This window comes from Gemmobacter nanjingensis (assembly GCF_014652195.1).
In the GTDB taxonomy this organism is placed as follows: Bacteria; Pseudomonadota; Alphaproteobacteria; order Rhodobacterales; family Rhodobacteraceae; genus Gemmobacter; species Gemmobacter caeni.
In genome coordinates this window covers 79,156-135,347 of record NZ_BMYI01000011.1, presented here as the reverse complement: position 1 = coordinate 135,347, position 56,192 = coordinate 79,156, and the positions used below count along the sequence as shown (strand labels likewise).

Annotated in this window: 55 protein-coding genes (2 of these 55 only partly in view); 14 read left to right on the top strand and 41 right to left on the bottom strand. The window is 64.0% G+C overall.

All coding sequences use genetic code 11. From position 1 onward, the window contains the following. From IE126_RS16930 to xylF, 21 genes are all read right to left on the bottom strand, one after another. Positions 1–51: the beginning of a hypothetical protein gene (locus IE126_RS16930; RefSeq protein WP_189381678.1), read on the bottom strand. The gene continues 279 nt to the left of window position 1, outside the view; only the first 51 of its 330 coding nucleotides appear in the window; it begins with the start codon at positions 49–51; its stop codon lies beyond the left edge, outside the window. Then, positions 48–1,130, bottom strand: a complete 1,083-nt coding sequence (locus IE126_RS16925; protein WP_189381677.1) for an EscU/YscU/HrcU family type III secretion system export apparatus switch protein — start codon at positions 1,128–1,130, stop codon at positions 48–50. The genes IE126_RS16930 and IE126_RS16925 overlap by 4 nt, the downstream gene beginning before the upstream one ends. Beyond that, positions 1,127–1,900, bottom strand: coding sequence for a flagellar biosynthetic protein FliR (locus IE126_RS16920; protein ID WP_189381676.1), 774 nt, complete (start codon positions 1,898–1,900; stop codon positions 1,127–1,129). The genes IE126_RS16925 and IE126_RS16920 overlap by 4 nt, the downstream gene beginning before the upstream one ends. Beyond that, positions 1,897–3,957: a flagellar biosynthesis protein FlhA gene (flhA, locus tag IE126_RS16915; RefSeq protein WP_189381675.1), complete on the bottom strand. Its 2,061-nt coding sequence runs from the start codon at positions 3,955–3,957 to the stop codon at positions 1,897–1,899. The genes IE126_RS16920 and flhA overlap by 4 nt, the downstream gene beginning before the upstream one ends. Before the next feature lie 10 nt (positions 3,958–3,967). Then, positions 3,968–4,642: a transglycosylase SLT domain-containing protein gene (locus tag IE126_RS16910; protein ID WP_229825604.1), complete on the bottom strand. Its 675-nt coding sequence runs from the start codon at positions 4,640–4,642 to the stop codon at positions 3,968–3,970. 73 nt (positions 4,643–4,715) lie between these two features. Further along, positions 4,716–5,564: an alpha/beta hydrolase gene (locus IE126_RS16905; RefSeq protein ID WP_189381674.1), complete on the bottom strand. Its 849-nt coding sequence runs from the start codon at positions 5,562–5,564 to the stop codon at positions 4,716–4,718. Further along, positions 5,561–5,992 carry a CoxG family protein gene (locus tag IE126_RS16900; RefSeq protein WP_054304118.1) on the bottom strand — a complete coding sequence of 144 codons (432 nt, stop codon included), beginning with the start codon at positions 5,990–5,992 and terminating at the stop codon, positions 5,561–5,563. Before IE126_RS16900 ends, IE126_RS16905 begins: the two co-directional genes overlap by 4 nt. Positions 5,993–6,004: 12 nt before the next feature. Continuing rightward, positions 6,005–6,814, bottom strand: coding sequence for an aspartate dehydrogenase (locus IE126_RS16895; RefSeq protein WP_189381673.1), 810 nt, complete (start codon positions 6,812–6,814; stop codon positions 6,005–6,007). Then, entirely contained in the window at positions 6,801–7,502 is a 702-nt protein-coding gene (locus IE126_RS16890; protein WP_054304120.1) for an ABC transporter ATP-binding protein, read from the bottom strand. Before IE126_RS16890 ends, IE126_RS16895 begins: the two co-directional genes overlap by 14 nt. Then, entirely contained in the window at positions 7,496–8,251 is a 756-nt protein-coding gene (locus IE126_RS16885) for an ABC transporter ATP-binding protein (protein WP_054304121.1), read from the bottom strand. Before IE126_RS16885 ends, IE126_RS16890 begins: the two co-directional genes overlap by 7 nt. Then, positions 8,248–9,219 carry a branched-chain amino acid ABC transporter permease gene (locus IE126_RS16880; RefSeq protein WP_054304122.1) on the bottom strand — a complete coding sequence of 324 codons (972 nt, stop codon included), beginning with the start codon at positions 9,217–9,219 and terminating at the stop codon, positions 8,248–8,250. The genes IE126_RS16885 and IE126_RS16880 overlap by 4 nt, the downstream gene beginning before the upstream one ends. A 3-nt stretch (positions 9,220–9,222) precedes the next feature. Beyond that, complete coding sequence (locus IE126_RS16875) at positions 9,223–10,137, bottom strand: branched-chain amino acid ABC transporter permease (RefSeq protein WP_054304123.1); 915 nt, start codon at positions 10,135–10,137, stop codon at positions 9,223–9,225. 66 nt (positions 10,138–10,203) lie between these two features. Beyond that, entirely contained in the window at positions 10,204–11,361 is a 1,158-nt protein-coding gene (locus IE126_RS16870) for an ABC transporter substrate-binding protein (protein ID WP_054304124.1), read from the bottom strand. Positions 11,362–11,445: 84 nt separating this feature from the next. Continuing rightward, complete coding sequence (locus tag IE126_RS16865) at positions 11,446–11,994, bottom strand: 3-hydroxyanthranilate 3,4-dioxygenase (RefSeq protein WP_054304125.1); 549 nt, start codon at positions 11,992–11,994, stop codon at positions 11,446–11,448. Positions 11,995–12,010: 16 nt separating this feature from the next. After that, on the bottom strand, positions 12,011–12,964 hold the full coding sequence (locus IE126_RS16860) for a dihydrodipicolinate synthase family protein (protein WP_108130598.1): 954 nt from the start codon (positions 12,962–12,964) through the stop codon (positions 12,011–12,013). Then, a complete protein-coding gene (locus tag IE126_RS16855; RefSeq protein ID WP_108130597.1) occupies positions 12,961–15,048 on the bottom strand; it encodes a xanthine dehydrogenase family protein molybdopterin-binding subunit in 2,088 nt (695 codons plus the stop codon). The genes IE126_RS16860 and IE126_RS16855 overlap by 4 nt, the downstream gene beginning before the upstream one ends. Before the next feature lie 124 nt (positions 15,049–15,172). Further along, entirely contained in the window at positions 15,173–16,474 is a 1,302-nt protein-coding gene (gene xylA / locus IE126_RS16850) for a xylose isomerase (RefSeq protein WP_108130596.1), read from the bottom strand. Further along, the gene (gene xylB, locus IE126_RS16845) at positions 16,471–17,910 is read right to left on the bottom strand and encodes a xylulokinase (protein WP_189381672.1); all 1,440 of its coding nucleotides are present in this window, start codon (positions 17,908–17,910) and stop codon (positions 16,471–16,473) included. Before xylB ends, xylA begins: the two co-directional genes overlap by 4 nt. A 1-nt stretch (position 17,911) precedes the next feature. Continuing rightward, a complete protein-coding gene (locus IE126_RS16840) occupies positions 17,912–18,670 on the bottom strand; it encodes an ATP-binding cassette domain-containing protein (protein ID WP_054304130.1) in 759 nt (252 codons plus the stop codon). A gap of 12 nt (positions 18,671–18,682) precedes the next feature. Beyond that, the gene (locus tag IE126_RS16835; RefSeq protein WP_054304131.1) at positions 18,683–19,996 is read right to left on the bottom strand and encodes a sugar ABC transporter permease; all 1,314 of its coding nucleotides are present in this window, start codon (positions 19,994–19,996) and stop codon (positions 18,683–18,685) included. Positions 19,997–20,135: 139 nt separating this feature from the next. Continuing rightward, a complete protein-coding gene (xylF, locus tag IE126_RS16830; RefSeq protein ID WP_054304132.1) occupies positions 20,136–21,161 on the bottom strand; it encodes a D-xylose ABC transporter substrate-binding protein in 1,026 nt (341 codons plus the stop codon). Between the two features lie 213 nt (positions 21,162–21,374). On the opposite strand from xylF, the gene IE126_RS16825 reads away from it, so the two are divergent. From IE126_RS16825 to IE126_RS16810, 4 genes are all read left to right on the top strand, one after another. Continuing rightward, on the top strand, positions 21,375–22,652 hold the full coding sequence (locus IE126_RS16825) for an ROK family transcriptional regulator (RefSeq protein ID WP_189381671.1): 1,278 nt from the start codon (positions 21,375–21,377) through the stop codon (positions 22,650–22,652). Positions 22,653–22,787: 135 nt separating this feature from the next. Beyond that, positions 22,788–23,693 (top strand): LysR family transcriptional regulator, encoded by a 906-nt coding sequence (locus IE126_RS16820; protein WP_054304134.1) that lies wholly within the window; start codon positions 22,788–22,790, stop codon positions 23,691–23,693. 244 nt (positions 23,694–23,937) lie between these two features. Next, positions 23,938–25,707 (top strand): autotransporter assembly complex protein TamA, encoded by a 1,770-nt coding sequence (locus IE126_RS16815; protein ID WP_189381670.1) that lies wholly within the window; start codon positions 23,938–23,940, stop codon positions 25,705–25,707. Next, positions 25,707–29,528 (top strand): translocation/assembly module TamB domain-containing protein, encoded by a 3,822-nt coding sequence (locus tag IE126_RS16810; RefSeq protein ID WP_189381669.1) that lies wholly within the window; start codon positions 25,707–25,709, stop codon positions 29,526–29,528. The genes IE126_RS16815 and IE126_RS16810 overlap by 1 nt, the downstream gene beginning before the upstream one ends. Here IE126_RS16810 and IE126_RS16805 read toward each other — a convergent pair. The 7 genes from IE126_RS16805 to IE126_RS16775 all read right to left on the bottom strand — a co-directional run bounded on the left by IE126_RS16805 (position 29,522) and on the right by IE126_RS16775 (position 37,171). Next, complete coding sequence (locus tag IE126_RS16805) at positions 29,522–30,382, bottom strand: YihY/virulence factor BrkB family protein (protein ID WP_189381668.1); 861 nt, start codon at positions 30,380–30,382, stop codon at positions 29,522–29,524. The genes IE126_RS16810 and IE126_RS16805 overlap by 7 nt on opposite strands. 83 nt (positions 30,383–30,465) lie before the next feature. Continuing rightward, a complete protein-coding gene (locus tag IE126_RS16800) occupies positions 30,466–30,678 on the bottom strand; it encodes a hypothetical protein (RefSeq protein WP_054304138.1) in 213 nt (70 codons plus the stop codon). 77 nt (positions 30,679–30,755) lie between these two features. Further along, positions 30,756–31,424 carry a YjbF family lipoprotein gene (locus IE126_RS16795; protein ID WP_189381667.1) on the bottom strand — a complete coding sequence of 223 codons (669 nt, stop codon included), beginning with the start codon at positions 31,422–31,424 and terminating at the stop codon, positions 30,756–30,758. Beyond that, positions 31,421–33,586 (bottom strand): YjbH domain-containing protein, encoded by a 2,166-nt coding sequence (locus tag IE126_RS16790; RefSeq protein ID WP_054304140.1) that lies wholly within the window; start codon positions 33,584–33,586, stop codon positions 31,421–31,423. Before IE126_RS16790 ends, IE126_RS16795 begins: the two co-directional genes overlap by 4 nt. A 60-nt stretch (positions 33,587–33,646) precedes the next feature. Continuing rightward, positions 33,647–35,566: a polysaccharide biosynthesis protein gene (locus tag IE126_RS16785; protein WP_108130591.1), complete on the bottom strand. Its 1,920-nt coding sequence runs from the start codon at positions 35,564–35,566 to the stop codon at positions 33,647–33,649. A gap of 139 nt (positions 35,567–35,705) precedes the next feature. Next, positions 35,706–36,329, bottom strand: coding sequence for a sugar transferase (locus IE126_RS16780; protein WP_189381666.1), 624 nt, complete (start codon positions 36,327–36,329; stop codon positions 35,706–35,708). Beyond that, positions 36,326–37,171, bottom strand: a complete 846-nt coding sequence (locus tag IE126_RS16775; RefSeq protein WP_189381665.1) for an NAD-dependent epimerase/dehydratase family protein — start codon at positions 37,169–37,171, stop codon at positions 36,326–36,328. Before IE126_RS16775 ends, IE126_RS16780 begins: the two co-directional genes overlap by 4 nt. 121 nt (positions 37,172–37,292) lie before the next feature. On the opposite strand from IE126_RS16775, the gene IE126_RS16770 reads away from it, so the two are divergent. Next, positions 37,293–38,417, top strand: a complete 1,125-nt coding sequence (locus tag IE126_RS16770) for a polysaccharide biosynthesis/export family protein (protein WP_108130383.1) — start codon at positions 37,293–37,295, stop codon at positions 38,415–38,417. 41 nt (positions 38,418–38,458) lie between these two features. On the opposite strand, the gene IE126_RS16765 is transcribed toward IE126_RS16770, so the two are convergent. The 4 genes from IE126_RS16765 to IE126_RS16750 are packed head-to-tail and all read right to left on the bottom strand — an operon-like array spanning position 38,459 to position 40,761. After that, positions 38,459–38,902: a MarR family winged helix-turn-helix transcriptional regulator gene (locus IE126_RS16765; RefSeq protein WP_054304144.1), complete on the bottom strand. Its 444-nt coding sequence runs from the start codon at positions 38,900–38,902 to the stop codon at positions 38,459–38,461. Next, entirely contained in the window at positions 38,902–39,732 is an 831-nt protein-coding gene (locus tag IE126_RS16760) for a carbon-nitrogen hydrolase family protein (RefSeq protein WP_108130382.1), read from the bottom strand. The genes IE126_RS16765 and IE126_RS16760 overlap by 1 nt, the downstream gene beginning before the upstream one ends. A 3-nt stretch (positions 39,733–39,735) precedes the next feature. Further along, entirely contained in the window at positions 39,736–39,993 is a 258-nt protein-coding gene (grxC, locus tag IE126_RS16755) for a glutaredoxin 3 (RefSeq protein ID WP_054304146.1), read from the bottom strand. A gap of 45 nt (positions 39,994–40,038) precedes the next feature. Next, positions 40,039–40,761 carry a double zinc ribbon domain-containing protein gene (locus tag IE126_RS16750; protein WP_054304147.1) on the bottom strand — a complete coding sequence of 241 codons (723 nt, stop codon included), beginning with the start codon at positions 40,759–40,761 and terminating at the stop codon, positions 40,039–40,041. A gap of 34 nt (positions 40,762–40,795) precedes the next feature. Here IE126_RS16750 and IE126_RS16745 point away from each other — a divergent pair, with 34 nt between their 5' ends. Both IE126_RS16745 and hemH read left to right on the top strand, forming a co-directional pair. Beyond that, positions 40,796–41,611 carry a methyltransferase domain-containing protein gene (locus IE126_RS16745; protein ID WP_189381664.1) on the top strand — a complete coding sequence of 272 codons (816 nt, stop codon included), beginning with the start codon at positions 40,796–40,798 and terminating at the stop codon, positions 41,609–41,611. Positions 41,612–41,664: 53 nt separating this feature from the next. Then, complete coding sequence (gene hemH / locus IE126_RS16740) at positions 41,665–42,750, top strand: ferrochelatase (protein ID WP_189381663.1); 1,086 nt, start codon at positions 41,665–41,667, stop codon at positions 42,748–42,750. Between the two features lie 77 nt (positions 42,751–42,827). Here the strand turns inward: hemH and IE126_RS16735 are convergent, their stop codons facing one another. After that, positions 42,828–43,007 carry a hypothetical protein gene (locus IE126_RS16735; protein WP_054304150.1) on the bottom strand — a complete coding sequence of 60 codons (180 nt, stop codon included), beginning with the start codon at positions 43,005–43,007 and terminating at the stop codon, positions 42,828–42,830. 148 nt (positions 43,008–43,155) lie between these two features. Then, positions 43,156–43,728, bottom strand: coding sequence for a L,D-transpeptidase (locus IE126_RS16730; protein WP_054304151.1), 573 nt, complete (start codon positions 43,726–43,728; stop codon positions 43,156–43,158). 160 nt (positions 43,729–43,888) lie between these two features. Here IE126_RS16730 and dalA point away from each other — a divergent pair, with 160 nt between their 5' ends. After that, on the top strand, positions 43,889–44,500 hold the full coding sequence (dalA, locus tag IE126_RS16725; RefSeq protein ID WP_108130379.1) for a divisome-associated lipoprotein DalA: 612 nt from the start codon (positions 43,889–43,891) through the stop codon (positions 44,498–44,500). A 66-nt stretch (positions 44,501–44,566) separates the two neighbouring features. On the opposite strand, the gene IE126_RS16720 is transcribed toward dalA, so the two are convergent. From IE126_RS16720 to IE126_RS16690, 7 genes are all read right to left on the bottom strand, one after another. Continuing rightward, positions 44,567–45,070 (bottom strand): L,D-transpeptidase family protein, encoded by a 504-nt coding sequence (locus tag IE126_RS16720; RefSeq protein WP_189381662.1) that lies wholly within the window; start codon positions 45,068–45,070, stop codon positions 44,567–44,569. 109 nt (positions 45,071–45,179) lie between these two features. Continuing rightward, entirely contained in the window at positions 45,180–46,400 is a 1,221-nt protein-coding gene (locus tag IE126_RS16715; RefSeq protein WP_108130378.1) for a class I SAM-dependent RNA methyltransferase, read from the bottom strand. Continuing rightward, positions 46,397–48,241 carry an ABC transporter ATP-binding protein gene (locus IE126_RS16710; protein WP_189381661.1) on the bottom strand — a complete coding sequence of 615 codons (1,845 nt, stop codon included), beginning with the start codon at positions 48,239–48,241 and terminating at the stop codon, positions 46,397–46,399. Before IE126_RS16710 ends, IE126_RS16715 begins: the two co-directional genes overlap by 4 nt. Then, positions 48,238–50,079 (bottom strand): ABC transporter ATP-binding protein, encoded by a 1,842-nt coding sequence (locus IE126_RS16705; RefSeq protein ID WP_189381660.1) that lies wholly within the window; start codon positions 50,077–50,079, stop codon positions 48,238–48,240. Before IE126_RS16705 ends, IE126_RS16710 begins: the two co-directional genes overlap by 4 nt. 91 nt (positions 50,080–50,170) lie before the next feature. Next, positions 50,171–50,770 carry a FecR family protein gene (locus tag IE126_RS16700; protein WP_108130375.1) on the bottom strand — a complete coding sequence of 200 codons (600 nt, stop codon included), beginning with the start codon at positions 50,768–50,770 and terminating at the stop codon, positions 50,171–50,173. 106 nt (positions 50,771–50,876) lie between these two features. Continuing rightward, positions 50,877–52,187: a chromate efflux transporter gene (gene chrA, locus IE126_RS16695; RefSeq protein ID WP_229825603.1), complete on the bottom strand. Its 1,311-nt coding sequence runs from the start codon at positions 52,185–52,187 to the stop codon at positions 50,877–50,879. Positions 52,188–52,201: 14 nt separating this feature from the next. Further along, positions 52,202–53,500 (bottom strand): FliI/YscN family ATPase, encoded by a 1,299-nt coding sequence (locus tag IE126_RS16690; RefSeq protein ID WP_189381658.1) that lies wholly within the window; start codon positions 53,498–53,500, stop codon positions 52,202–52,204. 84 nt (positions 53,501–53,584) lie between these two features. Between IE126_RS16690 and IE126_RS16685 the strand changes: the two genes are divergently transcribed. The 6 genes in view from IE126_RS16685 to flgG are tightly spaced (at most 11 nt apart) and all read left to right on the top strand, a layout consistent with a single transcriptional unit that may run on beyond the window. Then, on the top strand, positions 53,585–53,968 hold the full coding sequence (locus IE126_RS16685; protein WP_189381657.1) for a FlgB family protein: 384 nt from the start codon (positions 53,585–53,587) through the stop codon (positions 53,966–53,968). A gap of 3 nt (positions 53,969–53,971) precedes the next feature. After that, complete coding sequence (gene flgC / locus IE126_RS16680; RefSeq protein WP_189381656.1) at positions 53,972–54,352, top strand: flagellar basal body rod protein FlgC; 381 nt, start codon at positions 53,972–53,974, stop codon at positions 54,350–54,352. A gap of 11 nt (positions 54,353–54,363) precedes the next feature. Further along, positions 54,364–54,651, top strand: a complete 288-nt coding sequence (gene fliE, locus IE126_RS16675) for a flagellar hook-basal body complex protein FliE (protein WP_108130371.1) — start codon at positions 54,364–54,366, stop codon at positions 54,649–54,651. After that, complete coding sequence (locus tag IE126_RS16670) at positions 54,648–54,914, top strand: flagellar biosynthetic protein FliQ (RefSeq protein ID WP_189381655.1); 267 nt, start codon at positions 54,648–54,650, stop codon at positions 54,912–54,914. Before fliE ends, IE126_RS16670 begins: the two co-directional genes overlap by 4 nt. Before the next feature lie 2 nt (positions 54,915–54,916). After that, positions 54,917–55,630 carry a flagellar hook-basal body complex protein gene (locus IE126_RS16665; RefSeq protein ID WP_189381654.1) on the top strand — a complete coding sequence of 238 codons (714 nt, stop codon included), beginning with the start codon at positions 54,917–54,919 and terminating at the stop codon, positions 55,628–55,630. A gap of 1 nt (position 55,631) precedes the next feature. Further along, positions 55,632–56,192 carry the 5' portion of a flagellar basal-body rod protein FlgG gene (gene flgG, locus IE126_RS16660; protein WP_108130369.1) on the top strand. The gene runs 225 nt beyond the window's last position, so 561 of the gene's 786 nt are visible here — the first part of the coding sequence; the start codon lies at positions 55,632–55,634; the stop codon falls past the right edge of the window.

Below are 56,192 nucleotides of genomic sequence, written 5' to 3'. Positions count from 1 at the left end.
ACGGATCAGATCGGTCAGCACCAGAAGCTGCCTGACCCGCCGCTCCTTCATTCCATCCTCCGTTTTGCACGTTTCCGCATCGCCTCGGCAAATCGGATCGCGGCTGCCACCGCCCGAAAGTGATCCTGCGGGATTTCATCGCCGATCCGCATCGTGGCATGCAGCGCACGCGCTGTGGGCGGATCGCTGTGCAACGGTACACCTGCCGCTGCCGCGCGTTCCCGAATCCGCGCCGCAATCTCATCCGTGCCCTTGGCAACACAGACCGGCGCCCGCCCGGAGGCTCGGCTCCACTTCAACGCAACCGCATAATGCGTGGGGTTCACGATCACCACGCTGGCCTCGCCCACATCCCGCAGCATCCGGTTGGTCGCAATCTCCTGCCCACGCTGCCGCCGTTGCGCCCTGGCCTGCGGATCGCCCTCCGTATCCTTATGCTCTTCCTTCATCTCCTGTCGGGACATGCGGTTCTGGCGGCGATGTTCATAGTGCTGCCACATGTAATCCAGCGCACCGATCACGATGGCTGTCAGCACCACCAGAAGCAGAAATCCGGTCAACAGATCATCCAGCACCAGAACCCCCTGTTCAGGCGACAGGTGCAGGGTCGCTACGATCTCGGCCAGCCGGCCAGCCAGAAAGACAGCCAGAAGACCACCAACGAGCGCCAGCTTGATCAGGTTCTTGCCAAAGTCGAACAGCCCCTTTCGCCCGAACTTTTGCGCCGCCGTCGCCACGGGCGAGATGCGCGACAGTTTCGGCAGCAGGTTGGCCGGTGTGAAAAGAAAGGCACGCTGCACCATCAGCATCAGCAAGACCAGCACGGCAGGCAGACCGAACACGGGCAGAAGCGGCAGTGCCAGCCCGGACATCCCGTTCGCGATTACCGCCTGCGCCCCTGCCGCCATCTGCTGCCCCAGAAGATCGGCATTTCCCAGAAAACCCGCCAGACGGGCCGCGAGCCCGGCCACAGCCCACCCCCCCGCCAGTACAAGGGCCAGCAGGAAGCCCGCATAGGCCGCGGCGGACAGAAGATCCTGGGATCTGGCAATCCTGCCTTCGCGGCGCTGATCGTCCAGCCGCTTTTGCGAGGCCTCGAACGTCTTGTCGTCACTGTCTTCACCACTCATGGCGCGGCCAGAGGATCAAGAAAATAGGCCTCTATGGCCGCGCCCCAGACGGGCAGGATAAGAGGCGCAGTCAGCGCGAACAGCGCCAGCCCCCCCAGGGTCAGGGCCGGTGCGCCGATGAAAGCCACCATCAATTGCGGCACCGCCTTGTTCACCACCCCTATGGCGATGTTGTAGATCAGCGATCCGATGACGAAGGGCGCCGCAAAACCAAGGCCGAGGCGGAATGATCGGCCGACCTGCCATAGCCCCCATTCCAGCAGATCGCCCGACGGCAGGATCGTCCCCAACGGGAAAGTAGCGTAACTTTCAACAAGATATTGTGCTGCGCGCACATGCAAATCCATCACCATGAAAAGCGTGATCCCAGCGAGGCTTAGCGCATGGCCCATTGCAGGTTGCGATTCCCCCATCCCGCCAAAGAATTGCGACAAGGATGTCGCCTGCGCGATAATCGCTCCTGCGGTTTGCAAGGCGAAGATGAAGAGACGCAGGCCGATCCCGAACATCAGGCCAATGGCCGGTTCCGACAGGAACAGGGAGAAGCCGATTGTGTCGGGCGGCATACCCTGCGGCATCACGACCGGCGCGACGACCAGCGTGAAAGCCAGTGCCGCCACAAGTTTGATACGAACTGGCAGCAGGGTTTCCCCGAAACCCGGCATCAGTGCGACCGTGCCGCCGACGCGCAGCAGCACCACGAAGGCCGCCGCGAACAGCGGTGCGGTAAAAGCACCCAGTTGTGACAGGAGGGCAAACAAATCCGTCATACCGGCACCGTGCCGACCATGGCGGGGCGGGCCTCCAGCCCGATTTCCTCGTAGGACAGCACCGGGGTGGTGAGACCACGCGCCGCAAGAACCGTGCGCAGGAACCTGCGCCGCAGGGTCGATGTGACGATCGCCGGAAAGGTGCCGCCCTCGGCCGCGCGCGACAGGCGTTCAGCCAGCGCATTCGCAAGCCGGCCAAACTGCTCGGGCGGCAGGGCGATATCGCGCAGACCACGCTCCCCTTCGATCTGGTAAGTGGAAAAAGTCTTCTCCCATTCGGGGGCAAGTTGCAGCAGCGGGATCGTGCCATCCTCCCGCTTCAGCTCGGCCACCAGTTGAAAGCCAAGCCGCTGGCGTACATGCTCACAGATTGCCTCCGGATTACCGAGGCCACGCGCTTCGGCAATCGCCTCTAGAATAAGCGGCAGATTGCGGATCGAGACACGCTCTTCCAGCAAGAGACGCAGAACCCCCAACAGCAGGTCGATCGGCACCTTGTCGGGGACCAGTTCGTCCAGTAACCGCCGGTTCGCTTCGGCACGGGCCGGATCACTGACCTTGACGAATTCGTCCAACAGGCGCCGCAACCCCTTCAGCGTCAGCAGCCGCGCCAGATTTGATTTCAGAACTTCCAGCAGATGCGTCGCCAGCACCTCTGCCGGGGTGACAACCGTCAGCCCCGCGATGGCCGCATCCTCCTGCCCATCGGCGGCAATCCAGCGGGCCGGTGCGCCATAGACCGGCTCACGCACCTCCAGCCCGTCAGGCGGCGGAATACCTTCAACCAACAGCGCCAGAACCCGGTCCGGCACAAGCCGGTCACGCACCCGCTCCACCCCCTGAAGGCGGATACGGTAGCTGCCGGGCGGGAGCAGCGCGTCATCGGTCAGCCGGATTTCCGGCAGGATGAGGCCGAAGCCCGTGGCGATATGGTTGCGCATGTTCTGGATGCGGGCATCCAGACCCGTTGCGGGGTCCAGCACCATCGGGATGAGGTTGGGGGCAAATTCAATGTGGATATCATCAAAATCCAAAAGGTCGCCCATGGATTTCCTCACGGGTTCGGCGGTCGGCTCCGCCCTGGCGGCCAGGGTCTTTGGCGGGCGGCGCAGACCCTGCCATGCCAGCCCACCCAGGGACGCGGCGCCCAGCATGAAGGGCAGGAAGGGCAGGCCGGGCACCAGCGCAAACAGCGCCAGCAGCAAGGCCACCGTACCCATCGCGGCCGGGTATTGCCCCAGCTGGCGGAAAAAGGACACATCCACAGCGCCTGTCGCCCCGCCGCGCGCAAGCAGGATTGCAGCCGCGACCGAGATCACCACGGCGGGAATCTGGCTCACCAGCCCGTCGCCGACCGTCAGGATGGCATAGGTTTCAAAGGCGCGGCCCGCAGGCATGCCATGGATGACGATGCCCATGACAAGACCCATCACGATATTCAGCCCGGTGATCAGAAGCCCCGCCACGGCGTCGCCCTTGACGAATTTCGAGGCACCATCCAGCGATCCGAAAAAGTTCGTCTCGGCCAGTTCACGCTCGCGTCTCGCCTTGGCCTCTTCATGGGTAATCGCCCCGGCGGCCATGTCAGCGTCGATGGCCAGCTGCTTGCCCGGCATACCGTCCAGGGCAAAGCGCGCACCCACCTCGGCCATGCGGCCCGCCCCCTTGGTGATGACGGTGAAGTTCACGATCATCAGCACGCAGAACACGACGACACCCAGCAACAGATTGCCGCCCATGATGAAATTTGCAAATCCTTCAATCACATGGCCGGCGGCGGCCGTGCCGGTATGACCTTGTCCGATGATCAGTTTGGTGGATGAGACGTTGAGCGCCAGCCGCAACATCAGTGAAGACAGAAGGATGGTCGGGAAGGCCGAGAAATCCAGCGGACGCTCAACGAACAGTGTCACGGTGAACATCAGGATCGCCAGGGCAAAGGAGACGGCCAGCCCGAGATCCAGCAACCAGGTCGGCACCGGCAGGATCATCATGCCGATTACCGCCATCAGGGCGAGGGCCAGCAGCACGGTGGGGCGGGGCAACAGGGCGGTCATCCCAGACACCTCAGGGCAGGCGCGCAAAGAGTGAGATGCCGCCCGCGCTGCGCGGCACCAGCGAGCCATGCCTGCCGCCTCCGCCTGCCTGCAACAGCGGGTATCGGTTCACACGCGGCCCAGCGTCGGCAGAGGCAAGCGTCAGTTCGGCTCGCGGTGAAGCGGCCAATCCGGCGCGGATTTCGCGAAACCGCTCGGTGTAGCGACGGGCATAAACCTCCGTTGCGGAGTGATAAGCGCCTGCCGCCGTCTCCCAATCGCCGCTTTCGTCGTATTTTGCCGCCAGATAATGCGCCGCATACAGCGCGTTCTCCTCCGGGTCGAACATGGAATCAAGCGATGGAAATGCACCGGAATGCCAGCGGTGATTGAGCTGGAAACACCCGATGTCGATATTGCTGACCCCCGCCTGCAACTGGCCTTCCACCCAGTCGCGAGCCGCTGCGGCACTGTCAAACCACTGTCCCTGCCCGCCCTGATTGACAGCCCAAGGCCAAGGGTCGAGCCTGCCGCCGCTGGCCCTGCCCGTTTCGGCCCGCGTCAGGGCCAGCAACACGTCCAGCGGAACGCCCGTTTCACGCGCCGCCCTTTCCGCCGCGCGGTCACACAAATCAGCGGCCCGCGCCAGCGCCAGCACAGGCATGGCAAGAAAACAGAGGCAGAGCAGCGCAAGCGCGTAGGGCATGAACCGGATTCTCCGATGGCACCATTCTGCACCAGCCTAGAATCCGAATCTTTCCAACAGGTAAGCGCCGCCCTCAGAACAGGGACAAAAGCATCCGCGACAACGGGGTCTGCGGCGCGCAGAGATCAAGGATCACATCGAAATGATGCCGTCCCGTCACCTGCAACAGCGGTGCGCCGGTCGCCTCGGCATAAGCCGCACTTTGGCGATGGAACCCCGCCGTCTCCTGCTCGGCGACAGCGACACCCAGCTTCAAGCCAGCGGGCGGCAAATGCCGCATCGGGCTGCAACCGGCGATCTGATCGGGGGTGAAGTTCATCCAGTCCTGCACATGCATGGCCGCCAGCGGGGCGAGTTCGAACAACCCGCTGATTGGCAACGCCCCGTGCAGCGGATGGGTGGGCATCCCGTAGCGTGCCGGCCAGTCCGGTGCAGCCAGCGCCCCGGCCAGGTGCCCGCCTGCGGAACTGCCCGCAACGACGATCCGGCGCCGGTCGATCCCGAGATCCGTCGCATTGTGCCAGAGCCAGGCGATGGACTGACGCACGTCATGCACGATCTCGACAATGCTGGCATCAGGTGCCAGCCGGTAATCCGGTGCGGCAGTTGCGATGCCCTGCGCCGCCAGCATAGGTGCCGCGAAGGTCGAATGCCCCTTCGACAACGCCCGCCAGTAGCCGCCATGTACAAAAACCATCAGCGGTCGTGGCGAGGCCGTGTCCGCGCCCAGCAGATCCAGCCGCTGCCCGGTCGTTTCATCAAAAAGCAGATCGGACTGACAGGGGAGCGTGGCACGCGCCGCCGCACTTGAATCGGCATAGGCCCGGATCGTCGCCTCGAAGGCTTCGGTCGTGCAACAGTCCCGCGCGGTGTAATCAGCCTCCAGCCTGTCCCGCGCCCACTCTGCTTCCTGATGGATCATGCGACCTTTGTGACCTCACTGCCTATCGTTTCAAAAAACTGTCCGCCGAGCTTCTGCGCCGCGCGGTTGATGACAAAATCACCAAGCCCGGCAATATTGATCCGCACATCAGCGGTGATCGTGTAGCGGACGCGCGTTCCGCCGTTTTCCGGCAGCAGCGTCACATTCACCAGGCCCTTGGCACGCTCGCGCAGGTTTGCCTCCATGCGCATTTTCTGCCCCGGCACCTCGTCATCGAGACGCAGCGTGCCGTTCACCACCCGCCGGAAAAAGGCGATCTCGACCGCGGCCTTCACCTGAAACAAAGTCGGCCCCTTGCGGCTAACCTCTTCACAGCCGGGGATCGCCTTTTTCAGCACTTGGGGATCGTGCAGGGCGCTCCACACGGCATCGGGTGCCGCGGCGATAAAGACGGTTTGTTCATTCATGGGCCGGTTCCTTCAGATGACGAGCGGGCTGGCGCGATTTTCGATCAGGCGCACCAATGAAAGTGCCGTCATTTCGGAGGATTTGGGGTTTGTTGCAAGAGGCCGGTTGTCAAAGACCGCCTCCATGCGGCCAAAAGCCCCCTCTGCGGTGATGCGGTGGCGGTTCACCGCCGCCTCCGGGTCGGCGATCAGGGCAACCGTGGTGCGGTCGAGCCCGATGCCGGCCAGCGCCGAAATCGCCGCCACATTGGCGTTTTGCGGAAAATCGGTGGCAGCCTGTCCGGCGGGGCCTTCGAAGAAGGTGGTCGCCTCGGTCAGCGCGTCGAGTTTCAGCAGCGTTTCGGCCGGGGTGCCTTTCCAGGCGCGGGGCGGCTTCACCACCTCGTGCCGCACGCGGTCCAGCGGCAGGCGCGCAGCCGCGGCCAGCGCATCAATACCGCCCAGTGCACCGGGCGGCACGATCAATTGCGCGCGGGACATGCGCGCGGCCCCGGTCAGCCGATCCAGCAAGGCCGGATCGACCAGCGCCGAGGTCGAGGAGACGGCCACATCAATCCCCGCTTCCAGAAGCGGCAGGGCCCAGGGGTCAACGGCAGCACGCCCCGCAACCTCGATCACCAGCGCGGGGCGCAGGGCGATCAGGCTGGCGGGATCGGAAACCTGTTCTACGCCCCGCGGCAACGGGCTGCGCAGGCTGCTGCCCTGCCGCAACCCCACTGCCAGCAACTTCACCGGCGCGCGACGCTCCGCCAGAAGATCAGCGACGCGCGATCCGATGGCTCCCCAGCCGATCAGCGCGATGGGCAGATCAAAGCCCGACATAGCCCCGCACCTTTTCGCTGTCGCGGTCCATGTCGGCGCCGGTGCCAACCCAGACGGTGCGCCCCTTTTCCACGATGTAATGCCGGTCGGCGAGCCGCTTCAGCACGCCAAGATTCTTGTCGATCAGCAGGATCGACTGCCCCTCGGCCTTCAGCCGCTCCACGCAATGCCAGATCTCGGTGCGGATCACCGGGGCGAGCCCCTCGGTCGCCTCGTCAAGGATCAGAAGGCGAGGATTGGTCATCAGCGCCCGCCCGACGGCAAGCATCTGCTGCTCTCCTCCCGACAGCGTGCCCGACACCTGGCCTGCCCTTTCGCGCAGACGGGGGAACAGGTCGTAGACCCGCTCCAGCGTCCAGGGATTATTGCGCTTCAAACGGTTCGCCGCCGTCGCCACAAGGTTTTCGCGCACGGTCAGGGTGCGGAAGATCTGCCGCCCCTCGGGCACCAGACCGGCACCGAGCCGGGCAATGCGTTCCGGCGTAAGGCCCAGCGTTTTCACGCCTTCGAACTCGATCTTTCCGCCCCGCGCGCCCAGAAGGCCCATGATACAGCGGACCGTCGTGGTTTTGCCCATGCCGTTGCGGCCCATCAGCGTGACCACCTCGCCGTCGCGAATGTCCAGATGAATGTCGAACAGCACCTGGCTGGCCCCATAGGCGGCTTTCAGTTCGGAAACGCTCAGCACAGTTCGTCCTCCGCACCCAGATAGGCCTCGCGCACCGCCGGATCGTTGCGGATTTCCTCGACCGAGCCCTGGGCGATGATCCGGCCATAGACCAGCACTGAAATCCGGTCGGCCAGCGCGAAGACGGCCTCCATGTCATGTTCGACCAGCAGGATGGCCGCTTCCTTGCTGATGTCGCGCAACATGCCGATCATCTGCTGGCTTTCCAGATGGCCCAGACCGGCCATCGGCTCGTCCAGCAAAAGCAGGCGCGGCTGCATCGCCATCGCGACCAGAAGCTCAAGCTGTTTCTTTTCGCCATGGCTCAGATCTGCCACCGCCACATCGGCGCGGTCGGCCAGTTGGCCCCCCGCCAGCAGGCGGTCGGTTTCGTCCCAGATCGCACGGCGCTTGCGCAGCGCATCCCAGATGCGAAAGTTGCCACCTTCGCGTACCTGAACAGCCATGCCGATATTCTCGCGCACCGTCATCTCGTCCAGCAGCGAGGTGATCTGGAAGGTCCGCCCCAACCCGAGGTCTACCCGCGCAGGCACCGGCAGATGGGTGATATCCCTCCCGGCCAGATGGATGGCGCCTTCGTTCGGCTGCAACTCGCCGCAAAGCTGGTTGATCAGCGTCGACTTGCCCGCGCCATTCGGCCCGATCAGGGCGTGAATTTCACCCGGCATGACCTCAAGGCTGACATTGTCGGTCGCCACCAGCCCGCCGAACCGCTTCACCAGATTTTCGATCTTCAGGATCGCAGTCATTTGCGGCCCCCCGTGAGACGCGTGACAAGCGCCATCAGCCCGCCCCTGGTGCCCAGAACGACCACCAGCAGGATCAGGCCCATGGCCAGCGGCCAGTGTTCCGACCACGAGGCCAGCACACTTTCCAGTGACAGCAGTGCGGCAGCGCCGAGGAACGGCCCGACCAGCGTGCCCACCCCGCCAAGAATGACCATGATCATCAGCTCGCCCGATTTGGTCCAGTGCATCATGTCAGGGCTGGCAAAGCGCAACACATTGACCATCAACGCCCCGGCCAGTCCGGCGCCCATGCCTGACAGGATGAAGGCGAACAGCTTGTAGCGGTAGGCCGGAATGCCAAGCGCGGCCATTCGACGCTCGTTCTGGCGGATGCCCGAGATCACCGTGCCGAAGCTGGATTTCGTCAGACGCCGCAGGCCCAGCGCGAAGGCGACGGTGATCGCCAGCACCACCCAATACATCACCGCCCGGTCACGGGTGTTGAGGAAGGGCAGCTCATTGGTGCGGCGCACGATGATCCCGTCCTCGCCGCCATAGGTTTTCAGCGAGACGAAAAGGAAGAACAGCATCTGCGCGAAGGCCAGCGTGATCATGATGAACTGCACACCGCCGGTTCGCAGGCTCAGCGCGCCGATGGCGGCGGCGAAGGCACCGCTGACAAGAATGGCGGCAGGCAGCGTGATCAGCATTTGTGTCGTACCGGGGATGAAACCCCAGAACAGCGTTTCGGTATCGGCGTGGTGATACAGGATGCCCACCACATACCCCCCGATCCCGAAGAAGGCGGCGTGACCAAAGCTGACCATCCCGCCATAGCCCAGAACGAAGTTCAGGCTGGCAGCGGCCATGCCATAGATCAGGATTCGCGAGGCCAGCGACAGAAGCGCGGATTGCCCGGTTGCCTGCGCGATGAACGGCAGCGCGGCCAGAAGGATCAGCAGGACGGCGGCAAGAATACGGCTGTTCATCGCTCAGCTCCCCGCCATGAACAGGCCCTTGGGCCGGACAAGAAGCACAAGTGCCATCAGAAGATAAATCCCCATGGACGAGATCCCGACGCCCAGCGCATCGGCCTCGGGACCGGCCATCACCTGCCGCAGCATACCGGGCAGGAAGGCACGCAGCATCGTGTCGATAACGCCCAGCGAGATACCGGCGACGAAGGCGCCCTTGATAGAACCGACACCGCCGATGACCACGACGACGAAGGTCGACAGCAGGATCTGCTCGCCCATCCCCACTTGCACCGCCAGCACCGGCCCGGCCAGAAATCCGGCCAACCCCGCCAGCAGCGCGCCAAGGCCGAAAACCAGCGTGTACAGCAGCCGGATGTCGACACCGAGCGCCCGCACCATCTCGCGGTTGGTCGATCCTGCGCGCACCAGCATGCCGATCCGCGTGCGGTTGATGATCAGGTAAAGCCCCAGCGCCACCAGAAGGCCGACCGCGATGATGAACAGACGGTAGCTCGGGTAAGGCAGGCCGGGAATGACCTCGACCGCGCCGGAAAACAGATCGGGCAGTTGGGTAAACATCGGCTGACGACCAAACAGCAGGATGATCGACTGGTTGAAGAACAGGATCAGACCAAAGGTCGCCAGAACCTGATCCAGATGGTCGCGGGCGTAAAGGCGCCGGATCACCACCGCCTCCATCACGAGCCCTGTCAGAGCGGCGGCAATCAGCGCCACAGGAACCCCCAGCCAGAAGCTGCCGGTCTGCATGGCGGCCAGCGTGCCCGCATAGGCGCCGATCATGTAAAGCGAGCCATGGGCGAGGTTGATCACACCCATGATGCCGAAAATCAGTGTCAGCCCCGCGGCCAGCAGGAACAGCATCACGCCATACTGCAAGCCATTGAGCAGTTGTTCGAGAAACAGGATCATACGCCCGCCCGATCAGATGTCTGGATTGTCAGGAAACAGGCCGGGGAAAACCCCGGCCCGGCATCGTCACATCTTGCACTCGGCAGCGTAGACGTCACCCACATCGTCACGCAGTTTTTCCTTGGTCACCCACATGGGCTTGCCATCCGGCCCGGCCACGATGTCGACCATGAACCAGTCTTGCACCGGGTGCTGGTTCGGTCCGAACTTGAAATCGCCGCGGGTCGAGGTGAAATCGGCCTCTTTCAGCGCGGCACGGAAGGCATCCAGATCGTCGATGCCGCCGGTCTTCTTCAGCGCCGAAGCGATCAGCAGACCCACGTCATAAGCTTGCTGACCATAGGTGGTCAGCGGCTTGTCGGGGTGCTTGGCGGCCCAGGCGGCGACCATGGCCTTGTTGGCCTCGTTGTCGAAGTCGGCATTCCAGTGCGTCGTGGCCTTCAGACCCACCGCCGCCTCGCCCACGGCATTCAGGATCACGCCATCAGCCGAAGGCTCGGACACGATCATCGGGATGTCTTTCGACAGGCCAGCCTGCACATATTGCTTGAGGAAGGCGATGCCCATGCCGCCGGGATGGAACTGGAACACCGCATCCGGCGCGGCGGCGCGGATCTGTGCCATTTCCGGCGCGAAATCGGTCTGTTCAAGCTGGGTGTAGATCTCGGTCACATCGCCACCGAATTCCCGCTTGAAGCCGGCGATGGCATCCTTGCCCGCCTGATAGTTGGGGGCCAGCGCCACGACCTTCTTGTAGCCCAGCGCCTTGGCCGCAGCCCCCGTCGCCTCGTGCAGCGAGTCGTTCTGCCAGCTGACCACGAAGTAATTCTTGTTGCAGCCCGCACCTGCGAGGTTCGAGGGACCGGCGTTCGGGCTGATGTAGATGGCGTCGTTTTCTACGACTTCCGGCACCGTCGCACCCGCGACGTTCGAGAAGATGATGCCGGTAATCAGCTTGATGCCTTCCTCGTTCATGAACTTGTCGGCGATCTGAAGGCCATTGCCGGGCTTCAGGCCATCATCCTCAACCACCAGTTCCACATCAACGCCACCCAGCTTGCCGCCTTCCTGATCGATGGCCAGTTGCAGGCCGTCCCGCACCTGTTCGCCCAGATATCCGGCCGGGCCGGACAGCGTGGTGATGACGCCAATCTTCAGCGGCTCGGCAAGCGACGGAAGGGTAGTCAGCGCGAGAAGGCTCGCTGCCGTCAGCAGTTTCTTCATTGATATCTCCCATGTTGGGGCCGTTTTGGCCTTGTTGTTGAAGGTAGCATGCCACAGCGGGCAAATATTTCAAGCATAAAATATCTAGAGCTTCACCCAACCCTCCGGCGGTTCCTTGCCCGGATGGATCGTGCCGCAATTCGGGCAAGTGCGCGCGGCCTCATCGGCGTAGAAGGCTTTGTAGATCGGCGGCAGGTCATCGACGATGCTTTCCAGATCAACCTCGGCCCGATGCACAAGGCTTTGACATTCAAAGCAATACCACTCCACCGCGTCAAGCGCGCCTTCCGGGCGGGCCGGTTCGATCACGAGGCCGATGCTGCCTTCCTGCGGGCGCTGCGGCGAGTGGCGCACATGCGCAGGCAGCAGGAAGATATCACCCTCGCGGATCGGCACATCGTAGAAATCGCCGGTTTTGGTATCATGCAGCTTCAGCAGCATGTCGCCCTTGAGCTGATAGAAAAACTCCTCCACCGGGTCATCGTGGTAATCGGTACGCTTGTTCGGACCACCGACCACGGTGACCATCAGGTCCGAATCCCTGAACACCATCTGGTTGCCGACCGGCGGTTTCAGCAGGTGTTTGTGTTCGTCGATCCATTTCTGGAAATTGAAGGCAGCGAGGCGGGTCATCGTGATCTCCCTGTGATCAGAGTTTCAGGCCGCAGGCTTCAAAGGCCGCACGGGTCGCGCGTTTCTCATCTTCGGTCAGTTCAAGGCAGGGCGGGCGCACGCGGCCGCCGGTCTGGCCCAGCAGATCCTGCCAGTACTTCTGGTGGCTGTGCGGCTTTTCCGCCGGACGGGTGGATTTCAGCGCATGGCGCACGGGGTCGAGGCTGTCACGGATCGCCCGCGCCTCCCCTGCCTTTCCGGCAAAAGCGAGGTCTGTATACTGCCGCATCCGCCGGTCGTTCTTCGTCTGGATCAGATAGGGCGGCGAGGAACACAGGTAGAGCCGCCAGTCCAGCTCAAGGATATTGTCCAGCCATTCCTCCTCTGACGCGGTAGAGACGATGATGCGGTCGCCGGCCAGCCGGGTCAGTTCGGCATACATCTCGCGCGGGACGGAATATTTGATCGCCACCACGGTTTCGATGTCGGCCAGCCGGTTGCAAAGCTGCGGGCTCATCAGATAGCCGCTGTCCGGGTGGCTCCACAGGGCAATGCCGATGTCCACCTTGCTGGCGATGGTTTCGTAATAGCGCAGCAGGGTTTCATCCTGTTCCTTGAAGAAATGCAGAATCGGCGCGTGGACGACGATGTAGTCGGCGCCACAGGCCTGCGCGTGTTTCGCCAGATCAATCACCACATCCATGTTCTGATCGGAACAGGACATGATCGTCTGCGCGCGGCCGCCTGCTGCCTCCACCGCAAGGTCGAAGCTGCGCTTGCGCTCGTCCAGCGACATCGAGAAGAACTCTCCCTGCTTGCCAGCGATGAAGAAGCCGTCGATTCCCAGATCCTCGATCCAGTGATCCATGTTGCGGCGAAAGCCATCCTCGTCGATCGACAGATCCTCGCGGAACGGCATCAGCGCCGCTGCCCAGATGCCGCGCATATGGGCGAAAGCGTGGGATTTGGCGGTTTCACGGGTATATTTCATGGCTCAAGTCCTGTCATGGCGCGCCAGAGTTTTTCCGGCGTCAGCGGAAGTGAAAGATCAGGGGCATCGAAGGGCAACAGCGCATCCTGCACCGCATTCAGCAGCGCGGCGGGCACGCCGATGCAACCGGCCTCACCCACGCCCTTGAAGCCCATCTCGTTGGCGGTGCTGGGCAGGGGCTGGCTGATCAGCCGCACGGGCGGCATGTCGCTGGCGCGGGGCACCGCGTAATCCATCAGGCTGCCGGTCAGTAACTGGCCGTCGGCATAAGCCATACGTTCCATAGTAGCGGCGCCAAGGCCCTGGGCCAGACCACCGATCAGCTGGCCCTGCACCAGCATCGGGTTCAGCACACGCCCCGCATCATCGACCCAGGTGATCCCCTCGACCGTCAGATGGCCGGTATCGGGGCAGATTGCCACTTCGGCCAGAACCGCACCCGAGGCCCAGGCCTCGCCCGGCGCCTCATAGCGTTCCCTGACCGAAACCGGGCCGATACCCGACCAGTCATTCCGCGGGCCAAGCTGGTCGAGCATCCGCCGAGTGGCGCGGGCCATGGCGGTGCCGCCGATGGCGGTCGAACGCGACGCCAGCGCACCGATGCCTTCGGGCACCGCCTCGGTATCGCCCTGCACCACACGCACGCGGTCAGGGGTCACGCCCATGATCTCTGCCACGATCTGCGCGAAGGCGGTTTCACGCCCCTGCCCTTGTGCCGACGATCCGGTCAGCGCGGTGAAGGTACCATCAGCCTCCAGCCGCAATTCGGCACTTTCCCAGCCCTGCCCGCAGGGCTCGATATAGAGCGCGAGGCCAAGGCCGCAGACCGCGCCCTTCGCGCGACGCTCAGCCTGACGCGCCCGTAGGCCCGCGTAATCGGCTTCGCGTTCCAGGCGGTCCAGCAGCGCCGCGAAATCACCGGAACAGATCGCCTCACCCGTCGGCGTCGCGCGCGGAAAGGCACCGCGATAAAGCGCGCGGCGCCGCATCTCCAGCGGATCAAGGCCCTGCGCCTGCGCCGCCTTGTCGATCAGCCGCTCCATCAACATCGCCGCTTCGGGTCGCCCTGCGCCGCGATAGATGTTGACGGCAGCGCCCGGCGTCAGATGCGCCTGCGCTTCGATATCCACCGCCTCGATCGCATAGGGACCGGGCAGGATGCGCCCCGCATTGCGGAGCGGCGCCAGCGCTGAATAAGGCATCCAGTGGCCCAGCGGAAAGCGCAGCTCTGCCGACAGTGCAACAGGCACGCCCTGATGATCCAGCGTCAGCACGGCGCGGGTTTCACCGCCACGTCCTTGCGTCGCCGCCTGAAACTCCTCGGACCGGGCGGCGGTCCATTTCACCGGACGGCCAAGCCGTAACGCCGCCAGCGCCACCACCGCATCCTCGGGCATCAGGGACGCCTTGCCGCCAAACGCACCGCCCACATCCTGCGTCAGGACCCGGATCGCGCTGGGCGCAAGGCCAAGGATCGCGGCCAGATCGGTGCGGCAGCGCTGCGGCGTCTGGGTGGACAGATGCACCCTCAGCCCCGCGCCCTCGGGCAGCGCCACCGTCGCGCGCGGCTCCAGCGCCATCGGGGCGACAAGCGCATGGTCAAGCTGCACCGAAATCTCGCGCCCGGTCTGCGGCACGCCGGATTGCCAGCGGTGACGGAGCACCCGGCGGATGGCCAGCGGCTCTTCTGCGATGTCAAAGGCAATCAGTTCCACCGCATCGCGCGCGGCCTCGCGGGTTTCAGCGATCACGGCGGCAATGGCCTGACCGACCGCCTTCACCCGGCCCGAGGCCAGCGGCTCCAGCGGATGCACCTCGGCGCCGGGCAGCAGCGCATTCACGGCCGCCTGCCCCAGCCCGGCAAAATCTGCGGCGGTCAGCACGGCGATCACGCCTTCTGCCACAGCCGCCTCCGAGACATCCAGATCGGTGATCCGCCCCGCTGCATAGGGGCTGCGGAGAAATTCCAGGAAAAGGCAGCCCTCGGGCTGATGGTCGTCAACGAAACGGCCCGCGCCTTTGAGCAGCCGCGCATCTTCGCGCCGCGCCATCGCCTTGCCGATCCATGAGACTGTCTGCTGCATCCGATCCTCCGATACCGGCAGCAGACCATGTTCGTGCACATTCAAAAAGACGGATTTATTCTATATTTTGATAGTGCAAACAATATGTATGGCCGGACATACTGCTATGCCCGGCCGCACAGTCTCAGATGAAGCGGTTCCACAGGTTTTCAAGCCGCTCCTGCCGCCCGGATTTCGGTTGCGGCTCAATCCCTTCCGCCGTCACCCGCGCTGCCGCCTGCTCCAGCGAGCCTTCCAGCATCGCTTTGGCAGCAGGCGTCTGCCAGCCCGCGTAGCGCGCGGCGCGCGCGGTCTCCAGCCCGCCATCTTCCAGACAGGCTGCCGCCGCCTTCAACGCCCGCGCACAGGTATCCATACCACCGACATGGGCAAGGATCAGATCCTCGGGGTCGAGGCTCTGGCGCCGGATCTTGGCATCGAAATTGGTGCCGCCGGTGGTATAGCCGCCCGCGCGCAGAATTTCGTAGAAGGCCAGCGCCTTTTCCGCATGATTGTTCGGGAACTGGTCGGTATCCCAGCCGGACTGGTAATCGTTCCGGTTCATGTCGATGGACCCGAAGATGCCCAGCGAGGCGGCCAGCGCGATCTCATGCTCAAAGGAATGCCCGGCGAGAATGGCGTGGCCCTGTTCGATGTTCACCTGAACTTCCTTTTCCAGACCGAACTGGACAAGGAAGCCGTAAACCGTAGCCACATCGTAATCATACTGGTGCTTCGACGGCTCCTGCGGTTTTGGTTCGATCAGGATGGCGCCCTTGAAGCCGATCTTGTGCTTGTAGTCGACCACCTGTTGCAGGAAGCGTCCAGCATGTTCCCGTTCGGCCTTCAGATCGGTGTTCAAGAGCGTCTCATAGCCCTCGCGCCCGCCCCAGAGCACATAGTTCTGCCCGCCCAGCCGATGCGTGGCATCCATGTTCGCCTTCACATTGGCGGCGGCATAGGCGTAGACATCCGGATCGGGGTTGGTAGCCGCGCCTGACATCCAGCGCTTGTGGCTGAACATGTTGGCGGTGCCCCACAAAAGCTTTGCCTTGTGGCTGACCTGCTTTTCGCCGAGGTAATCCACGATTTCCTCAAGATTGCGCAGGCTTTCGGCGAAGGTGGCGCCTTCGGGGCGCGCATCGGCATCGTGGAAGCAGTAGAAGGGCGCGCCCAGGATATCGAACATCTCAAAAGCCACATCGGCCTTGAGTTTCGCCAGCGCCATGGTGTCCCCGAACCAGGGGCGATCAAGCGTCTGACCTCCGAACGGATCGCCACCCGGCCAGGCGAAGCTGTGCCAATAGGCGACAGCAAAGCGCAGATGCTCTTCCATCCGCTTTCCGAGGATCACCTCGTCAGGATTGTAGTGCCGGAAGGCAAATTCATTCGTGCTGTCAGGGCCTTCGAAGCGGATGGCAGGAATACCCTTGAAGAAGTCGGTCATGTCAGTCCTCGGATTGCGGATTGTGCGGCGCGGAACCGGGCATGGCCCGCGTCGAAAGCATCGGAAAGCGCGGCGACCGGCTCGATCACATGCGCGATGGGGGGAAGGGTGGCAATTTCCGCCCCCGCCCCGGTGGCGGCCATCAGGGCCAGACGGGCGGCACCAAAGGCCCCGCCGAAATCGCCCGCCTCGGGCAGCAGCACAGGCACGCCCAGCGCGGTGGCAATGGCTTGCAGCCAGTAGGCGGAGCGGGAGCCGCCCCCGACTGCGATCAGCCGCTCCAGCCGCGTGCCGGTGGCGGCCAGCGCATCCCGGCAATCGCGGAAAGCGAAAGTCACGCCTTCCAGCACCGCGCGCGTTCCCGCCGCGCGGTCGGTCGCATGTTCCAGTCCGATGAATGCCCCCCGCACGGCAGCATCGTTCAGCGGCGTGCGCTCGCCTCCCAGATAGGGCAGGAACAGCGTTTTGCCCGGCGCCTGCACCGCGCCCAGTTCAGAGGTCAGCGCCGCCGCATCACGATCCACGAACCGGCCATACCAGTTCAGCGCATCGGTCGCGGCCAGGATCACCCCCATCTGGTGCCAGGTCTGCGGCAGGGCGTGGCAAAAGGTATGCACGGCGGTTTCCGGCGCGGGCTGATAGCCGTCATTCGCGGCAAACAGCACGCCCGAGGTGCCCAGGCTGACAAAGGCATCGCCCGCCCGCACCACGCCGACGCCAACCCCGGAGGCCGCGTTGTCGCCCCCGCCGCCCGCGACGACCACACCCTCGGGCAGGCCCCAGCGCCGCGCGAGTTCCGCCCGCAGCACGCCCGAAACCTCGGACCCCTCGACCAGCCGGGGCATCTGCGCCCGAGAAAGGCCGGTAGCTGCCAGAAGGTCATCAGACCAGTCGCGCGCGCCGGTATCGAACCAGCTTGTGCCGGCGGCATCCGACATCTCGGCCACATGCTCCCCGGTCAGCCAGAGCCGCAGATAATCCTTCGGCAACAGCACCCTGGCAACGCGCTGCCAGAGTTGCGGTTCATGCAGGCGCAGCCAGTCGAGTTTGGGGGCCGTGAAGCCGGGAAAGACGATATTGCCGGTGATGCGGCGAAACATCGGGTCGCCGTCCAGCACTGCCGCCTCGGCATGGGCGCGCGTGTCATTCCACAGGATGCAGGGGCGCAGAACCTCGTCCGCCGCATCCAGCAGCGTCGCCCCATGCATCTGGCCCGACAGGCCGAGCCCCTTGACGGCCGCAAGGCTGGTCCGGCGCGCCAGACCGTCCATCACCGTTTCCGCCGCCGCGATCCAGTCGGCCGGGGATTGTTCGCTCTGGCCTTCTGCCGGGCGCGAAACCGCCAGAGAGGCGGTGGCTTCCGCCACGACCCCCTGGTTTTCGTCGATCACCACGCCCTTGAGGCCGGAGGTGCCAAGATCAAGCCCGATATACATATCAATAGGCCTGTGGGGGGTTCTTGCCCAGGATGATCATTCCCAGAATGTCATCATCCGTCACATCACTCACGTTCACCGTGCCGACACGCTGGCCGTTTTTCATCACCACGGCACGGTCGCACAGTTCCATCACCGCATGGATGTCATGCTCGATCAGGAAGATGCCCAGACCCTGCTTTTTCAGTTCGGCAATGAGTTCCGCCACCATCTGCGTCTCGTGGGGGCCAAGCGCGGCGGTCGGCTCGTCCATGATCAGGATTCTGGCGTTGAAATAGACCGCGCGCGCGATGGCGACCGACTGCCGCTGTCCGCCCGACAGTGCCGAAACCGGCACGTTGAACTTGCGGAAGTTCGGGTTCAGCCGTCCCATGATCTTGCGGGTCTCGGCCTCCATCGCGATGTCGTTCAGAAAGCCGCCCGGCCCGATCAGTTCCCGCCCCAGAAACAGGTTCGAGGCGGCATCGAGGTTGTCGGCCAGCGCGAGCGTCTGGTAGATCGTCTCGATATTATAACCGCGCGCATCGCGGGGGCTGCGGATTTCGGCCTTGTTGCCGTTGATGAAAATCTCGCCGCTGTCCATCTGGTAGGCGCCTGACAGGCACTTGATCAGCGTCGATTTCCCGGCGCCGTTATGGCCCAGCAGACCCACAACCTCGCCCGGATACAGGTCGATCGTCACATGATCGACCGCCTTGATGCCGCCGAAGGAGATGGAGATGTCGCGCATCTCGACCAGCGGGGTTCCCTTGTTCGTCATGTTCCGTCCCCCTTACTTGGCGCGCTTGCGGTAAACGATGTCCAGCCACACGGCGAGCACCAGAACCGAGCCGACGACGATGTTCTGAAGCGCCGCGTCAAAGCCGATCAGCACCATGCCGGTTTGCAGGCTCTGCATCACCAGCGCGCCGATGATCGCGCCGTAGATAGTGCCGACGCCGCCCGCCAGCGAGGTGCCGCCGATGACCGCCGCCGCGATGACATAAAGCTCGTCCAGCGTGCCCAGTGCATTGGTGGCCGAGTTCAGGCGGGCCGAGGCCACGACCGAGGACAGGCCGGTCAGGAAGCCCATGACGGCGAATATCTTGACCGTCATCCATTTGGTGTTGATGCCAGAAAGCTCGGCCGCGTCGGGGTTGCCACCCATGGCAAAGACATAGCGGCCAAAGCGGGTGCGGGTGGAAACGACTGTCATCACCACACCAACCCCCAGCATGATGAGCACCGGGATAGCCCAGCCATGGCTGATGAACAGTCCCGCCTCGGGCACTTCAAGATTATTTGCAGCTGCATACTGGCGCACAATTCCCTTGGGCCATGGATAGGCGTTGACCAGCAGCGTCGCGCCGATCACCAGACCGCAGCCCAGCGCAGCCAGCACGCCCTCAGCCCAGACCGGGCGTTGCGGGAAATCATGCAGCGCACGGGTGCGGCGGCCATTCCACAACATCCACAGGATTGCGGCACAGGCGATCAGGGCAACGATCCAGCTTCCCATGGCGCCAATCGCCCCGTAAGGCCCGCCCCCCAGCAGCGAGAACGTGCTGTCCAGCGGCGAGATCGTCTCACCACGCGCCAGAAGGAAGGCAAAGCCACGCCAGACCAGCAGGCCGCCCAGCGTCACGATGAAGGCCGGGATACCCCGATAGGCCACCAGCCAGCCGTGGAAGGCCCCGATGGCCGCGCCCAGCGCCATGCCGACCAGCGCCGTAATCACCCAGATCAGCGGGTGACCCAGCCCCAGAAACTCGGGCAGGATGCGAGCCTGCACGATGCCCATGACCATGGCGCAGAAGCCCAGAACCGAACCGACTGACAGGTCGATATGGCGCGTGACGATGACCAGCACCATGCCACAGGCCATGATGCCGATAGAGGCGGTCTGGACCGACAGGTTCCACAGGTTGCGGGGGGTCAGAAACGAACCCGAACCCTTGAAGAAAACACCGAAAAGGTGGAAGCCGACCCAGATCAGCAACAGCGCGCCGATCATGCCCAACAGGCGGGTGTCGATTTCGGTTGCTTTCAGGAAACGGGACACGGGGCCGGAGGTCGCTCCGGCGCGGGTATTCGAGGATGATGACATGGGATCGTCCGGCACTACGGTGAAAAGGGTGCAGACGGGCGAGGCGAAGGGCCATATCCGCCGGGCCGTTGTCGCAGCTCGGGCAGCCTCGCCGCCCATGAAAGTCGGCGAGGGTCAAAGACCCCCGCCGATGCAGGTCTTACTTGCAGGCCGCCACGTCGTCGGCAGCCCCCTCGCAGGCCTGCTCTTTCGAGATATGGCCAGCGTCGATCACAACATTCAGGTTTTCCTTGGTGATCGGGGTCGGCGCGAGGAAGATGGCGTTCATTTCAACGCCTTTTTCCCCGCCCGAGAACTTGGACGCACCGTCAACGGCATCCAGCGCGGTGCCACCGGCCAGTGCCGAAGCGATCTCGGCCGCCTTGGCGCCAAGCTGACGCGAGTCTTTCCAGACCGAAACAGTCTGGGTGCCCCGCGCCACGCGGTTCAGCGCGGCGAGGTCGCCATCCTGCCCGCCGATCGGAATATTCAGACCCTGCGCCTGAAGTGCAGCGATGGCGCCGCCGGCCATGCCGTCATTCTGCGCCAGAACCGCATCGACCTTGTTGTCGTTGGCGGTCAGGATCTGCTCCATGTTCTCTTGCGCACCTTCGGGCTTCCACCCTTGGGTGAACTGCTCGCCCACGATGGTGATATCGCCCGCGGCCACTTTCGGCGCCAGAACCTCTTCCATGCCTTCGCGCAGGAAGCCCGCATTGGCGTCGCCCGGATCACCCTTGATGATGGCATAATTGCCCTTCGGCGCCGCCTCGACGACCTTCTCGGCGATGATCTTGCCAACGCCTTTGTTGTCGAAGGTCAGATAGAAGGTGCGCGGGTCTTCGATCAGCCGGTCATAGGCCACAACGGGAATCCCCTCGGCTGCGGCTTTCTCAATGGCCGGGCCGATGGCGTCCTTGTTATAGGCCAGCACGATGAGCGCATCGGCGCCCTGGGTGATCAGCGCCTCGATATCCGTCAGCTGCTTGGCCTCAGATGCCTGGGCATCGGCCGAGATATAGCTGTTGCCCGCTGCTTCCAGCGCACCCTTGATCGCGGCCTCATCGGTTTTCCAGCGTTCTTCCTGAAAGTTCGACCAGCTCACACCGATGGTCAGCCCCTCGGCCAGCGCGGCCGAATTGAACCCGGCAGCCGCCACGACCGCGGCGATCAGCGCATTACGCATGTTTCTCCTCCCTATGGATGCGGCCAGCGAATGGCCGGTCCGACGGATTCGTCGGCACGCCCTGAAACTGCCCATAATAATTTCAGTTGTCAAAATAAAAATAATCGTCAAACACTGGATACGCTTAAAAAAAGACCGAAACATGACGCCGCAGCGCAGAAATTCCGCCACATACGCGCCGCAATGCAGCGTTTTTATTTGGAGGTCAAATAAATGAAACCGCATGAACCCGAGCGTCGGACCCCGGACCGGGTTGGATGCGGCCCGCTGATTGCCCCGCTTTCCGAACAGACGCGCCCCCTGCGGCAGCAGGTTTTCGAACGGGTACGCGCCGCCGGGCTGATCCCGCGCGTTCAGGTCGCCAAGGAACTGGCCGTCTCGCCTGCTTCTGTCACGACGATCACGCAGGAACTCATCGAAAGCGGTCTGATTGAGGAGGTCGCGGCCCCGCGTGACGGCGACCAGCCCGGTCGTGGTCGCCCTGCGGTAGCGCTGGGCGTGCGCGCAGGGGCACATCTTGTGGCCGGCATGAAACTCTCGGACCGCGAACATACTGCCGTTGTCGTCGATTTCGCGGGCAAGCTGATCGCAGGCGACGTGATCCCGCGCCGACCGGGCGCCATGAACCTGCCCGAACTGCTGGACGCGATGGATACCCTGCTGCACCGCGTCTGCACCAAGGCGGACATCACCCCGCGCGATCTTTCGGCCATGGGCCTCGGCGTTCCGGGTTTTGTGGACTGCGAACAGGGAATGGTGATGTGGTCCTCGGTTCTGGCGGACCGGGGTGTGGCGCTGGCCCAGGCCGCTACCGCGCGCATCGGCCTGCCGGTACATATCGACAATGACGCAAATCTGGTGACGCTGGCCGAGCTATGGTTCGGCGCGGGCCGCAGCCTTGCCGATTTCGCCGTGGTCACCATTGAACACGGCGTCGGTATGGGTTGCGTCATCAATCACCGGATCTATCGCGGGGCACGCGGACTCGGGATGGAGCTAGGCCATACCAAGGTGCAACTGGATGGCGCGCTGTGCCGCTGTGGGCAGCGCGGCTGCCTTGAAGCCTATGTCGCCGACTATGCGCTTGCACGCGAGGCGACCACCGCGCTGAACTGGGCGCACAAGGAAGGGCAGTCGATGAATGTCCTTCTGGAAAGCCTGTATGACCATGCGAAGGCAGGCAATACCGCCGCGCGGTCGATCTTTCGCCGTGCCGGGCGCTATCTCGCGGTCGGGCTGTCGAATGTGGTGAACCTGTTCGACCCCTCGCTGATCATCCTGTCGGGGGAACGGATGCGCTACGACTATCTGTATGCCGCCGAAACTCTGGCCGAGATGGAGCAGCTTGCCATCTCGACCGGGCGCCCGAAACCGCCGGTCAAGATCCATGCCTGGGGCGATCTGCTCTGGGCGCATGGCGCGGCGGCACTGGCCCTGCATGAGGTCAGCGAACGCCTCCTGGCCCCGTCGCGAGAGGTGGCGGCACAATAATCCGGCTCAGGATTGGTGCCATGCCATGAACGATCCGCCAATATACCGCCGGTTCGTCGCGTCCTTGCCCCTGTCTCGCCCCAATTCGAAACCAATAGTCCCTCATGGACCTGCATAAGACGCATGGGGACGACAATGGACAGACTGACCGAGATGGAAGCATTCGCCACCGTGGTGGATCAGGGTGGTTTTACGGATGCGGCCAAGAAGATGGGCATCTCGAAATCCGCCGTGTCCAAGCACGTTTCGGCGCTGGAGGCGCGGCTTGGCGCGCGTCTGCTGAACCGAACCACGCGCCGCGTCAGCCCGACCGAAATCGGGCTTGCCTATTATGACCGCGCCCGCCGCGTCCTGAACGATGCGGGAGAGGCCGATGCGCTGGTCACCTCGATGCAAAGCGCGCCTTCGGGCCTCTTGCGGATTTCGGTGGCAACAGACTTCGGCGTGAACCTCCTGTCGCCGATTCTCGGCGAGTTTCTGGCCGAATATCCGGAAATCACCGTGAACATGGTGCTGAACAACCGCTATGTGGAACTGATCTCCGAAGGCTTCGATATGGCAATCCGCGTGGGCGAGCTGGAGGATTCGAGCCTCCGCGCCCGCAAGCTGACCGAAACATCCAAGCGGATGATCGCGGCACCCGGCTATTTCCAGAAATATGGCCGCCCGCTGAAGATCGACGACCTGAACGAACACAAGCTGCTGCACTATTCCAACCAGGCCAATGGCAACGTCTGGAAGGTGACGGCGCCTTCGGGCGAAAAGCGGCAGGTGCGCTCGAACGGCTGGCTGACGGTCAACGATGGCCAGTCGCTGCTGAATGCCGCCATTGCCGGGCTTGGCATTGCCTTCCTCCCTTCGTTCCTCTGCGCCGAAGCAATGCGCAAGGGTCAGGTGGAAGAGGCGATTCCCGGTCTGCCGGTGGAAATGCTGGGCATTTATGCGGTCTATCCGCCCGGACGCTTCACTCAGCCCAAGGTCCGGGCCTTCATTGACTTCCTCGCCCGCCGCTTCATCGAGAAGGGGCCGGATAACTGGTAACGGCGACGCGACGGCACGACTTTACGGTGCGGTGACCAACTGGGCGGAGATCGCAAGATCTCCGCCCTTCTGTTTTACCCGCACGCACCGGCGAATCAACGCCCGCCCCCGGAACCTGCGCCGCCCCATGGATAGCGGCGATTGTGGTTCACCCCACAAGATGCGATAGTTTTCGCAACTCTTGTCAGGGGAGAGGCGCGTGGCCCGGTTTCGTTCGTTTCCAGTAGTTGGCCTGATCGGCGGAATGACCGCCCTTGCAGCCCTTGCCACCCCGGCCGGTGCGCTTGAACCTGTAGAATTTACAGTGACTTCCGGCCCCGACGGGCTGAAGAAAGACCTGCGCAATGCCTCCGCCCTGCTGGGCCTGCAATCCGAAGGCAAGACCGCTGCGGAAGATGTGTTTTCGGCAGCCCGCGCTGAATATGGCCGCCTGGTCAGCGCCGCCTATGCCGCCGGCTATTACTCGCCTGTCGTCCACGTCCTGATCGACGGGCAGGAAGCCGCCGGCATCGCCCCGCTGGATGCGCCGAAGGCCATCGGATCGGTCCGGGTAACCATCGACCCCGGCCCGGCGTTCAAATTCTCGGAAACCCGCGTCGCGCCGGTTCCCGCCGGAACCGAAATGCCCGAGGGATTCGCCCCCGGCAAACCCGCCGAAAGCGGGCTGGTGCAGGAGGCAGTGCAGACCGGCGTTGACGCATGGCGCGACGACGGCCACGCCAAGGCCGAGGTTGCAAGTCAGGACATTGTGGCCGATCACCGCAGCAACACGCTTGCCGCACGGGTTGGCCTTCAACCCGGCCCCAGACTGCGCTTCGGCAAGCTGAAGATCGAGGGAGAAGAGAGGATGCGCGAGCGCCGCATCCACAAGATCGCGGGCCTGCCGGAGGGTGAGGTCTTTGACCCCGACGCCCTGAAACGCAGCGCGGAACGGCTGCGCCGTACCGGGGTGTTCCGCTCGGTCACGCTGACCGAGGATGAAACCATCACCTCGCCCGATTTTATCGGTATCACCGCCACCGTGGTCGAGGAAAAGCGCCGCCGCTATTCCATCGGCGCCGAAATCGCGAGCCTCGACGGGATGAGCCTGACCGGCTACTGGCTGCACCGCAACCTGATGGGCGGCGGCGAGCGGCTGAAGGTCGAGGGCGAGATCGACAATATCGGCGCGCAGAACAGTGGCGTGGACTACGGTCTGGGCGTCACGATTGATCGTCCCGCAACCCTGACACCGGATACCACCCTGAGCTTTTCAACCAAGGTGGCCCATCTGGACGAAGAGGATTACACCGCCGACATTGGCACGCTTGGCATCGGCTTCAGCCAGTACTTCTCGGAAAAACTGACCGGGCGCGTCGGACTGGAATTCACCTATGCCAAGGTCGATGACATCATCGCCTCTTATACCTACGAACATCTCGCCCTGCCGATCGGCGCCACCTGGGACAGCCGCGACAACAAGATGGATGCGCGGGAAGGCTATTACCTGGATGCCGAGCTGCGTCCCTATCTGGGTTTCGGCATCACTGACAGCGGCGCGCGGCTCAAGGCAGACGGCAGGGCCTATCTGACATTTGGCGACAAGCGCCCCATCACCCTTGCCGCTCGGGCGCAGGTCGGTGCGATCTTCGGCGGCGATCTTCTGGGCACACCGCGCGACTATCTGTTCTATTCGGGCGGCGGCGGCACAGTGCGGGGCCAGCCCTATCAATCCCTTGGTATCGATTCGAAGGCGCTTTACGGCGAAAAGATCGGTGGCATGGCCTTCGCGGCGCTTTCGGCAGAGGTGCGCGCCCGCGTCACCGACACCATCGGGATCGTTGGCTTCGCTGATGCGGGCTATATCGGCGCCACCGATTTCGGCGATTCCTACGGCGACTGGCATGCAGGCGCCGGCCTCGGCCTGCGCTACAACACGGGCTTCGGGCCGATCCGGCTGGATGTCGCGGCCCCGGTCGCGGGCAGCACCGGCGACGGCGTTCAGATTTATGTTGGTATCGGGCAGTCCTTCTGATGAAACGCATCCTTGTTCTCGCCCTCTGCATCCTGCCCTTCGCGGCGCATGCACAGCAGGATGACCGCGACTGGCTGACCGCTCTGCTGGAGGACAACCTTTCCGACGCCGGGCGCAAGGTGACGATCACCGGTTTTGCCGGGGCGCTGTCGTCACAGGCCACTATCGAAAAGCTGACCATCGCCGATGATACCGGCATCTGGCTGACGCTGGACAAGGTGGTGCTGGACTGGAGCCGGTCGGCCCTGCTGACCGGACGCCTGTCCGTCGACCGGCTGACGGCAGCGGAGATCGTGCTTGACCGCCTGCCCGCGACCAGTGCCGATACCAGCCTGCCCGCGCCCGAGGCCACGGCCTTTGCCCTGCCCGATCTGCCCGTTTCAGTCGAGATCGGCACCCTGGGCGCCGACCATATCGTCCTGGGGCCAACCGTGCTGGGCCAGCCGGTCGAGGCGACGCTGAATGCCTCGGCCAGCCTCGCCGGAGGCGAGGGCAAGGCCACGCTGACCCTCAGGCGGACGGATGACGGGCCTGCGGGCGATGTCTCCCTGACTGCCAGCTATGCCAATGAAACAAGTGTTCTGGCGCTGGATCTGGCCGTGGAAGAGGCCGCTGGCGGCATTGCTTCCTCGCTGATCGGTCTGCCCGGCAATCCGGCAATCGAGCTGACCGTGAAAGGTGAAGGGCCACTTTCCGACTACGCGGCTGATATCCGGCTGGCCTCGGGCGGGTCGGAACGACTGGCCGGCAAGGTGACGCTTGCTGAAGCCGCAGATGGCGGGATGCGCTTCACGGCTGATCTGGGCGGCGATCCGGCCCCGATGTTTCTGCCGGAATACGCCGAATTCTTCGGCGATGATGTGAAACTGGCCGCCCAGGGCACGAAGGCCGCGGATGGCCGGCTGACGGTCGATGATCTGACGCTGCGCACCCAGGCGCTGGACTTGCGGGGCAATCTGGCGCTGGCGGCGGACGGGCTGCCTGAACGCTTTGCCCTGCACGGGTCGCTGGGGCAGGATGGCACGCCGGTCCTGCTGCCGCTCAGCACCGATATTCCGACCTCGATCACCCATGCCGATATCGCGCTCGGCTTCGATGCGTCCGAGGCGGAGGCATGGACTGCCGATATCGCGATGACGGGCTTCGACCGGGCTGACCTGAAGCTGCGCGAGGCGAAAATCGCGGGCAAGGGCCTGATCACCCGCGAAGAGGGCAAGCCTGCTGTCTCGGGCGATTTCGACATCACCGCCGACGGGATTGAACCGACGGACCCTGCACTGGCGCAGGCGCTGGGCGCAGGCGTGAAGGGCAGCGTCGGGTTTCGCTGGCGCGAAGGTTATGACGCGCTGCAACTGACGAAACTGGCGCTCAATGGGGCCGACTACAGCTTTGATGGCACCGTCAACATTGCGGGGCTTGAGGAGGCGCTGTCACTCACCGGGCAGGGTAACCTGCGCGCCGATGATCTGAGCCGCTTTGCCGCGCTGGCCGGGCAGCCTGTTGGTGGCCGGGCAGAGATGACCCTGGGCGGGTCTTATGCCCTGCTGGGCGGCAAGTTTGACGTGACCGGCCAGATCAACGGGACTGCGCTGCGCACGGGCATCACCGAGGCCGACAACCTGCTGGCCGGGTCCAGCACCATAGACCTTTCGGTAATCCGCGACGAAACCGGGCTGCGGGTGCGGCAGCTTGATCTTGCAGCGGCAAGCCTGCGCGCAAAGATCAGCGGCCAACTGGCCACCAGCGGCAGTGACCTGTCTGCCGATCTGGATTTCACCGATCTGTCCGCGCTGGGCGGGCCTTATGGAGGCGGGCTGACCGGGCGCGCACGCTTCACCGGCACACCAGAAGCGGGCACCGTGACCTTCGATGGCACGGGCAAGGCGCTGAAGATCGGCGTTCCCGAGGCCGACTCGCTGCTGAAAGGCGACTCGGCCATCTCCGCAGAAGCGGGCATCGCCGGAGAGACTGTTGATCTGCGCAAGCTGGATATCAAGGCCGCCAGTCTTGCGGCTTCGGCGCGTGGCACACTGGCAAAGACCGGCAGCGATGTCAGCGCGGAACTGGATTTCAGCGACCTGCGTGCCCTCGGCGGCGCCTATCGCGGCGCGTTGAGCGCGACAGCAAGCTTCAGCGGCACACCGGAAGCAGGCAAGCTGACCGCGAAGGCGACGGGCCGCAACCTCGCCATAGGGCAGGCCGAGGCCGACCGGCTTCTGGCGGGGGAAACCCGACTGGCCGCCGATCTGATGCTGGATGGCGGGCGGATCAAGGTCAACACCGCCACGCTGGACAATCCGCAACTGCGTGTCGCCGCAGACGGCAGTATCACTGATGCCACGCGGCAGGTAAACCTGTCGGCCGATCTGGTGAACCTTGCGACACTCTTGCCGGAGTTTCCGGGCCGCCTGTCAGTTCGCGGTCAGATCGTGGACGACGGCAACAGCTATCGGCTGGATCTGACCGGCCAGGGGCCGGGCGGGATCGACGCCAAGGTGCAAGGCACCATGAGCCCCGATTTCCGCACCGCCAATCTGACAGCTGTTGGCGCGGCACAGGCCGCGCTGGGCAATGCCTTCATCGACCCGCGCACGGTTTCGGGTGGCATCCGGTATGACCTGGCGCTGCGCGGCCCGCTGCAACCCGCTTCACTCAGCGGTCGCATCAGCCTGTCAGACATCCGTGTCAGCGATCCGTCACTGCCGACCGCCCTGACCGGCTTCAACGGCACGATCAGCCTGTCAGGCGGCCGCGCGGCGCTGGATCTGTCCGGCAGTTCGACCTCGGGCGGCAACATCCTGATTGGCGGCGCCATCGGCCTCGCCGCGCCTTATGTGGCCGATCTTGTGGTGCAGCTTCAGCAGCTGATCGTGAAGGACCCGCAACTCTTCACCACGCGGATCAACGGCAGGGTCACGATGCAGGGCCCGCTGACCGGCGGGGCACAGATCGCAGGCAATATCGACCTCAGCGAGACCGAGCTTGTCGTGCCCTCCACCGGGCTCGGCGCTGCGGGCGGGCTGGAGGGGCTGCGCCATGTGTCGGAGCCTGCGGATGTCCATGCCACACGCGCGCGTGCCGGGCTGCTGGACACGGCCGCGGGCGATGGGGCGGGCAGCGGGCGGCCCTATCCGCTCGATCTTCGCATTTCAGCGCCGCAGCGGCTGTTCATCCGGGGCCGGGGGCTGGATGCCGAACTGGGCGGTGAACTGCGCCTGCAAGGCACCACAGCCAACGTCGTGCCCTCCGGCAGCTTCAACCTGGTACGCGGGCGGCTGGACATCCTTGGCAAGCGACTGACACTGTCCGAGGCGCTGTTGCAGCTTCAGGGCGATTTCGACCCGTTCATCAGCATTCTCGCCTCCAACGACGACGGCGAGATCGTGAGTTCGGTGAAGATCGAGGGGCAGGCGACCGACCCGAAGATCACCTTCGTTTCGCAGCCCGAACTGCCGCAGGAAGAGGTGCTGTCGCATCTGCTGTTCGGGCGCGACCTGACCTCGCTGTCGGCCTTCCAGGCGGCGCAACTGGCCAGCGCGGTGGCAACGCTTGCGGGTAAGGGCGGCGATGGCATCATCGGCAAGCTGCGGAAGGGCTTTGGCCTCGACGATCTGGATGTCAGCACCGATGCGCAGGGAGATACCACGCTGAAGGCGGGCAAATACATCTCGTCCAAGGCCTATACCGAGATTGAGGTGGACCAGAACGGTCAGGCCAAGATCAACCTGAACCTCGACCTCAGCAAGACGGTCACGCTGCGCGGCTCCGTCGGTGGTGAGGGCGAGACCAGCATCGGGATCTTCAAGGAAAAAGATTACTGATCCGGCGCCGGGGGCAACCCCGGCTCTGGCACATTCGCCGCTTCGGCATCGACCGCCGCGCCCAGCAGCACCGCATACGCGCTGAAATACAGCCACATCATCAGGATCACCACGGCCCCGATGGAGCCGTAAACCTGGTTGTAGCTGTTGAAATTCGCCAGATAGAGCACAAAGCCGCGTGATACCGCGAACCACAGCACCATGGCCACCAGCAGGCCGCGGGTGAACAGGCGCACCTCGATATGATCGGGGCGATTGGGACCAAAGCGATAGGTCAGCGCCAGCCCCAGCACCAGAAGGCCCAGCGCAAGCGCCATATTGCCCAGATCCAGCACCAGTGCCGCAAAAGGCCCCAGCGGCAGAAACCGCAGCAGGACGGGCACGACAATCGACGCCAGCAACGCCGCCAGCGCGATCACCACCAGCAGAAGCGTCAGGCCCATCGACAGAAGGATCGCGTAAAGCCCTGACCGCTCCGGGTGATGGTGCACGGCATTCAGGCCGGAAATCATGCCTGCGACGCCAGAGCGGGCCGACCAGAAGGCCACCAGCAGCGACAGGATCGAGGTCCAGCCCAGCTCGCTGGAGCTGCTTGCGGACAGCAGCGCCTCGACCTGGGTGTTCAGAACGGAAAAGGCATCCTGTGGCAGGAAATCGGCCAGCAGCGCCATCTCGTCACGGATCACTGCCGGATCGGCTGCAAAGCTCCAGAGCGCCATGACAAATGCGATGGCCGGGAACAGGGACAGGAAGCCAAAGAACGCCACACCGGCGGCCACCATGCCCAGATTGGCCTGCGATGCCCGCGTCATGATGCGCAATAGTCTGCGTTTCAGTCGCTTGAGCATCTTCATCCGTAATCAGGGGCACAAAATGGAAAGGGCCCGCTTCCGGGCCCTTCCGTGGAACGATTTTCGTCCGCGCCGAGAGGCGTGGATTAGTGGCTGCCCGAGTCGTTCGACGCCAGAGCGGCGACGACAACGATGCCGGCCAGAGCGGCCAGAGCAGCGCCGCCACCCAGCGAACCCGACGAAGCCGGAGCCACGACCACAGCCGGGGCGGGCTCTTCTTCAACGATGACCGGGCCGCCGGCGAAAGCGGTCGAAGCGGTCAGAGCGGTTGCCAGAGCGGCGAAAGCGAACTTTTTCATCTGTCTCTCCATGACATTTTGTTTGGCGATTGGGCATTCGGATACCACAACGCGACACTCAAAGTAAGTAGTATTCTCTAGCCGTTGTCAATGACCCGGGCCAGTTCAAGATAGCCCCATTCCGGGACCATCAACTCTTTGGATTTCCTAATAAAATTACCCCCTTCGAACCAGTATTCGTTGGTGAATTCACGCCCCCCGCCCCGGCAGGTTTCTGCCACATGACGGGTCGAATGTTGCCGTCCTACCACAGTGATTGTTTCCCCCCCAATCACCGAAACGCTGCAATCATAATCGAAGCGGTGCATTTTATCGGCACCGTCCAGGTAGAAATAACTCCGGCGGTGTGAACCGCCACCAGAAGCCAGCTGAGCGCGGCTCGGAACGACCGCCTGCATGATGTCGGGACCGAATCCCCGCGTCGTCAGCATCACGCCATCCCGAAACGAAATGGTCAGGTCATCCGAGGTCGACCAGGTGTCGACGGCACCATTCCGCGCGATCGGCACAAGATAGATGGTCGAATTGCCGCTCTTCAACTCTCCCTTGATGACCGGGACATTCAGCTTGGCCAAATCCGCACGGGTGACTGGCGCGGCGGCACCCGCCGAACGCTTTTTCAGCATCGCGGAGGACAGGTTCTTTGCCGTAGAGACCAGCGGCGAACCGGATTCGCTGTCGCTGCTGCAACCGGCAAGAACGGCACAGGCGGTCAGCAGGGCAAAGGCAGATTTCAGCAGCTTCATTTCCAGAATCGTCCCCACTGCTCTTGAATGCCTGCGTCCTGATAATCGCGAATCGTCTCGTACAGGCGCCCGTCGATATCAAGCTTCGCACCGCCATCGCGGCCGAAGGGACGGATGACCGTTTCATACTTCCGCCGCGACGGGCTGCCGGTGCCCCAGGTCAGCGGAACCTCCAGACGAATCCCCTTGTCGAAAGAGCCGGAGCCGAAATCTTCAGACGAGACGTTGGTCTTGGTGGCGAATGCCCCCACACGCCAGCCGTTCGAGAATTCGCGGTCCACTGCCAGCGTAGCCCCGACGTCGCCCGCCAGGTAGCGACCCACATCCAGCTGCGCATGGAAGCCCGGCGCAAAGGTGTAATAGGCCGAGATATGGCCGGTCGCCACGCGGTAATCATACTCGCTGAACCCGAACAGCCCGTCCGTATCGCGCTGCGCAACATAGTTCAGCTCTGCCCCGACGGCCCAGCGGCTGTTGACCGGCTTGTAAAGCACCTCGCCCGAGATACCACCGAACATCCGCTCCAGATAACCGATGGAGACGCGGCCATACACATCACCGCCAAGATAGGCGTATTTCGATACCGACAGGCTTTCCAGCGCCGGGTCGGCGTTGGCGTCATACAGGTCGACGTCGGAACGCACGGGCTGCAGGCCCGTCGTGATGTCAGGCGGCGGCTCGTCCAGGTTACCCGCGATCTTCTTGGTGGCAGACCCCTGCAGCACCCAGCCCGGCCCGAATTCATACCGGCCTGCGAACCGCAGCCCCACGTCCATCTTGAACGGCGAGCGCTGGTCAAACAGCCGTACCCGGTTATAGGGCGCGATAGACCATGACAGGTTCGGGTACAGATCAGGGTCGTAGGTCAGGTTCGGTGCCCGTTGACCGGGGTTCGACACGGTGACTGCATTCTGCATGGCCGCACTGGCGTTCGGATCGTATTCCAGACGCTCCAGATCGGAACGGCGCACCTTCACGCGCGAGGCAGGCATGCCATTCGCCAGCGGCACGATCTCGAAGACTTCGACCGAGGCCGGCATCACATGCGACATCGCCCGCGCCACCCGGCCAATCGCCTGCGCCTCGGCGTCGTAGCGGCTGTTGCGGATGCGCACTTCGGCGGTGTTGGCGCTGTAACCGATGGCCTCGACCACGATGCCGTCCTGCTTCAGCCGCTTGTTCAGATTGGTGATGAAGATGGGTGCAGCGCCTTCCTGCGTCACCCATTCCGGCGACCAGGCATCGGCATCGACCGACCGCGACGGCCGCAGCTTCACCGGATCGGGCGCGCCATCCTTCACACCGCCCAGCGGACGCTGGCCCGGTGTCATCAGGAAATGCGCCGCGAAACCCAGTTCGCTGCCGTACATGTAATAGCCGCCAAGGGTGATCCAGGGGCTCAGCTTGTATTCCGCGCCGAAGTTCAGCGGGCTCTTGCGGTCAAAGGTGCCGCGCTTGTCAGCCTCCAGCCCGTAATCGTCAGACGAATATTCGGCCTTCAGCGACAGCCGGTCGGTCGCCTGCCATTCCACGCCCGCGAAAGGCGCGGCGGGGCCACGGAACCACTGGCCGAAGTTCACCTTGCCGCCTTCACCAACGTCAATCGGGTCACGCGGGCCGAAAGGCGACCCCATCGAGCCATAGCTGCCCAGCCGTCCCCAGCCGACGCCAACCGTAGCCTTCAGGCTCGGGGTGATATGTTTGGTGGCTGCGATATATTCGCCGGACAAGATCCCCGTCCCCGCGAAATCCTGCAAGCCGACGGTAACCGAAGGCAGATACCGGCTTTCATCCAGCACTTTGTAGCGCAGGTCGAACGAACGGTCATAGTAGATGTCGAACTGATCAATGCCTGAATTGCAATTCGGCTGGCAGGCGCTGTTCTTGTTCCAGTCACGGATACCGAGGAACCGGAAGCTGGCAGAGATGCGCGGCGTCACCTGAAAGCTGAGCGTCGTGCGGCTGATCGGGCCGAAATGGCCGCTCGAAACGGTGAGATTGCCATCCGGCTGCGCCTCGCCCGAGGGCATGTCGATCAGGCCGGTCGCGCCGTAGAAGTTCAGCGAAGGCGCGGTTTCCGCAACCGCAAATCCCGAGGCGCAAAGGGCAACCACCGAGGTCGCAAGCAGGAACCTTCCCGCCGGGGTCTTGAATGCACTCATCGTCGCTCCGCCTATGCTATCCGCGGCAGTTTAAGGCAATCGTTCGCGCTCAACAATCTGTCACCGACGTATTGCGCGGATCGTTTCCTGAACAGGTGCCCTGTAGCCATGCACCCAGGTCTTGATGACCCGGCGCGCGCCGTCATGGTCGCCGACGGCAATCGCCGACCGCAGGGCGCGCAGGGCCTTGGCCATCTCAAGTTCGGACAGGCTGTCTTCGCGGGCGCGCAGGATCTTGGAATGCGGCGTAGTCAGCAGGCCCGCACCGATCAGCAGTTCCTCATGCAGCTTTTCGCCCGGACGCAGGCCGGTCACGACGATCTCGATATCACCCTCGGGGTGTGCGTCATCGCGCACGGAATAGCCCGCGGCGTTGATCAGCTGCACCGCAACATCGCGGATACGCACGGGTTTGCCCATATCCAGCACAAAGACATCCCCGCCCCGCGAGGTTTCGGCATCCGAGAAAGAGCCTGCCAGCAGCACCAGACGCGAGGCTTCGGAAATCGTCATGAAATAACGGGTCACATCCTCATGTGTCAGCGTGACCGGGCCGCCCTTGGCGATCTGTTCCTTAAACAGCGGAATGACGGAACCGGACGACCCCAGAACATTGCCAAAGCGCACCATCGAGAACAGCGTCCCGCGCGAGCGTTTGGCCATATCCTGCACGACCAGCTCGGCCAGGCGCTTGGAGGCTCCCATCACATTGGTGGGGCGCACCGCCTTGTCAGAGGAAATCAGGATGAACCGCCCCACCCCGGCATCATTGGCCGCTTCCGCCAGCGTGCGGGTGCCCAGAACGTTGTTGGCAAGCCCGGCCAGCGGATTGATCTCGACCAACGGCACATGCTTGTAGGCTGCGGCGTGAAACACGACCTCGATCCTGTGATCGTTGATCACCATACGGGTCAGCCGCGAATCGGTGACAGAACCCAGGACCGGCACGATCTCCACCCCGGTGCCGGCGGCAAGTTCCTGCAACTCGCGCTCGATCGTATAAAGTGCGACCTCGCTGACTTCGTACAGCACCACACAGGCCGGTCCGCAGGGGATAAGCTGACGGCAGAGTTCAGACCCGATGGAGCCGCCCGCGCCGGAAACCAGGATGGCCTTTCCGCGATAGGCCTGCTCGCCCTCGGCCAGCATGTCACCCACCTGATCGCGCCCAAGAAACTGCCCCGGCGCAACAGGCGACAGGTTGTCAATCAGCTCTTCCTCGCCGACAAGCTGGGCGAAGGACGGCAAGGACTGCACCTTGAGGCCCATCTGCCGCAAATTCCGTGTCAGTCGTGCCAGCTTGGGCGCAGAGACCGACGGCATGGCCAGAATGATGCGGTCAATGTCGCGCTGTTCCACCAGTTCCTTCAGATCAGAGGGTGGCAGCACGCGCAGCCCCGCCACCGTCATCGAATGCAGCGCCTCGTTGTCGTCGATGAAAGCCACCGGCACGATCCGCTCGTGCGCGCGCAGCGCCGCGACAAGCTGCACCCCGGTCGTCCCCGCACCATAGATGAGCACGCGATGCTTGGGCTGGCCATTGCGCAGCACCCACAGCAGCAGATGCAGCATGCCAAGCCGGACGCTGACTGCGGCGAGAAACAGCATCAAGCCGTAGATCGTGATGCCCGCCACGCCGAAACCGGGCATGACAAAACGCGAGATCACGGCGGCAACCGCCGTCACGAGCACGGAGTAAAGCGCCGTCCGCAGCATTGCCGTCGTTTCGAACGACTTGAGCTGAACGCGCGGAATACCCAGCCAGGCCGAGACCGCCCCGCCGGTCAGTGAAAGCGCGGGCAGCAGGTAAAACACCTGCGGCAGTCGCGTGAACAGGGAAAAGCCGTTGTAGGTAACCGCGATGGCCAATACCAGAATGACCGGCGGCAGAATGGCGTCGATCATGAACAAAACAAATTGCTTGTTCTTGCGGCTCAGCCCCGACTGAAAGGCATAAAGGCCGCGTCTGATAATGTTCATTCAACAACCTTCTTGCTCGGCGCAGCGACAGGCGAACTCGCAGGAGGCCAACCGGGATAGTCGGTGGAAAACTACCTGAAGCCGACACGTCCAACAAGCCGGGCCATGGCGGCTTTGCCCCGTTTTCGCGCGATTCAGCCTATTTTCCCAGCATTTTGCGTAACAATACGCCCGAGCCGGTACGCCAGAGCAACACAAGGTCGAAACACACGCTCTGATTTCGCTGATAAATCAGATCAAGCGCGGCCTTTCTGGGCACACATCGGCGCGCATAGACTGCATCCGTCTCCTCCGCAGTGCCGCAGCGCGACAGCAGGTACTCCTCGTGCCGGTGAAAATGCAACGAGGCCAGGCCGGTAATTCCGGGGCGGCTTTGCAGCACCTCTGCATAGAGCCGGGGAAAGCGCTCGACATAGAGTCGCAGCGGCGGGCGCGGCCCGACAAAACTCATGTCGCCCCGGATCACATTCCACAATTGTGGAACTTCATCCAGTCGCGTGGCGCGCAGGAACCGCCCGGTCGGCGTAATCCGGGCCGATTTGTCACCGCCGGAAACGCCACTGTCCTGCCGTACGACGGTCATGGTGCGCAGCTTCCAGAGCCGGAACGGCACTCCCGGCGCCTTCATCCGCTCGGCAACGTAGAAAACCGGCCGGCCGTCCCGGATCAACAGCACCAGAAGCAGCAGCGTGAAAGGCACGGCCAGAACCGCCGACAACAGCAGCGCCAGCCCCAGATCGAACAGCCTCTTGCCCCAGGTCACGCCCGCTCCCTCCAGATCCGCCAGTCCGCCACCAGATCATCGACGCTTCCGCTTCCCGCCACCCCGGGCAACAGACGCTCCAGCTGCCCGGTGGCAAGAACCACCGCCGGAATGACCGCAGCATTGGCCGGACCCGTCTCCCAGTCGGCCCCGGCGGCGGTCAGAAGATCACCCATGGCCACCGCCCCCGGCGCGGCGATGTTCAGGATCGGCGGAATATTGCCGCCGGAAAGCGCCAGATCACAAAGCCCGGACAGGACACGGGCAAAGCCCTGCGGCCCGATATAGGACCGCAATGGCCCTCCGGCAGACCCCGGAACCGAGTCGATCCGGCGCAGGACATCCAGCGGGCGCCCCAGAACCGCATCCGCCCCGGCGACATTTCCGATCCGCAGATGGGTGACACCGATCCCGGGATGGCGCGCCTGCCAAAGGGCCACCTCCCGCTCTGCCGCGAGCTTCGCCGCGCCATATTCAGACGTCGGATGCGGCAAGGCGGTTTCCGCAAAAGGCACCGATTTGAGGCCCCCGGGGCCATAAACCGCACCGGAAGATGCCAGGAAAACATGGCGCGCGCCAACAGATTGTGCCGCCTCGCAGGCCGCCAGCGCAATCTGGATGTTCGAAGCCAGCACAGCGCCCGGCGCCGGAACCACCCCGGCCAGACAGAGCATCACGCCCCCCCGCAGATCGGTGCCGGATGCGGGGAATGGCTCTGTCATCATGTCCCAGGCGAGCCAGCCTTCCCCGGCGAGCCGGCGGCTCCAGACCACATCCGCGCGCGCCCAGGTTGCCCGCAGAATGGAGCCGAGTCGCCCTGAAGCCCCTGAGACACAGATCATCGCAGCCTTGCCGTCAAATTCACCGGACCAAACTAGGCTGTTGAACCCCCGGCCTCACCCCAGTATCTTGCAACCGCTGTCAAAGTCCACCCTGCCAGGTGCGGCCCGATCGGAGATATTGATGCGGAAATTTGCGATTAGGCTTTGCTTGGCTACAGCCAGCCTCGGGATGGTCGCCTCCTGTGGCGACCTTCCGGCGGGCGGTCCGAATGCCGGTCAGATCCTTGCCGGTGCCGACAAGGAAGACGCAGATTTCGCCGTCTATCCCGTGACCCGCGCGACGCTTCCGCAGCTTTCGTCCTGGCCCACGCGCGGCGCAAGCCCGGCGGGCGGCTGGATCGCACGCACCAAGGGCCCCAGTTCGCAGATCATCGAGGCGGGCGACACGCTTGACCTCGCCATCTGGGACAACGGCGACAGCTCGCTTCTGACCCAGTCGGGTCAGAAGGTGGTCGAGATGAAGGGCATCCGCGTGTCACCTGCGGGTGAGGTGTTCCTGCCCTACGTCGATCAGGTCTATGTCGCGAAGATGTCACCCGACCGGGCGCGCAATACGATACAGGCCGAGTTTTCGCAGATCATCCCCTCTGCCCAGGTTCAGCTCAGCCATCACGCAGGACGTGAAAGCTCGGTCGATCTGGTCAGCGGCGTAAATTCTCCGGGCAACTATGTCATGCCGGATCGCGATTTCACGGTCCTGAGCCTTCTCGCTATGGGCGGCGGGATCACCAAGAGCCTGCGAAACCCGCAGGTGCGCCTGATGCGGGGCGGCAAGCTTTATGCGACCTCGGCGGAAAGCCTGCTGAAAAGCCCTTCGCAGGATACGACGCTGCGCGGGGGCGACAAGGTTTATGTCGAGGACGATTCGCGCTACTTCCTGTCGCTGGGCGCCACCGGACGCGAGGCGCAGATCCCATTCCCGCATGACAAGGTGACCGCGCTGGATGCCGCCTCACTGGCTGGCGGCCTGAATGATACCCGCGCCAACCCCAAAAGCGTGCTAATCCTGCGGAACTACAAACCCGGCGATCTGCGCAGCGATGGCAGTGGCCCCGGCAAGGAACGCGTGATCTTTGCGCTGGACCTGACCACCGCCGACGGGCTGTTCAGTGCCGGGGAATTCCTCGTGCAGGACCGCGATCTCGTTCTGGCCACCCAGACCTCGCTGGCGAATACCAAGACGATCATTGGTCTGTTCTATGATGCCGTTGGCATCAGCACGCGTCTGGATCGTCTGGTCAGATAACCGCGACGGCCAGCCTGCGCGGGCCGCCCTGTCCGGAGCGGCTATTCCGCGCCTTCCAGTTTGGTCCGCAGTTCCCGCAACACGGGCAACACCGCGCGAACGCGATCAGCGCCGAGGGCTTGCACCACCTCGCCTATAAGGGGTGCAATCGCCTGCACCGCCGCATCGCGGGCCGCCCGGCCCGACGGGCTGATTGCAACGAACTTGCGTCGCGCATCGTCCCAGTCCGGCCGGATATGGATGTGGCCTGCCCATTCCAGCTTTGCCAGCGTGTTGGTCATAGCGCCGCGCGTGACATGAAAGCTGCGCGCAAGCTGGGCCGGGGTGCGTTCTTCCTGAATGCGCGCCAGATGGTTCAGCACACCAAAATGCGACAGCTCCATCCCTTTGGGCAGCGCTTTGGTCAAACGGTTGCGGGCAAGCTGATCGGCCATGAACAGCTCGCCAAACAGGGCAATCGCCAGATCTTCGGTCTTCTCTGCCATCACGGGTCGTCGAAGCTGCGGTCGTGTGACAACGAAGGCACGCGGCCCCGCGCCTTTTCAACCTCGGTCAGGTCGAGATCGACAAAAGTGACACCCGGATCGGTGCCCGCATCCACCAGAACCTCGCCCCAGGGTGCAATCGCAAGACTGTGACCATAAGTGTTGCGTCCCTTGCCCGCGCTTTCGGGGTGGAAGCCGGTCTGTGCGGGCGCCAGTATGAAGCAGCCGGTCTCGATCGCACGGGCGCGCAGCAGCACCTCCCAATGCGCGGCCCCGGTCAGGTGGTTGAAGGCGGCCGGAACGGTCAGGATCTGCGCGCCGCCCTGTGCCAGACGGCGGAACAGATGCGGGAAACGCAGATCATAACAGACCGTCATGCCGATCTTTGCCAGCGGGATGTCCGCCACGACCGCCTGCGCGCCGGGCCGGTAGGCCGCGCTTTCGCGGTAAACCTCGGTCTCGGTCACGTTCACGTCGAACATGTGGATCTTGTCATAGCGCGCGGCGATCTCACCCTCCGGCCCGATGAGGAAGGAGCGGTTGGCAAAGCGCCCGTCCGCATCCTGGGTCAGCAGCCCCAGAGACCCGATCAGCACCCAGATGCCAAGCGCCTTCGCCTCGGCGCGAATAGCAGCCAGCGTGGGATCATCGTCTTCATGCCGCAGCGTGGCGCGCTGATGTTCGCGCGATGAACTGAGCATGTTGGTGCATTCCGGCGTCAGCACCAGATCGGCGCCACCCTCTGCCGCGATGCGCAGGAAGGCGAGCGTTTCCGGCAGGTTCTCAGCCGGATCATCGGTCACCGTCAGCTGGACAAGCGCAACCCGCATCGCCTAACCCGCCAGCAGGGCATCAAGCTTGCCGTCATGGTCAAGCGCGTGGATGTCATCGCTGCCACCGACATGCTGCCCGCCGATGAAAATCTGCGGCACAGTGCGGCGCCCGTTCGCCCGGTCAGTCATTGCCGCCCGCAGATCAGGGTCGCGGCTCACGTCGATTTCGGTGAAAGCCGCGCCCTTGCGCGTCAGCAGCCGCTTGGCCGCCAGGCAATACGGGCAGGTCGGGGTGGTGTAGATTTCGACAGTTTTCATGATGAGGTCCGCTCAGTCTCGCAGTTGCGGCAAGACTATAGGGATTCATCCGTCTTTCGCAACGCGTGCCAGCACCACCACATCCACGCGCGCGGCCCCCGCCGCAAGACAGGCATCGGCACAGGCCCCCAGCGTGGCGCCGGAGGTCATCACATCATCCACCAGCAGAACCGGCCGCCCTTCCATCTGCCAGCGCCGTCGCTCGTTGACCCGGATCGCCTCTTCCAAATTGCGGAACCTCCCCTCCCGGTCGCGCCCTTCCTGACTGCGGGTATTGCGGCGGCGTACCAGAAGGTCAGGGCAATGCGGCAGATCGGCCAGCCGGGCCAGCCCCGCCGCCAGCAACGCCGACTGGTTGTAGCGCCGCCGGAACAGACGCAGCCAGTGCAGCGGTACCGGCGCAAGCAATGTATCGGGCTGCAACAGCGGGGCCGCTGCGCGATGCAGCCATTGCGCGCCGGGCCGGGCCAAATCCAGCCGGTCGCCATGCTTGAGGGCCATGACCAGCCGTCGCGCATTGTCGCGGTACAGCATCACCGCCCGCCCCCGCCCCCAGGGCCGGGCAATGGTCAGGCAATCGTCGCATTGCACGGGTGCGCCGCCCTCTTCGCCCGGCAAGGGGGTGCCACAGCAATCACAGACAAGCCCCGCGATAAACGGCGTTTCCCGCCAGCAACGTGCGCAAAGCCCAAAATCCGTAGTCACCAGCGCATCGCAACTGAGGCACTGTGGCGGGTAAACCAGTTGCACAGCCGCTTGCATTCCCATCCGACCCTCCTATGGTCCGCGGAAAGGAGCCCGCATGACCCCGCCCCAGCTTGTTGATCGCCCAGCCCTTGCCCGGAACCGCCGCCGCGCCCGCCCCAACGCGCTGTTCCTGCATGACGAAGCCGTCACCGAGGTTCAGGAAAGACTCGCTGCGGTTAACAGGCAGTTTACGAAACCCGCCATTGTGACGCCTTTCGCGGAAATCTGGGCTGGCGTCCTGCCGGATGCGAAGATCGTGCCCGATGACGAGATGCTGAACCTCGTCCCCGGTGCGCATGATCTGGTGATTCACGCCATGGCACTGCATTGGGCGAATGATCCGGTCGGACAACTGGTGCAGTGCCGCCGTGCCCTGAGCCCTGACGGTTTGTTCATCGGCCTGACTCTGGGCGGGCAGACGCTGGTGGCCTTGCGGGCCGCTCTGGCCGAAGCCGAGGTGGCGCAAACCGGCGGGCTGTCACCGCGCGTGTTGCCGATGGGCGAAATCCGCGATCTGGGTGCGCTGCTGCAACGCGCCGGGCTGAACCTGCCGGTCGCCGACAGCTTTACCCGCCGGGTCAGCTATCGGGATGCGCTGCATCTGATGGCCGACCTGCGCGCCATGGGCGAGGCCAATGCAATGACCGAAAGGTCACGCCGGTTTACCCGGCGAAGGATTTTGCAGGACGCCGCGCAGCGGTACGAAACAGGTGCCGATGGCCGTATCGAGGCGCAGTTCGAAGTGATCTGCCTGACCGGCTGGAGCCCGCATGAAAGCCAGCAAAAACCGCTGCGCCCCGGTTCGGCCGTGCAGCGGCTGGAAGATGCACTGAACGCCGCCCGCACAGGTGCGACGAAAAACGACAGTTGACCCCTGCCCCCATGGCACTATCTGGGGCGCGAAACCGAATGCAGGAGAAGACGATGCTTGATGCGCTGCGCGATGCGGTGGCCGGGTTGATCCGGCCGGGCGAAGGCCGTCTGGCCCATGCGCCTGCCGATCACCCTCCGGTGCGCGCCCCGAAGATCGGGGTATTGCTCGCCAATCTGGGCACGCCGGACAACTACGACTACTGGTCGATGCGGCGTTATCTGAACGAATTCCTGTCGGACCGGCGGGTCATCGACTACCCGGCCTGGAAGTGGCAACCGCTTTTGCAACTGATCATCCTCAGCAAGCGGCCCTTCACCAGCGGCGCGAATTACAAGCTGATCTGGAACGAGGAAAAGGGCGAAAGCCCGCTGATGACCATCACCAGGGATCAGACCGCTGCGCTGGCCGAGGCATTGCGGGCCGATTTCGGCGATCGGGTCATGGTGGATTTCTGCATGCGCTACGGCAACCCGTCGACCGAATCACGCCTGCGCGCGATGGTGGAGGCGGGCTGCGAAAAGGTGCTGTTCTTCCCGCTTTACCCGCATTACGCGGGCGCTACCTCGGCCACGGCGAATGACCAGTTCTTCCGCGCGCTGATGAAGGAAAAGCGCCAGCCCGCCGTGCGCACCGTGCCCGAATATTTTGACCATCCGCTTTACATCGAGGCTTTGGCGCAATCGGTGGAACGCGCCTATGCCGCGCTGGATCATCGCCCCGATGTGCTGGTGGCCAGCTATCACGGCATGCCGAAACGCTATCTGATGGAGGGCGACCCCTACCACTGCCAGTGTCAGAAAACGACGCGCCTGCTGCGCGAGCGGCTGGGATGGGAAAAGGGCAGCATCGACACCAGCTTCCAGTCGGTCTTCGGCACCGAGGAATGGCTGCGGCCCTATACGGTGGAGCATGTCGCCGCGCTGGCCAGACAGGGCAGGAAGCGGATCGCGGTCATCGCGCCCGCCTTCAGCGCCGATTGCATCGAAACGCTGGAAGAGATCAACGGCGAGATCCGCGAAAGCTTTGAACATGCCGGGGGTGAGGTCTTTACCTACATCCCCTGCCTCAACGCCGATGCGGCCCATATCGAGGCACTGGCGAGCGTCGTGCGCGACAATCTGGCGGGCTGGGTCTGACCGGCCCGCTTTACCTGCGGCCCAAATGAAAAAGGCGGCAGGTCGCCCTGCCGCCCTTTCCATGACGTGAAGTCAAATCAGTTCGAAGCGACCGCAGCGGCCACGACGAGCAGGAGCAGCAGCGGAACCAGCGCGCCCGACGACGACGACGTGGCAGCTTCCACAACTTCCGGCTCCATCACCGGCTCGACCATGCCGCCGGCGAAGGCGGTGGTGGCGGCAACCGACAGAGCGGCAGCAAGAGCGAGTTTCTTCATTTCGATCTCTCCAGATAACGCGCGGGATCGGATGTTGCAGAGGCGACACCGCGCACCCAAGACTGTACCTCGTAAGGCGTGTTTAGACTTGAACGCAAACCGGCGCAATTGGCTCCCACCCGGTGCACGAATGCACCCGCGCCTGTCGTCAAATTAGCAACACTTGTGTGCCGACTTGGGCGAGATCAAAAAGTTCCTCGACATGCTCGTTGTACATGCCGATGCAACCGTTCGATGATTTGCGGCCGATCTTGCGCGTGTCATGCGTGCCGTGGATGCGGTAATAGGTCCAGGACAGCCACATCGCGCGCGTCCCCAGCGGGTTGTCCGGGCCCGGGCCAATATAATCCGGCCAGTCGGGATTACGCTCTTTCATCGAAGGCGTGGGGCGCCATTCCGGGCCGACGACCTTCTTGATGATTTCGGTCCGGCCACGGCGAGTCAGCTCGTCCGACAGCGGCACCGACGTGGGATACAGCTTGTAGGTCGACTGATCCTCGGACCAGAAGTGCAGCGCCCGCGAGGTCGTATCCACCAGAATCGCGCCCTTGGCGAGATTGCTGAAATAGGGTTGCCAGTCGAGCATGCGGAAGCTCGAGATATTGTTGCGAACCGACCCTTCCACTTGAGCGAAGGCGGGCATGGCTGCGGCGGCGGCCACCGTGGCAGCGCCAACAAGAACGGCCCTGCGGCTGGGCCCGTGCGAATGTTCAGCTGACATCGCTGATCTCCTGAGGGTTGGATTGGGCGGTTTTTAGCCGCTGTGCGGCAAACTCGCAAATCAAAGAGATGTCACTTGGCGAAATCACGCAGACTTGCGTTTGATAACCCCGCCGCGATTGGATAAAGACGGGCGGTCGAAATCCCACTTGGTGCCCCCAATGACGCGCTTTCCCGTTCTGTCGATCTGTGCCCTGTCTCTGCTGGCGGCCTGTGCGGCCCCCGATACCCAGCCCACGATCGGGGCGGACGGGCGGCCGCTTCCGCGCGTTTATCACATCGACAAGCGGACCGAGGCCGAGATTCCGGGCCGTCTGCTGGAGGCAGTGAATACCCTGCGCTCGGCCAAGGGGGTGCAGCCGCTGCAATATAACGGGGCGCTGATCGCCGCCGCCAATGCACATTCCCGCGACATGTCGGAACAGAACCGCCCCTGGCACTTCGGTTCGGACGGCTCGTCGCCGCTGCTCCGGGTTCAACGGGCCGGATATGCAGGGCATCTTCAGGGCGAGCTGATTTCGGAAACCTATGAAACCGAGCTGGATACGCTGGCATCCTGGACGGCCGTGCCCGACACCCGTGCGGTCGTGATGGACCCGCAGTCGAACGAAATCGGCTTCTCCTGGTATCAGGAGCCGAGCGGCAAGATCTGGTGGACCCTGCTGACCGGGGATTCGACACGCGCACCCGTCGCCCGGGTTTCGGCCACGGCACTTGGGCGCACCGTGACCTCCGAGATGGATCACGTCGGCGGCGCGCCTCCGGCGCAGTAAACTGCCCTGCCAAATGAAAAAGCGCCAGTCCCGCGACCGGCGCTTTTTGCTTTTGCGCGGCTGCGCTCAGGGCAGAATATGGATCGGCGTATATTGCCGGACCATGGCATAGATCTCTTCCATCTCCTTGTCGCGCACGGCAATGCAGCCCGCGGTCCAGTCACCCTTGTTGGTGCCTTTGTAGTTGGAACGGCCATGTATCATGATGTCGCCTCCCGGCCGCTTGCCCTGAGAGGCGGCGAAGGCACTGTCCGCGAGGTTGGGATAGGAAATGCCCAGCGACAGGTGATAGCGACTTTTCGGATTGTGGAAGCTGATGAAGTAGGTGCCTTCCGGGGTCCTGCCGTCGCCCTCGAACTGCTTGTGGCCTTCGGGTGCAAAGCCAAGACCGATATCGTATTGTTTCAGCACCTTGGCGTCGTGCAGAAGATACATCTTGCGCGCGCCCTTGTGGACCTGGATCGAGGTGACCGCCGGGCCCTTGTAACTGCGGAACTTGCTGTTGCCTCCGCCACATGCGGCCAACAACGCCACAAGAAGGAATGCCGATAAAAGGCGCGCGAAAGTCATGGGGTGCCTGCTGCTTTGTTTTTTCTGCCCATAGCCAAAATGGCAGAAACTGCACAGCCTGTATATGCGTGCAGATGCTCACAGTCGCTTCACGCCTTCGTGCGCGGACTCACAAGCTGAAGCGGGCTGCCAGTTCCACATGCGCCGACCAGCGGAACTGGTCGACCACCTGTACCCAATCGAGCCGCCACCCCGCCGCAATCAGCACCTTTGCATCACGGGCAAAGGTGATTGGATTGCATGAGACCATGGCGATGACCGGCACCCGGCTGTGCGCAAGCGTCGCCACCTGCGCCTCGGCCCCGGCGCGCGGCGGGTCGATGACGACGGCGCCCACGCCCTTGAACTCGTCAGGCTCCAGCGGGCGCCGGAACAGGTCGCGCGTTTCACAGGTGACGCGGTGCAGGCCCCCGGCCTGACGCCAGCCCTTGTCCAGCGCCGCCATCATCGCGGCGTCGCCTTCAGCGGCCAGCACATCGGCACGTTCGGCCAGCGGCAGGGTGAAGGTGCCGCAGCCCGCGAACAGATCGACGATGCGCGGCGCATCGCCCACGGCTTCGGTCACTGCGGACAGCAGCGCCGCCTCCCCTTCTTCGGTCGCTTGCAGAAAGGCACCGGGCGGCGGGGCGACCAGCGCGCGGCCCATGCGTTGCATCGGCGCAGCACGCAGGGCGATCACCTCATCGCCCCAGCTGAGCCGCGACAGGCCATGCGCCTCGGCCACGCGGGCCAGATCCAGCCGCAGCGTCGCATCCAGAGGCTTGCCGCCCTGTACCGCCACATCCGGCCCGGCAAGGCTGCGCGTCACCGTCAGCGCAAGCTCGCCCGTGCGGGAGCCGCCTGTGCGCACCAGCGCCTCCAGCGCGGGCACAGCGCCCATCAGATCGGGGTGCAGAAGCTGGCAGTTCGGCACGGGGATAATGGTATCTGACCCGCGCGCGTGAAAGCCGATCAGCGCCCCGCCCTTGGTGCGCCGCCCGGCCAGCGTGGCACGACGGCGCGAGCGTGGTGGCGAGGTCAGGATCGGCCGCAACGGTGCCTCCAACCCTTGCCCCGCCAGCGCGCCGCGCACGATACCCAGCTTCCAGTCAGCCACGAAACCGTCACGCGCATGCTGCATCAGACAGCCGCCACAGCTTTTTGCATGGGCGCAGGGTGGCTTCACCCGGTCCGCAGAGGGCGTCACGATCTTCGGCGCGGTCAACTGGCTGCCCTGAAGATCCCCCTCCACTTCCTCGCCCGGCAACATGCCCGGCACATAGACCGGACCTTCCGGCCCCTCGGCGATGCCGTCGCCATGGTGCCCCAGCCGCGCGATGGTCAGTTTCATTCCGCTGCCTCTTCGGTGACGATGAAGCCCCCCGATTGCCGGTTCCAGTAGCGCGCGTAAAGCCCCCCTTTCGCCAGAAGCGCCTCATGCGGGCCTTCCTCGACGATCCGGCCCTGATCCAGCACGATGATGCGGTCCATTTCGGCGATGGTGGACAGGCGATGCGCGATGGCCAGCACGGTCTTGCCCTGCATCACCCGGCCCAGCGCCTCCTGGATACTGGCCTCGACTTCGCTGTCCAACGCGCTTGTCGCCTCGTCCAGCACCAGAATCGGCGCGTCCTTCAGGAAGGCCCGTGCCAGCGCGATGCGCTGCCGCTGCCCGCCCGACAGTTTCACCCCCCGCTCACCCAGATAGGCGTCATAGCCCTTGCGGCCCTGATGATCCTCCATCGCGAGGATGAACTCATGCGCTTCGGCGGCGCGGGCGGCGGCGATGATCTCGGCCTCCGACGCATCGGGGCGACCATAGGCGATATTGTCGCGCGCCGATCGGTTGAACATCGCGGTTTCCTGCGTGACCATGCCGATCTGGCGGCGCAGGCTTTCCTGCGTCACCCCGCGCAGGTCATGGCCGTCGACCGTAACCATGCCTTTTTCGCAGTCATAGAGCCGCAAGAGCAACGCCACCAAGGTCGATTTCCCCGCCCCCGAGGCACCGACGATCCCGATCTTCTCGCCCGCCGCGATATGCAGCGTCACGCCGTCGATGCCGCCGCGCTTGCGCCCATAGGCGAAACTGGCCTCCAGATAATCGACCCGGCCCGCGATATGCGGCAAAGCCACCGCCCCCGGCACATCGGCAAGCTGATGCGGCTGCGCAAGCGTGCGCATGCCATCCTCGACCTCGCCGACGCTGGTATAGATCGACATGAGGGTGAAGCTGACCCAGCCGGTCATCTGCGCGATCCGCATCGCCACCGCGCCCGAGGCCGCGATGTCGCCCGCCGTCGCCCCGCCCTGCTGCCACAAGAGCACCGTGCCCCCGATCAGCAGCACTGGCAACACGCCCGCCAGCGTCATCAGCGACAGGCGGAACCAGGTGGAAATCTCGCCGAATTCGACACTGCGCTCGCGGAAAACCTCCATGCTGCGCAGCGCCACGCGATCCTCGAAGGCGGCATGGGCGAACAGCTTCACCGTCTTGATATTGGTGATCGTATCGACCACCTGCCCCGAAACCATCGCCCGCGCCGCCGCCCGCGCCGCCGAATTGCCCTTTACCTTCGGCATGAAGAACCGGATCAGCGCCAGATAGGCCACCAGCCAGACCAGAAGTGCGACGCCAATCCAGGCATCAATGGCGATCAGGAAAATCGCCGAACCGATCACCGAGGCCAGCGCGAAACAGACCGTATTGATGACCTCGGTCGCGGTATCGGTGACGGCGCGCGCCGCCTGCATCTGCTTTTGCGCGATACGGCCGGCGAAATCGTTGTCGAAGAAGGTGACGCTTTGCCCCAGCGTCCAGCGATGCAACCGGCTGAGCACCAGCGGCATCACATTCGGCCCGACGATGATCGAGTTCGAGGCCGAGGACGCGGCGAAGGTGAGCGGCCGCAACACGAGGTAGAACAGCAGGAACAGTGCCAGAAGCCCGGCCTGTTCGGCAAAGAACCCGACGGGGCCGGAGCCGACCGCAGCATCCACCACCATGCCGAGGATCAGCGCCGAAACCACCTCGGTCGTGCCGGCCAGTGCCGAAATCGCACCCGCCACGGCCAGCGGTCGCCAGGCACCGGCAAGGCACCAGCGGAAGAACGGCCCAAGCTCTTGGGGCGGCATGCCCTCCGCGGGTCGGAAGGCATCTATGAAGCCGGCAAGGCCGCGCAGTGCCTTCATGCCTCGTCCTCCGTTCCGATGAACCCGCCGGACTGCCGCGCCCAGAAGCGGGCGTAAAGCCCGCCCTTCGCCAGCAAGTCGGAATGGCTGCCCTCTTCGGCCACCGCGCCATCCTCCAGCACGACGATGCGGTCCATCGCCGCGATGGTCGAAAGCCGGTGCGCGATGGCGATGACGGTCTTGCCCTGCATGACGCCATAAAGCGCATCCTGAATGGCGGCCTCGACCTCGCTGTCCAGCGCCGATGTCGCCTCGTCGAGGATCAGGATCGGCGCGTCCTTCAGGATCACCCGCGCCAGCCCGATGCGTTGCCGCTGGCCGCCGGACAGCTTCACCCCCCGCTCGCCGACATGGGCGTCATAGCCCCTGCGGCCCTCGGGGTCTTGCAGCGTCAGGATGAACTCATGCGCCTCGGCGCGGCGGGCGGCGGCGATCATCTCGGCCTCGGTCGCCGCGGGGCGGCCGTAAAGGATGTTTTCGCGCACGCTGCGGTGCAACAGGCTCGAATCCTGCTGAACCATGCCGATCTCGCGGCGCAGGCTGTCTTGCGTGACCCCCGCGATGTCCTGCCCGTCGATCAGGATACGGCCCTGTTCGCAATCGTAGAAGCGCAGCATCAGCTTCACCAGCGTCGACTTGCCCGCACCGGAACGACCGACAACCCCGATCCGCTCGCCGGGGCGCAGCACCAGGTTCACGTCGCGCAACCCGCCCGAGCCGCGACCATAGTGATGCGACACGCTCTCCAGCCGGATCTCGCCCGCCGTCAGCCGCAAGGGCGTGGCCGCCGGCGCATCGACCAGACCGATGGGCTGAGTGATGGTCTCCATCCCCTCCTGCACCACGCCCAGCGCCTGCACCAACGAGGTGGTGGCCCACATGATCCAATAGGTCATGTTGTTCAGCCGCAACACCAGCGCCGCCGCCGCCGCCACGGTGCCGACGCTCGCCTGCCCCTGATACCACAGCACCAGCGCCCAGCCCGTGACTGCCACGATCAACCCGCCATTCAGCACGGTCAGCGCCAGGTCCATCCTGGTGATGACCCGCATTTCCGTCTGGAAGGTGGCACGGGCATGCTCGATCGCCTCGGTCGCATGGCGCATTTCCAGATCGTGATGCGCGAACAGCTTCACCGAATGGATATTGGTATAGGCATCGACCACCCGCCCGGTCACGGCCGAGCGCGCATCGGAACTGGCTTTCGAGGCCGGCCCCGCCCGCCGCAATGTCCAGCGCACCAGCGCCGCGTAAAGCGCGAACCAGACCAGCAGCGGCAGCACCAGACGCGGGTCGGCATCCGCCAGCATGATACCCGCGCCGACGATGGTGACGCTGGCGAAAGCCACCGCATCGAAGGTCTGGAACACCGCATCGCCCGCCGCCGGGGGCGTCTGCATCACCCGGTTGGCAATGCGGCCGGCAAAATCGCTTTCGAACCAGCCGACCGGCTGGCGCATCACATGGTCATGCGCGCGAAAGCGGATCATCGTTCCGAAATTCGGCAGGATGGTGTTGTGCAGCAGCGCCACATTCGACACCAGCAACAGCGGCCGAAGGATCAGTACGGCAAGACCGACCGCAATGATCTCGGTTCCATGGCCATTCCAGACCTCGGCAGGGCTGGCCGTGGCCAGCAAGTCGACCAGACGCCCCACATACCAGATCAGCGCCACATCCGACCCTGCTGCAAGCACCGAAAGCAGCGCTGTTACCGCGAAAACGCCGCGGAATGGCCGGACGTATTCCCTCAGGAAGGGCCAAAGCCTGCGGGGCGGGGCATCGCTGCGCGCATAGGATTGATAAGGGTCAACAAGCCCTTCAAAAAACCGGAACATGGGGAAACTGCCTCAAAACAGGTCGGAGGTAAGATATAGGCCTTTCTGCCGGAAAGGAAAACCGCGCTTGGGGCAGATGACAAGGGACGGTTTACGGGGTCAGGCCGACACTCGTGAACGCCTCGACAATCCGTTCGGCCCCCCAGATGCTGACCTCTGACGGTGCCGCCCCGGGAGCGGGGATATTCACCCCTTCACCCGCGCCGATCTGCCGGATTTGCCCCGCAGCCATGACCTCAACCCGGCCGCGCTGAACGAAAATCCCGAAAACGCCCCGGCTCGGCCCCGCGTAGAACCGCGTTCCGCGCACGCCGATACGGGCGAAGGTGCTTTGCACTTCAAGGTCCAGCGGCGCCAGCGTATCGGGCCGGTCGAAGACCATGGCCCCGCCAATCGTGATCGTCCCCCCCAGATCGGCCGCAAAGCGATCAAGCATAAACCGCGCTTCGGGGCCAAGGTTGATCCGTGTCGCGGTAAACAGCTCCAGCGCAGCAAGGCTTGCGGCACCCGTGCTGACGGTATCGCCTTCATGCAGCGGATCGTCAGGGTGCAACGCCTGTTCCGCATTTCCGCGCGACAGAATGGCCTGCCCGGTCAGCGCCAGCGTGACACCGACAGGCGCCTGCGCAAAACCACGCGTCGCCAGCAAGAGGGCTGGCGCGGCAAGAAAAAGGCGGCGGGTGGCAGGCATGGCTCTGTCCTCACGTTTGGCCAGAGGCTCAGCCTAGCAGGCGTATTCCCGCCCCGGAACCGATTTCTGGTCGGTCGCGCAGCGGCCTGTTCCACGGGAAACAGGCTCAGACCAAACCGGCCAGATGCAGCAGCACCCCGGCCACCGCCATGATGCCAAGCGTGGTGCCGATGCCAACACCCCGCCAGAAGATCAGGCCCAGCGCCAGCAGGGTCAGGGCGGCGAACGACGGCACGAAGCTGACCAGCACCGGCAGAGTCAACCGGACGGGCCCGGCCTGCCAGAGCATGACGTCCCCGAAGAGGCTGTGCAGAGCAAACCAGAGGGCGAGATTCAGAATGACGCCGACCACCGCCGCCGTCACCATGGACAGTGCAGCCGCAGGCGCCACACTGCCGCGCAACCTTTCCATCCAGGGGGCACAAAGGAAGATCCAGGCGAAACAGGGGGCAAAGGTCACCCAGGTTGCAAGCAGGCCGCCCAGCGTCCCCGCCAGAAGCGGCGGCAAACCACCTGCATCGCGGAAGGCGGCGAGAAAGCCCACGAATTGCAGCACCATGATCAGCGGCCCCGGCGTGGTTTCTGCCAGCCCCAGACCGTCCAGCATTTCCCCCGGGCGCAGCCATCCCTGCACCGCCACAGCCTCCTGGGCGACCCAGGCCAGCGCCGCATAGGCACCGCCGAACGTGACCACCGCCATCTGCGAAAAGAAGCGCGCAATCACATCGAAAACCGTGCCGGGGACAAAAAGCGCAAGCAGGACCACCGGGACCAGCCATGCCAGCAAGGCCAGACATCCCGCGAACAACGCTCCGGCCATCGGGGGCGTCTTCAACCCGTCTTCATCCGGTTCCCCCTTCCGGCTCTGACCCCCGCGCCCGGCGAGCAGGCCTATCAGTGCCGCACCGATCACAATGACCGGAAAGGGCACGTCCAGAACGAAGATCGACAGGAACGAGACCACCGCGACAATGCGCGCCAGCCAGCCACCCAACGCCCGCCGTCCCAGACGTATGACCGCTTGCAGCACAATGGCCAACACCCCGGCCTTCAGCCCGAAAAATATGGCAGCCACCAGCGGCGCCTCGCCATGCAGGGCATAAAGCCAGCTGAGCGCCATGATCGACAGCAGACCGGGAAGGATGAACAGCCCACCCGCAATCAGCCCGCCGCGCGTGCCATTCAGCAGCCAGCCCAGATAGGTGGCAAGCTGCTGCGCCTCAGGTCCTGGCAGCAACATGCAGAAATTCAGGGCATGCAGAAAACGTCGCTCGCCGATCCAGCGTTTCTCCTCGACCAGAATACGGTGCATCACCGCAATCTGGCCCGCCGGGCCGCCAAAACTCAGCGCGGCGATGCGCGCCCATGTCCGGGCGGCCTCGGACGGGGCAGGAGGGTTCGGTTCAGAGCCTGTCATGGCGCCCAGTCCCATCACAGCGCAAGACAGGCTGCAAGCCGACGGAAACTTGCCGCGATCCCCTCGGGCGAGTCCTCGGCCAGGAAACCATCCAACGCGGGCCAGACCCTGATCGCCCGGTCCACAACCGGATCGGACCCTTTGCTGTAGAGACCCGCCTGAATCATCATCTCGGCGCGGTCATACGCCCCCAGCAGGCGCCTCGCCTCACCGATCAGTGCATTTTCCTCCGCATTGGCGGCGTCGGGCAGGCTGCGCGACACGGATCGCAGCAGGTCGATCGCCGGAAATCGTCCACGCTCGGCAATCCGCCGGTCCATGACCACATGACCATCCAGTACACCGCGCAGGATATCGGCCACCGGCTCTTCCATATCAGACCCGGCAACCAGCACGGACAGGACCGCCGTGATATCCCCCGCCTCCTGCGGTCCCGGCCCCGCCCTTTCGGCCAAAGACATGATCATATGTGCAACGGACGGCGGGTAGCCCCGCAGATCTCCGCCCTCGCCGGAGGCAAGCGCGACCTCGCGATGCGCCTCCGCGAAGCGGGTGATCGAATCGGCCAGAAACAGTACATGGCGCCTCTGATCGCGGAAATGTTCCGCGACAGACATCGCCGCCCAGGCACAGCGGCGGCGGGCCAGCGGTGACTGGTCCGACGTCGCGGCCACTACGACCGACCGCGCCATGCCCTGCGGACCGAGCACCTTCTCGGTGAAATCCCGCAGTTCGCGCCCGCGCTCGCCAATCAGCGCAATGACAACGACATCCGCCTCCACCCCCCGAGCGAATTTCGCCAGCAGCGAGGATTTGCCGACCCCGGAGCCCGCGAAAAGCCCAATTCTCTGCCCGCGCACCAGCGGCAGAAGCGTGTCGAAGGCCGCTGTTCCGGTGCGTAATCGCCCGCCCAGATGACGACGCTGCGCGGCGGCAGGCGCGGCGGCGCGCAGCGGCCGCGAAACCGGGCCGCGAAACAGCGGGCGGCCATCCAGCGGCAGGCCGTAAGGATCGACGATACGCCCGATCCAACTGTCGTCCGGCGCGATGGTTGCCGGACCGACAAGATCCACCGGATCGCCGATCCGGATGCCCTCTGGCGGGTTGTCGGGCAGGATCGTTGCCCCCTCGCGCGTAAGGCGGATCACTTCGCCGTAGCCTCTGCCAATGCCCACACGATCCCCAAGACCGGCACAGCCTGCCAGCCCGCTCACCGCCAGCGTGCCGCGCCCGATCTCGGTGATGCGGCCTATCCGGCGCACGGGCGCAATCGCCGCGATTTCGGCCTGCAAGGCATCAAAGAGGCCGGCCATGAGATTCTCCCTTTGTTCGCCGCTTACCGTTTCTAAAGGAATCACCCTTAAGCCTTGATGAAGGTTGTCGAGGGAGAAGCCCCGATGTTCGAAAAACTTGAACTTGTCAGAATGGCGCAGGCGATGGCAGTGCATGCTGGCGCGCGGCAGGCCGAAATCGCACGCAATGTGGCAAATGCCGATACGCCGGGCTTCAAGGCGCGGGATCTGCCGCCTTTTGCCGAGGTTTATGACGCATCACAGGATGCTCTGCGCCGGACCCGCCCCGGTCACCTGTTGTCCGGAGAAACCGATGGCCCTGCCCCCGTCCTCCGCACGCAAAGGGGAGCAGCCGCACCGAACGGCAATACTGTCTCGCTGGAAACCGAGATGGTGAAGTCGGTCGAGGTCGGACAGCAGCACGAGATGGCGCTGGGGATCTATCGCAGCGCCGCCAGCATCCTGCGAACCAGCCTGGGGCGGAGGTAGGCTATGTCAGATCTGCTCAATGCCCTGTCGCAGGCCGCCTCCGGGATGCAGGCACAGGCTGCCAGATTGCGGCATGTATCTGAAAACATGGCCAATGTTGATACGCCCGGCTATCATCGCAAGCTGATCCGTTTTCGCGAAATCGCGGATGGATCGGGGGTGGAACCGGGGCCTGTCCGCCTGGATCGCAGCGCGCTGAACCGTATCTATGCGCCGGGGCACCCGCTTGCCGACGAGACCGGGCACTACGATGGCTCCAACGTCGATCTGGTGGTCGAGGTGGCCGACGCCCGCGAGGCACAGCGCAGCTACGAAGCCAATCTGAAACTTTTCGATCAGGCGCGCCGCATGACGCAAAGCCTGTTTGATCTTTTGCGCAAATAAGGAGGTCCAGAATGGACATGAACCCCGCTTCGGCCGCCCGCAGCTATGGCCTTGCCCGCCCGGTGGTCGCCGTCCCCCCTGACGCCGGACAGACCGATGGACTTGTTGCCGCGGCGCAGGAGTTTGAACAGATCCTCTCGCAGGGCGAGGCAACTGCCCGCGCGGCCATGACCGGCAACGCCGATCCGCATGCGCTGGTTCAGGCGCTTTCCGCCAGCGAACTGGCAGTGGAAACCGCCGTCACCGTGCGCGACAAAGTGGTCGAGGCATATCAGGAAATCCTGAGGATGCCGGTATGACCGCTGATCAGGTCTTTGATCTGCTGCGTCAGGCACTCTGGATCGCGGTCAGGGTTTCTGCCCCGCTTCTTGCCGTCGCGCTGATTGCGGGCCTTGCCATCGGCCTGTTGCAGGCCCTGACCTCGGTGCAGGAAATGACGCTGACGTTCGTGCCCAAGGTCGGCGCCATGCTGATCGTCTTCTGGGTCTCGATGAGCTTCATGACCGCGACGCTGGTGAGCTTCTTCACCGACCGCATCATCCCGCAGATCGCCGGAGGCTGACCATGGATGCCTCTGGCTATACCACGCTGACACGGCAGAACGGCCTGCTGCACGAATTGCAGGTCATCGCCAACAATATCGCCAACAGTTCAACCACCGGCTTCCGGCGCGAGGGCGTGGTTTTTGCGGAGTATGTGAAGGCGCTTGACGATGCACCGTCGCTGTCCATGGCCCATGCTTCGGCCCGCAATGTGGATCTGAGCCGCGGAGAGATCCAACAGACCGGCGGGACATTCGATTTCGCGGTCGACGGGGATGGTTTTTTCCAGATCGAGACGCCGCAGGGAAACCGGCTGACCCGCGCCGGACATTTCACGCCCTCCGCCACCGGCGAACTGGTGAACGCGGAAGGCTACCGCCTGCTGGACGAGGCCGGAGGGCCAGTTTTCGTACCGGCTGATGCCGGTCAGATCGCACTGTCGGAAGATGGCACGCTCTCGACCATTCAGGGACCGCTGGCCCGGATCGGTCTGTGGCAGCCCCAAAACGCCACCGCACTACGCCACGAGGGCGGCACACTGTTTTCGGTCGAGGGAGAAATCCTGCCGATGCAGGGGGGCAGGATGCACCAGGGCAGTCTTGAGGGCAGCAACGTCAACACCTTTTCAGAGATCGCCCGGATGATGGAAGTCCAGCGTGCCTATGAGCTGGGCCAAAGCTTCCTCGACCGTGAGGACGAGCGGATGCAGATGGCGATACGAACACTCGGAGGATGAAATGAAGGCGCTTCAGATCGCGGCGAGCGGCATGGCGGCACAACAGATGCGCGTCGATGTCGTGTCAAACAATCTCGCGAACATGTCGACAACCGCCTACAACGCCCGGCGCGCCGAATTTGCAGATCTGCAATACGAACAGATCGCCAGGCCCGGCACGATTTCGGCCGAGAATGGTGCGATGCTGCCAACCGGCGTGCAGATGGGCATGGGTGTGCGTCCGGCCGCTGTTTCGGTGGTGCTGTCGCAGGGCACGCTGAGCCAGACCAATGGCGACCTTGACCTGGCCATCGAAGGGCGCGGGTATCTGGAGGTAACGTTACCCTCCGGCGGCACTGCCTATACCCGCGATGGCGGGCTGAAACGCACGGCCGACGGGCTGATCGTCACCTCCGAAGGTCACGAAGTTGCGCCAGGCATCACCATACCCGCTGATGCCCGCAGCCTGACCATCAACGCACAAGGCGAGGTTTATGCCTATTTTGCCAATCAGGTGCAGCCGCAGCTTCTTGGCCAGATCACCCTCGCCGGTTTCACCAACGAGAAGGGGTTGGAGGCGATC

Bases quoted from the DNA above. Each gene is read 5' to 3' on its own strand.
- IE126_RS16790 (WP_054304140.1), bottom strand. From the start codon at position 33,586: ATGAGTGCATTCAAGACCCCGGCGGGAAGGTTCCTGCTTGCGACCTCG.
- IE126_RS16895 (WP_189381673.1), bottom strand. From the start codon at position 6,814: ATGTCGGGCTTTGATCTGCCCATCGCGCTGATCGGCTGGGGAGCCATC.
- IE126_RS16750 (WP_054304147.1), bottom strand. From the start codon at position 40,761: ATGGGAATGCAAGCGGCTGTGCAACTGGTTTACCCGCCACAGTGCCTC.
- flgC (WP_189381656.1), top strand. From the start codon at position 53,972: ATGTCAGATCTGCTCAATGCCCTGTCGCAGGCCGCCTCCGGGATGCAG.
- IE126_RS16665 (WP_189381654.1), top strand. From the start codon at position 54,917: ATGGATGCCTCTGGCTATACCACGCTGACACGGCAGAACGGCCTGCTG.
- IE126_RS16910 (WP_229825604.1), bottom strand. From the start codon at position 4,642: ATGCCCTACGCGCTTGCGCTGCTCTGCCTCTGTTTTCTTGCCATGCCT.
- IE126_RS16690 (WP_189381658.1), bottom strand. From the start codon at position 53,500: ATGGCCGGCCTCTTTGATGCCTTGCAGGCCGAAATCGCGGCGATTGCG.
- hemH (WP_189381663.1), top strand. From the start codon at position 41,665: ATGCTTGATGCGCTGCGCGATGCGGTGGCCGGGTTGATCCGGCCGGGC.
- IE126_RS16685 (WP_189381657.1), top strand. From the start codon at position 53,585: ATGTTCGAAAAACTTGAACTTGTCAGAATGGCGCAGGCGATGGCAGTG.
- IE126_RS16795 (WP_189381667.1), bottom strand. From the start codon at position 31,424: ATGAAGCTGCTGAAATCTGCCTTTGCCCTGCTGACCGCCTGTGCCGTT.
- IE126_RS16705 (WP_189381660.1), bottom strand. From the start codon at position 50,079: ATGTTCCGGTTTTTTGAAGGGCTTGTTGACCCTTATCAATCCTATGCG.
- IE126_RS16810 (WP_189381669.1), top strand. From the start codon at position 25,707: ATGAAACGCATCCTTGTTCTCGCCCTCTGCATCCTGCCCTTCGCGGCG.
- IE126_RS16820 (WP_054304134.1), top strand. From the start codon at position 22,788: ATGGACAGACTGACCGAGATGGAAGCATTCGCCACCGTGGTGGATCAG.
- IE126_RS16730 (WP_054304151.1), bottom strand. From the start codon at position 43,728: ATGTCAGCTGAACATTCGCACGGGCCCAGCCGCAGGGCCGTTCTTGTT.
- IE126_RS16855 (WP_108130597.1), bottom strand. From the start codon at position 15,048: ATGCAGCAGACAGTCTCATGGATCGGCAAGGCGATGGCGCGGCGCGAA.
- IE126_RS16815 (WP_189381670.1), top strand. From the start codon at position 23,938: ATGACCGCCCTTGCAGCCCTTGCCACCCCGGCCGGTGCGCTTGAACCT.
- chrA (WP_229825603.1), bottom strand. From the start codon at position 52,187: ATGACAGGCTCTGAACCGAACCCTCCTGCCCCGTCCGAGGCCGCCCGG.
- IE126_RS16710 (WP_189381661.1), bottom strand. From the start codon at position 48,241: ATGAAGGCACTGCGCGGCCTTGCCGGCTTCATAGATGCCTTCCGACCC.
- IE126_RS16900 (WP_054304118.1), bottom strand. From the start codon at position 5,992: ATGAATGAACAAACCGTCTTTATCGCCGCGGCACCCGATGCCGTGTGG.
- IE126_RS16885 (WP_054304121.1), bottom strand. From the start codon at position 8,251: ATGACTGCGATCCTGAAGATCGAAAATCTGGTGAAGCGGTTCGGCGGG.
- IE126_RS16720 (WP_189381662.1), bottom strand. From the start codon at position 45,070: ATGACTTTCGCGCGCCTTTTATCGGCATTCCTTCTTGTGGCGTTGTTG.
- IE126_RS16765 (WP_054304144.1), bottom strand. From the start codon at position 38,902: ATGGCAGAGAAGACCGAAGATCTGGCGATTGCCCTGTTTGGCGAGCTG.
- xylA (WP_108130596.1), bottom strand. From the start codon at position 16,474: ATGACCGACTTCTTCAAGGGTATTCCTGCCATCCGCTTCGAAGGCCCT.
- grxC (WP_054304146.1), bottom strand. From the start codon at position 39,993: ATGAAAACTGTCGAAATCTACACCACCCCGACCTGCCCGTATTGCCTG.
- IE126_RS16840 (WP_054304130.1), bottom strand. From the start codon at position 18,670: ATGACGAACAAGGGAACCCCGCTGGTCGAGATGCGCGACATCTCCATC.
- IE126_RS16865 (WP_054304125.1), bottom strand. From the start codon at position 11,994: ATGACCCGCCTCGCTGCCTTCAATTTCCAGAAATGGATCGACGAACAC.
- IE126_RS16835 (WP_054304131.1), bottom strand. From the start codon at position 19,996: ATGTCATCATCCTCGAATACCCGCGCCGGAGCGACCTCCGGCCCCGTG.
- IE126_RS16700 (WP_108130375.1), bottom strand. From the start codon at position 50,770: ATGCCTGCCACCCGCCGCCTTTTTCTTGCCGCGCCAGCCCTCTTGCTG.
- IE126_RS16785 (WP_108130591.1), bottom strand. From the start codon at position 35,566: ATGAACATTATCAGACGCGGCCTTTATGCCTTTCAGTCGGGGCTGAGC.
- IE126_RS16925 (WP_189381677.1), bottom strand. From the start codon at position 1,130: ATGAGTGGTGAAGACAGTGACGACAAGACGTTCGAGGCCTCGCAAAAG.
- IE126_RS16825 (WP_189381671.1), top strand. From the start codon at position 21,375: ATGAAACCGCATGAACCCGAGCGTCGGACCCCGGACCGGGTTGGATGC.
- IE126_RS16875 (WP_054304123.1), bottom strand. From the start codon at position 10,137: ATGATCCTGTTTCTCGAACAACTGCTCAATGGCTTGCAGTATGGCGTG.
- IE126_RS16920 (WP_189381676.1), bottom strand. From the start codon at position 1,900: ATGACGGATTTGTTTGCCCTCCTGTCACAACTGGGTGCTTTTACCGCA.
- flhA (WP_189381675.1), bottom strand. From the start codon at position 3,957: ATGACCGCCCTGTTGCCCCGCCCCACCGTGCTGCTGGCCCTCGCCCTG.
- dalA (WP_108130379.1), top strand. From the start codon at position 43,889: ATGACGCGCTTTCCCGTTCTGTCGATCTGTGCCCTGTCTCTGCTGGCG.
- fliE (WP_108130371.1), top strand. From the start codon at position 54,364: ATGGACATGAACCCCGCTTCGGCCGCCCGCAGCTATGGCCTTGCCCGC.
- IE126_RS16745 (WP_189381664.1), top strand. From the start codon at position 40,796: ATGACCCCGCCCCAGCTTGTTGATCGCCCAGCCCTTGCCCGGAACCGC.
- IE126_RS16860 (WP_108130598.1), bottom strand. From the start codon at position 12,964: ATGAAATATACCCGTGAAACCGCCAAATCCCACGCTTTCGCCCATATG.
- IE126_RS16870 (WP_054304124.1), bottom strand. From the start codon at position 11,361: ATGAAGAAACTGCTGACGGCAGCGAGCCTTCTCGCGCTGACTACCCTT.
- IE126_RS16735 (WP_054304150.1), bottom strand. From the start codon at position 43,007: ATGAAGAAACTCGCTCTTGCTGCCGCTCTGTCGGTTGCCGCCACCACC.
- IE126_RS16800 (WP_054304138.1), bottom strand. From the start codon at position 30,678: ATGAAAAAGTTCGCTTTCGCCGCTCTGGCAACCGCTCTGACCGCTTCG.
- IE126_RS16760 (WP_108130382.1), bottom strand. From the start codon at position 39,732: ATGCGGGTTGCGCTTGTCCAGCTGACGGTGACCGATGATCCGGCTGAG.
- IE126_RS16715 (WP_108130378.1), bottom strand. From the start codon at position 46,400: ATGAAACTGACCATCGCGCGGCTGGGGCACCATGGCGACGGCATCGCC.
- xylB (WP_189381672.1), bottom strand. From the start codon at position 17,910: ATGTATATCGGGCTTGATCTTGGCACCTCCGGCCTCAAGGGCGTGGTG.
- IE126_RS16775 (WP_189381665.1), bottom strand. From the start codon at position 37,171: ATGATCTGTGTCTCAGGGGCTTCAGGGCGACTCGGCTCCATTCTGCGG.
- IE126_RS16670 (WP_189381655.1), top strand. From the start codon at position 54,648: ATGACCGCTGATCAGGTCTTTGATCTGCTGCGTCAGGCACTCTGGATC.
- xylF (WP_054304132.1), bottom strand. From the start codon at position 21,161: ATGCGTAATGCGCTGATCGCCGCGGTCGTGGCGGCTGCCGGGTTCAAT.
- IE126_RS16880 (WP_054304122.1), bottom strand. From the start codon at position 9,219: ATGAACAGCCGTATTCTTGCCGCCGTCCTGCTGATCCTTCTGGCCGCG.
- IE126_RS16905 (WP_189381674.1), bottom strand. From the start codon at position 5,564: ATGATCCATCAGGAAGCAGAGTGGGCGCGGGACAGGCTGGAGGCTGAT.
- IE126_RS16805 (WP_189381668.1), bottom strand. From the start codon at position 30,382: ATGAAGATGCTCAAGCGACTGAAACGCAGACTATTGCGCATCATGACG.
- IE126_RS16770 (WP_108130383.1), top strand. From the start codon at position 37,293: ATGCGGAAATTTGCGATTAGGCTTTGCTTGGCTACAGCCAGCCTCGGG.